The organism is Sphingopyxis sp. GW821-FHT12C06 (genome assembly GCF_058807415.1).
In genome coordinates, this window is the sequence record NZ_JBXAQR010000002.1 from 1 (window position 1) to 55858 (window position 55858).

At 62.9% G+C, this 55858-nt stretch carries 54 protein-coding genes, 1 other RNA gene and 1 pseudogene; 30 read left to right on the plus strand and 26 right to left on the minus strand.

Features of this window, described 5'->3' with window-relative positions:
* A pseudogene (locus AC1RRJ_RS05290) lies at positions 1 to 284 on the minus strand (hypothetical protein); the annotation flags it as partial.
* Between the two features lie 164 nt (positions 285 to 448).
* Between AC1RRJ_RS05290 and AC1RRJ_RS05295 the strand changes: the two are divergent.
* Both AC1RRJ_RS05295 and AC1RRJ_RS05300 read left to right on the plus strand, forming a co-directional pair.
* Positions 449 to 868 (plus strand): hypothetical protein, encoded by a 420-nt coding sequence (locus AC1RRJ_RS05295; protein WP_493120723.1) that lies wholly within the window; start codon positions 449 to 451, stop codon positions 866 to 868.
* Positions 869 to 995: 127 nt separating this feature from the next.
* Entirely contained in the window at positions 996 to 1292 is a 297-nt protein-coding gene (locus AC1RRJ_RS05300) for a hypothetical protein (RefSeq protein WP_493120724.1), read from the plus strand.
* A 109-nt stretch (positions 1293 to 1401) separates the two neighbouring features.
* On the opposite strand, the gene AC1RRJ_RS05305 is transcribed toward AC1RRJ_RS05300, so the two are convergent.
* The 4 genes from AC1RRJ_RS05305 to AC1RRJ_RS05320 form a co-directional block, all read right to left on the minus strand.
* Positions 1402 to 1869, minus strand: a complete 468-nt coding sequence (locus tag AC1RRJ_RS05305) for an SRPBCC family protein (RefSeq protein WP_493120725.1) — start codon at positions 1867 to 1869, stop codon at positions 1402 to 1404.
* A 333-nt stretch (positions 1870 to 2202) separates the two neighbouring features.
* On the minus strand, positions 2203 to 4839 hold the full coding sequence (locus tag AC1RRJ_RS05310) for a TonB-dependent receptor plug domain-containing protein (RefSeq protein WP_493120726.1): 2637 nt from the start codon (positions 4837 to 4839) through the stop codon (positions 2203 to 2205).
* Positions 4840 to 5638: 799 nt separating this feature from the next.
* Positions 5639 to 6646, minus strand: coding sequence for a FecR family protein (locus tag AC1RRJ_RS05315; RefSeq protein ID WP_493120727.1), 1008 nt, complete (start codon positions 6644 to 6646; stop codon positions 5639 to 5641).
* Entirely contained in the window at positions 6643 to 7155 is a 513-nt protein-coding gene (locus tag AC1RRJ_RS05320; protein ID WP_493120728.1) for an RNA polymerase sigma factor, read from the minus strand. The genes AC1RRJ_RS05315 and AC1RRJ_RS05320 overlap by 4 nt, the downstream gene beginning before the upstream one ends.
* Before the next feature lie 399 nt (positions 7156 to 7554).
* On the opposite strand from AC1RRJ_RS05320, the gene AC1RRJ_RS05325 reads away from it, so the two are divergent.
* The 6 genes from AC1RRJ_RS05325 (at position 7555) to AC1RRJ_RS05350 (ending at position 17638) form a co-directional block, all read left to right on the plus strand.
* The gene (locus AC1RRJ_RS05325; protein WP_493120729.1) at positions 7555 to 10836 is read left to right on the plus strand and encodes a TonB-dependent receptor; all 3282 of its coding nucleotides are present in this window, start codon (positions 7555 to 7557) and stop codon (positions 10834 to 10836) included.
* A 418-nt stretch (positions 10837 to 11254) separates the two neighbouring features.
* Positions 11255 to 11809, plus strand: coding sequence for a PraA/PraB family alkane oxidation protein activator (locus AC1RRJ_RS05330; protein WP_493120730.1), 555 nt, complete (start codon positions 11255 to 11257; stop codon positions 11807 to 11809).
* A 426-nt stretch (positions 11810 to 12235) separates the two neighbouring features.
* Entirely contained in the window at positions 12236 to 12832 is a 597-nt protein-coding gene (locus AC1RRJ_RS05335; protein ID WP_493121770.1) for a PraA/PraB family alkane oxidation protein activator, read from the plus strand.
* A 429-nt stretch (positions 12833 to 13261) separates the two neighbouring features.
* Positions 13262 to 13810 (plus strand): PraA/PraB family alkane oxidation protein activator, encoded by a 549-nt coding sequence (locus tag AC1RRJ_RS05340; protein ID WP_493120731.1) that lies wholly within the window; start codon positions 13262 to 13264, stop codon positions 13808 to 13810.
* A gap of 410 nt (positions 13811 to 14220) precedes the next feature.
* Positions 14221 to 14778 (plus strand): PraA/PraB family alkane oxidation protein activator, encoded by a 558-nt coding sequence (locus AC1RRJ_RS05345; RefSeq protein WP_493120732.1) that lies wholly within the window; start codon positions 14221 to 14223, stop codon positions 14776 to 14778.
* A gap of 325 nt (positions 14779 to 15103) precedes the next feature.
* Positions 15104 to 17638: a TonB-dependent receptor gene (locus tag AC1RRJ_RS05350; protein ID WP_493120733.1), complete on the plus strand. Its 2535-nt coding sequence runs from the start codon at positions 15104 to 15106 to the stop codon at positions 17636 to 17638.
* 129 nt (positions 17639 to 17767) lie between these two features.
* Here the strand turns inward: AC1RRJ_RS05350 and copD are convergent, their stop codons facing one another.
* Both copD and copC read right to left on the minus strand, forming a co-directional pair.
* Positions 17768 to 18697 carry a copper homeostasis membrane protein CopD gene (copD, locus tag AC1RRJ_RS05355; protein ID WP_493120734.1) on the minus strand — a complete coding sequence of 310 codons (930 nt, stop codon included), beginning with the start codon at positions 18695 to 18697 and terminating at the stop codon, positions 17768 to 17770.
* A 4-nt stretch (positions 18698 to 18701) separates the two neighbouring features.
* A complete protein-coding gene (copC, locus tag AC1RRJ_RS05360) occupies positions 18702 to 19085 on the minus strand; it encodes a copper homeostasis periplasmic binding protein CopC (RefSeq protein ID WP_493120735.1) in 384 nt (127 codons plus the stop codon).
* Positions 19086 to 19232: 147 nt separating this feature from the next.
* On the opposite strand from copC, the gene AC1RRJ_RS05365 reads away from it, so the two are divergent.
* From AC1RRJ_RS05365 to AC1RRJ_RS05390, 6 genes are all read left to right on the plus strand, one after another.
* On the plus strand, positions 19233 to 19478 hold the full coding sequence (locus AC1RRJ_RS05365; protein WP_493120736.1) for a hypothetical protein: 246 nt from the start codon (positions 19233 to 19235) through the stop codon (positions 19476 to 19478).
* Between the two features lie 2 nt (positions 19479 to 19480).
* On the plus strand, positions 19481 to 19918 hold the full coding sequence (locus tag AC1RRJ_RS05370; RefSeq protein WP_493120737.1) for a periplasmic heavy metal sensor: 438 nt from the start codon (positions 19481 to 19483) through the stop codon (positions 19916 to 19918).
* Positions 19915 to 20490 (plus strand): RNA polymerase sigma factor, encoded by a 576-nt coding sequence (locus tag AC1RRJ_RS05375; RefSeq protein WP_493120738.1) that lies wholly within the window; start codon positions 19915 to 19917, stop codon positions 20488 to 20490. The genes AC1RRJ_RS05370 and AC1RRJ_RS05375 overlap by 4 nt, the downstream gene beginning before the upstream one ends.
* A gap of 88 nt (positions 20491 to 20578) precedes the next feature.
* On the plus strand, positions 20579 to 22375 hold the full coding sequence (locus AC1RRJ_RS05380) for a copper resistance system multicopper oxidase (RefSeq protein WP_493120739.1): 1797 nt from the start codon (positions 20579 to 20581) through the stop codon (positions 22373 to 22375).
* Complete coding sequence (locus tag AC1RRJ_RS05385; RefSeq protein ID WP_493120740.1) at positions 22372 to 23520, plus strand: copper resistance protein B; 1149 nt, start codon at positions 22372 to 22374, stop codon at positions 23518 to 23520. Before AC1RRJ_RS05380 ends, AC1RRJ_RS05385 begins: the two co-directional genes overlap by 4 nt.
* On the plus strand, positions 23517 to 24023 hold the full coding sequence (locus AC1RRJ_RS05390; RefSeq protein ID WP_493120741.1) for a DUF411 domain-containing protein: 507 nt from the start codon (positions 23517 to 23519) through the stop codon (positions 24021 to 24023). Before AC1RRJ_RS05385 ends, AC1RRJ_RS05390 begins: the two co-directional genes overlap by 4 nt.
* On the opposite strand, the gene AC1RRJ_RS05395 is transcribed toward AC1RRJ_RS05390, so the two are convergent.
* The 5 genes from AC1RRJ_RS05395 to hutI are packed head-to-tail and all read right to left on the minus strand — an operon-like array spanning position 24020 to position 29792.
* Positions 24020 to 24580 carry a HutD/Ves family protein gene (locus tag AC1RRJ_RS05395; RefSeq protein WP_493120742.1) on the minus strand — a complete coding sequence of 187 codons (561 nt, stop codon included), beginning with the start codon at positions 24578 to 24580 and terminating at the stop codon, positions 24020 to 24022. The two genes, AC1RRJ_RS05390 and AC1RRJ_RS05395, sit on opposite strands and share 4 nt — an antisense overlap.
* The gene (gene hutU, locus AC1RRJ_RS05400) at positions 24577 to 26244 is read right to left on the minus strand and encodes a urocanate hydratase (RefSeq protein WP_493120743.1); all 1668 of its coding nucleotides are present in this window, start codon (positions 26242 to 26244) and stop codon (positions 24577 to 24579) included. The genes AC1RRJ_RS05395 and hutU overlap by 4 nt, the downstream gene beginning before the upstream one ends.
* 19 nt (positions 26245 to 26263) lie before the next feature.
* Positions 26264 to 27070, minus strand: a complete 807-nt coding sequence (hutG, locus tag AC1RRJ_RS05405; RefSeq protein ID WP_493120744.1) for an N-formylglutamate deformylase — start codon at positions 27068 to 27070, stop codon at positions 26264 to 26266.
* On the minus strand, positions 27067 to 28596 hold the full coding sequence (gene hutH / locus AC1RRJ_RS05410) for a histidine ammonia-lyase (protein WP_493120745.1): 1530 nt from the start codon (positions 28594 to 28596) through the stop codon (positions 27067 to 27069). The genes hutG and hutH overlap by 4 nt, the downstream gene beginning before the upstream one ends.
* The gene (gene hutI / locus AC1RRJ_RS05415; RefSeq protein WP_493121772.1) at positions 28593 to 29792 is read right to left on the minus strand and encodes an imidazolonepropionase; all 1200 of its coding nucleotides are present in this window, start codon (positions 29790 to 29792) and stop codon (positions 28593 to 28595) included. Before hutI ends, hutH begins: the two co-directional genes overlap by 4 nt.
* A gap of 90 nt (positions 29793 to 29882) precedes the next feature.
* Here hutI and AC1RRJ_RS05420 point away from each other — a divergent pair, with 90 nt between their 5' ends.
* From AC1RRJ_RS05420 to AC1RRJ_RS05440, 5 genes are all read left to right on the plus strand, one after another.
* Entirely contained in the window at positions 29883 to 31262 is a 1380-nt protein-coding gene (locus tag AC1RRJ_RS05420) for a formimidoylglutamate deiminase (protein WP_493120746.1), read from the plus strand.
* On the plus strand, positions 31259 to 31981 hold the full coding sequence (gene hutC / locus AC1RRJ_RS05425) for a histidine utilization transcriptional repressor HutC (RefSeq protein WP_493120747.1): 723 nt from the start codon (positions 31259 to 31261) through the stop codon (positions 31979 to 31981). The genes AC1RRJ_RS05420 and hutC (AC1RRJ_RS05425) overlap by 4 nt, the downstream gene beginning before the upstream one ends.
* 253 nt (positions 31982 to 32234) lie before the next feature.
* Positions 32235 to 34934, plus strand: coding sequence for a TonB-dependent receptor domain-containing protein (locus AC1RRJ_RS05430; RefSeq protein ID WP_493120748.1), 2700 nt, complete (start codon positions 32235 to 32237; stop codon positions 34932 to 34934).
* Positions 34935 to 34944: 10 nt separating this feature from the next.
* Positions 34945 to 35649 (plus strand): PepSY domain-containing protein, encoded by a 705-nt coding sequence (locus tag AC1RRJ_RS05435; RefSeq protein ID WP_493120749.1) that lies wholly within the window; start codon positions 34945 to 34947, stop codon positions 35647 to 35649.
* Positions 35646 to 36380: a PepSY domain-containing protein gene (locus tag AC1RRJ_RS05440; protein WP_493120750.1), complete on the plus strand. Its 735-nt coding sequence runs from the start codon at positions 35646 to 35648 to the stop codon at positions 36378 to 36380. Before AC1RRJ_RS05435 ends, AC1RRJ_RS05440 begins: the two co-directional genes overlap by 4 nt.
* A gap of 6 nt (positions 36381 to 36386) precedes the next feature.
* Here AC1RRJ_RS05440 and hutC (AC1RRJ_RS05445) read toward each other — a convergent pair whose 3' ends face one another.
* Positions 36387 to 37163: a histidine utilization transcriptional repressor HutC gene (gene hutC, locus AC1RRJ_RS05445; protein WP_493120751.1), complete on the minus strand. Its 777-nt coding sequence runs from the start codon at positions 37161 to 37163 to the stop codon at positions 36387 to 36389.
* Here hutC (AC1RRJ_RS05445) and AC1RRJ_RS05450 point away from each other — a divergent pair.
* On the plus strand, positions 37153 to 37356 hold the full coding sequence (locus tag AC1RRJ_RS05450; protein WP_493120752.1) for a hypothetical protein: 204 nt from the start codon (positions 37153 to 37155) through the stop codon (positions 37354 to 37356). The genes hutC (AC1RRJ_RS05445) and AC1RRJ_RS05450 overlap by 11 nt on opposite strands.
* A 193-nt stretch (positions 37357 to 37549) precedes the next feature.
* A complete protein-coding gene (locus AC1RRJ_RS05455) occupies positions 37550 to 38170 on the plus strand; it encodes a PilZ domain-containing protein (protein ID WP_493120753.1) in 621 nt (206 codons plus the stop codon).
* 3 nt (positions 38171 to 38173) lie between these two features.
* Here AC1RRJ_RS05455 and AC1RRJ_RS05460 read toward each other — a convergent pair whose 3' ends face one another.
* The 5 genes from AC1RRJ_RS05460 to AC1RRJ_RS05480 are packed head-to-tail and all read right to left on the minus strand — an operon-like array spanning position 38174 to position 43016.
* Positions 38174 to 38821, minus strand: a complete 648-nt coding sequence (locus AC1RRJ_RS05460) for an FABP family protein (protein WP_493120754.1) — start codon at positions 38819 to 38821, stop codon at positions 38174 to 38176.
* Positions 38822 to 38839: 18 nt separating this feature from the next.
* Positions 38840 to 39691 carry an N-carbamoylputrescine amidase gene (gene aguB, locus AC1RRJ_RS05465; protein ID WP_493120755.1) on the minus strand — a complete coding sequence of 284 codons (852 nt, stop codon included), beginning with the start codon at positions 39689 to 39691 and terminating at the stop codon, positions 38840 to 38842.
* A 7-nt stretch (positions 39692 to 39698) separates the two neighbouring features.
* A complete protein-coding gene (locus tag AC1RRJ_RS05470; RefSeq protein ID WP_493120756.1) occupies positions 39699 to 40682 on the minus strand; it encodes an agmatine deiminase family protein in 984 nt (327 codons plus the stop codon).
* A complete protein-coding gene (locus AC1RRJ_RS05475; RefSeq protein WP_493120757.1) occupies positions 40679 to 41329 on the minus strand; it encodes a hypothetical protein in 651 nt (216 codons plus the stop codon). The genes AC1RRJ_RS05470 and AC1RRJ_RS05475 overlap by 4 nt, the downstream gene beginning before the upstream one ends.
* 4 nt (positions 41330 to 41333) lie before the next feature.
* Entirely contained in the window at positions 41334 to 43016 is a 1683-nt protein-coding gene (locus AC1RRJ_RS05480) for a M28 family metallopeptidase (RefSeq protein ID WP_493120758.1), read from the minus strand.
* Positions 43017 to 43442: 426 nt separating this feature from the next.
* On the opposite strand from AC1RRJ_RS05480, the gene AC1RRJ_RS05485 reads away from it, so the two are divergent.
* Complete coding sequence (locus AC1RRJ_RS05485; RefSeq protein ID WP_493120759.1) at positions 43443 to 45182, plus strand: alpha/beta hydrolase family protein; 1740 nt, start codon at positions 43443 to 43445, stop codon at positions 45180 to 45182.
* 58 nt (positions 45183 to 45240) lie between these two features.
* On the opposite strand, the gene rpsD is transcribed toward AC1RRJ_RS05485, so the two are convergent.
* Positions 45241 to 45852: a 30S ribosomal protein S4 gene (gene rpsD / locus AC1RRJ_RS05490; protein WP_088470919.1), complete on the minus strand. Its 612-nt coding sequence runs from the start codon at positions 45850 to 45852 to the stop codon at positions 45241 to 45243.
* Positions 45853 to 46065: 213 nt separating this feature from the next.
* Between rpsD and AC1RRJ_RS05495 the strand changes: the two genes are divergently transcribed.
* Positions 46066 to 46377 (plus strand): chorismate mutase, encoded by a 312-nt coding sequence (locus tag AC1RRJ_RS05495; RefSeq protein ID WP_493120760.1) that lies wholly within the window; start codon positions 46066 to 46068, stop codon positions 46375 to 46377.
* Here the strand turns inward: AC1RRJ_RS05495 and AC1RRJ_RS05500 are convergent.
* Genes AC1RRJ_RS05500 through rpiB form a run of 5 tightly spaced genes read right to left on the minus strand, consistent with a single transcriptional unit; the run spans position 46374 to position 49563 of the window.
* The gene (locus tag AC1RRJ_RS05500; protein WP_493120761.1) at positions 46374 to 47117 is read right to left on the minus strand and encodes an RNA methyltransferase; all 744 of its coding nucleotides are present in this window, start codon (positions 47115 to 47117) and stop codon (positions 46374 to 46376) included. The genes AC1RRJ_RS05495 and AC1RRJ_RS05500 overlap by 4 nt on opposite strands.
* Positions 47114 to 47578, minus strand: coding sequence for a transcriptional regulator NrdR (nrdR, locus tag AC1RRJ_RS05505; RefSeq protein ID WP_493120762.1), 465 nt, complete (start codon positions 47576 to 47578; stop codon positions 47114 to 47116). Before nrdR ends, AC1RRJ_RS05500 begins: the two co-directional genes overlap by 4 nt.
* A 2-nt stretch (positions 47579 to 47580) precedes the next feature.
* A complete protein-coding gene (locus AC1RRJ_RS05510) occupies positions 47581 to 47799 on the minus strand; it encodes a hypothetical protein (RefSeq protein ID WP_493120763.1) in 219 nt (72 codons plus the stop codon).
* 7 nt (positions 47800 to 47806) lie between these two features.
* Complete coding sequence (gene glyA, locus AC1RRJ_RS05515; protein WP_088470913.1) at positions 47807 to 49114, minus strand: serine hydroxymethyltransferase; 1308 nt, start codon at positions 49112 to 49114, stop codon at positions 47807 to 47809.
* The gene (gene rpiB, locus AC1RRJ_RS05520) at positions 49111 to 49563 is read right to left on the minus strand and encodes a ribose 5-phosphate isomerase B (protein ID WP_493120764.1); all 453 of its coding nucleotides are present in this window, start codon (positions 49561 to 49563) and stop codon (positions 49111 to 49113) included. Before rpiB ends, glyA begins: the two co-directional genes overlap by 4 nt.
* Positions 49564 to 49712: 149 nt before the next feature.
* Between rpiB and AC1RRJ_RS05525 the strand changes: the two genes are divergently transcribed.
* Positions 49713 to 49877, plus strand: a complete 165-nt coding sequence (locus tag AC1RRJ_RS05525) for a hypothetical protein (RefSeq protein WP_493120765.1) — start codon at positions 49713 to 49715, stop codon at positions 49875 to 49877.
* A gap of 42 nt (positions 49878 to 49919) precedes the next feature.
* Here AC1RRJ_RS05525 and AC1RRJ_RS05530 read toward each other — a convergent pair whose 3' ends face one another.
* Complete coding sequence (locus tag AC1RRJ_RS05530) at positions 49920 to 50576, minus strand: alpha/beta hydrolase (protein ID WP_088470911.1); 657 nt, start codon at positions 50574 to 50576, stop codon at positions 49920 to 49922.
* Positions 50577 to 50715: 139 nt separating this feature from the next.
* On the opposite strand from AC1RRJ_RS05530, the gene AC1RRJ_RS05535 reads away from it, so the two are divergent.
* The 4 genes from AC1RRJ_RS05535 (at position 50716) to ffs (ending at position 53164) form a co-directional block, all read left to right on the plus strand.
* Entirely contained in the window at positions 50716 to 51801 is a 1086-nt protein-coding gene (locus AC1RRJ_RS05535) for a cysteine desulfurase family protein (RefSeq protein ID WP_493120766.1), read from the plus strand.
* Positions 51798 to 52136 carry a 2Fe-2S iron-sulfur cluster-binding protein gene (locus AC1RRJ_RS05540; RefSeq protein ID WP_493120767.1) on the plus strand — a complete coding sequence of 113 codons (339 nt, stop codon included), beginning with the start codon at positions 51798 to 51800 and terminating at the stop codon, positions 52134 to 52136. The genes AC1RRJ_RS05535 and AC1RRJ_RS05540 overlap by 4 nt, the downstream gene beginning before the upstream one ends.
* A complete protein-coding gene (gene bla, locus AC1RRJ_RS05545; RefSeq protein WP_493120768.1) occupies positions 52136 to 53023 on the plus strand; it encodes a class A beta-lactamase in 888 nt (295 codons plus the stop codon). Before AC1RRJ_RS05540 ends, bla begins: the two co-directional genes overlap by 1 nt.
* A gap of 43 nt (positions 53024 to 53066) precedes the next feature.
* An RNA gene (gene ffs / locus AC1RRJ_RS05550) (signal recognition particle sRNA small type) lies at positions 53067 to 53164 on the plus strand.
* Here the strand turns inward: ffs and AC1RRJ_RS05555 are convergent.
* Positions 53163 to 53612 (minus strand): hypothetical protein, encoded by a 450-nt coding sequence (locus tag AC1RRJ_RS05555; RefSeq protein WP_493120769.1) that lies wholly within the window; start codon positions 53610 to 53612, stop codon positions 53163 to 53165. The two genes, ffs and AC1RRJ_RS05555, sit on opposite strands and share 2 nt — an antisense overlap.
* Before the next feature lie 58 nt (positions 53613 to 53670).
* On the opposite strand from AC1RRJ_RS05555, the gene AC1RRJ_RS05560 reads away from it, so the two are divergent.
* Both AC1RRJ_RS05560 and AC1RRJ_RS05565 read left to right on the plus strand, forming a co-directional pair.
* The gene (locus AC1RRJ_RS05560) at positions 53671 to 55404 is read left to right on the plus strand and encodes a DNA polymerase III subunit gamma/tau (protein ID WP_493120770.1); all 1734 of its coding nucleotides are present in this window, start codon (positions 53671 to 53673) and stop codon (positions 55402 to 55404) included.
* A complete protein-coding gene (locus AC1RRJ_RS05565; protein ID WP_088470905.1) occupies positions 55401 to 55736 on the plus strand; it encodes a YbaB/EbfC family nucleoid-associated protein in 336 nt (111 codons plus the stop codon). Before AC1RRJ_RS05560 ends, AC1RRJ_RS05565 begins: the two co-directional genes overlap by 4 nt.
* Positions 55737 to 55858 lie beyond the last annotated feature (122 nt).

Below are 55858 nucleotides of genomic sequence, written 5' to 3' on the forward strand. Positions count from 1 at the left end.
TCGCTCGTCTCCTCGACGCCCCAGATCGCGCGGTCGAGCAATTCGTCGGCGAGCCGCTCGCGCGCGATCAGGATCGCTGCCGCCCAGCCGAGGCGGAAGGCGGCGCCCTCGGGGCGCTGTTTGAGCTGATAGGCGGCAGAGGGTGACATGCAGACCATTGCGCTGGCGATCTTCACCGAGCCGTTGATCGCGAGCTGGCCAAGGAATTCGCGCTGGAGCGCGGGCGTCCAGCGGTAGCTGCCGGGGGCGGGGATGTCGGTGGGATTGGGGGCGGTGCTTTCCATGGATTCGTCCTTTCGGTACGTCAAAACCGAATGAGTGAACCATATAGGTTATTTGTAGGAAAGCGGTTTTTGCCTTCTGCTCAACCTCGTTCGGCACGAACGGGAAGGGAAGCGTCTGGAAGCGACCAATTGCGGACATTGAACAACGCACCTAGGTTCCGACGATGCGCACGCGATATACATTGTTACGAGAGGCGGTTGCTAACTTGGCCGCGCCCGCCGACGCGCAAGTTGCTTATCTCGACTGCAGCTTCTCAAGCTTGACCGGCGGACAGAGCGCCGAGGCGTATGGCAACGATGAACTAGCGCTGGAGTTTGAAGACAGCTTCATCGCCGTCGGCCATATGCTCCACTACGGCGAGATTAAAACTTCTGAGATAGAGGCGCTCCAGTCTCTCGACGACATGCTCTCTCGATGGAGCGGGGAAAAGCATAGCGATTTTTGGGCGCGAACGGCTCTATTTGCAGACCCTCGATGGGAAGCGATCCGCTTACGGGCATCGGAGGTGCTCGCCCTCCTTCCAGACGAGGCGAGAGAAAGCGAATATACTCGCAATCTCGTCGGTGAACGGGGCGTCAGCTAACCACCCCAAAGCCGGCATTCGTTGCCGATCGGGGCGCAACGACCCGGAATCGACCATTGCCGGCCGATCAAAGCCGATAATTAATCCGCCAATTGCAGACGGCGACCATATATGAGAACCGACAGTCATGGCCGCACTCCATTCCATCTCCTTTGATCCCAGAAGTGGCAGGCCCATTCCTCCTATGTGGTGGAAAGTCGTTCCATTCTTCACGGCTTACGCATGGATAATGGCCGCCCTCATGGTTTTTCTCGTCGGTATAGCAATCCGCGATGGCCGGACGGATTGGACCGTTGGCGCTTCCGTCAGCGGGGTTGCGATACTGGTGTTTACCTATTGGCATCGAAACAGGGTTGCCCGAGCAAAACAGCAGTTTGCTAAGCTGGTTACGGATTACGAGAAAGCATTCGCCCAATCTGCGTGATGTCAGCTTATCCGGGATGGCCATCAAATAGCGGTCGCTCCGCTTCCCACCCCAAAGCGGACGTTAGCCGGATCGGAGGCTGCTTCTCTTGTGGCCGGAGATCGGCGGATCAGCGAATTCCTTCTTCGCAGAGTTTCACAAATCGGTCGGCTGCCTCGTTCCATCCCTGCTCAAATCCAAGGGCAAGGTTCTGTTGATAGGCGGCTTCAGAAAAGTGGCGGATCACAGCCTCGTGAGTAGAAAAGCCTTCGCCTGAACCTCCGACACTCCAGAATCCAACCATCGAAGGCGTTCCCGGACGGCCCGATTGGCGGAGAGCGTCGGTCATATAGAAGTACCATCCCGGACGTTTTTCAAGAATGACCCCTTCCTGCAAAGTGTCGGAGCCCTCCGCCTTTGCCTGAAAAACTCCATTCGCCCGCCAGTCAACGAGAATGTCAGAAACAGGGCGGGACGACGGATGCCACCACCACTCAGCGATACGCCCGGTTAGTACGCGATAGGCTACATGGCGCTTGAGAGGTATCCGCCTTTCGACACGCATCTCCCAGTGATTTTCTGCTGAAGCGCCGGCCATGTTCTCTCCATTTGCCAGCTCGGATCGCGCTAGAAGCAACGGCGATGGCAAGCCGATATCTGCACCAAAGTTTCTATTATGGTCTGCGGTGACCTTAGCGATGATATGTAAACGACTGCTTCCCACACCAGTTCAGATATTCGCTCTTCGTCATCCCGGACCTGATCCGGGATCTATCGCAGCCCGGAACCCCGGATCAGGTCCGGGATGACGAAGGTCGGGAAGCTGGGGCGACTTGCGCCCTGATGCCGCCTTTTGCCCTCGGGGTGCAGGCAAAAAAAGGGCGGCGGTATCGTGGATACCGCCGCCCCCGGGACTACCTGGATAAATGGCTTAGAAGTTCAGCTTCACGCCGCCCGAAACATAGCGCCCGATGACGTCATAGTTCGGGGCGATGAAGGGCGTGAGCGGCGGAGCGATGTCGAACAGATTGTTGACGTTGCCGAACAGGGTGAACTGGCCGGCCTTGAACTGCAGCCCAAGGTCGACATAGGTGCGGCTGCCGTTCCGGTTGTTCGCGGGCGGCTTTCCGACGGCTGGCGGCGTGGTGTAGAGGCCGCCATCGACGTAGCGAACGCGCACATTGGCACCGAAGTCGGCGTTGTCGAAGGCCACCGTCGCGCTGCCGCGCCATTTCGGGGTGGAGAAGGCGGTTTCGCCGCCAACGACACCCGCGACATCGACCCCATCGACTTCCAGCTGGAAGACGTGGTTGGCGAGTGCCCGGAAGGTCAGGTTTCCGTTGCCCAGCGCCGTCCGGTACGAGGCTTCGATGTCGAGGCCTTGCGTGTTGTAATTGGCGAGGTTCCGAACGGTGTTTTGAATCAGTTCGATTTCGCCGTTCGGCTTGCGGGTCACGATGCCGCCGCAGGTCGGGTCGGTCGGCGCCGCAGCGAAGCACCGGTTAAGCAAGGACTGCGCGGGCACCGTCGTGATGACATTGTCGATGTCGATATCGTAATAATCGACCGACAGGCGGAAACCCGGGATATAGTGCGGCGAATAGGATCCCCCGAGGGTCAGTGTGTGCGAGATTTCGGGGGTGAGGTTCTTGTTGCCGCCGGTATAGACCGTCACGCCAGCCTGCACTGCGCCGTTCTTGAAAGGATCCTGGACGGTGCCCTGGCCGACCGAGCGGCCGGTGAAATATTCGGCGATGCTGGGCGAGCGGATGTCGCGCGAATAGACGGCGCGCAGCAACAGGTCGTTGACGAGGCGCAAGGTGCCGCCGGTCTTCCACGACCAGATGCCGCCGCTGGTGCTATAGTCCGAATAGCGTGCTGCGCCGTTGACTTCGAGGCGTGCCACACCCTCGGCATCGAGCAGCGGCACGTTCACTTCGGCGAAGGCTTCCTTGACGTTGAAGCCGCCGTTGGTGCGCGACGAGTTGAGCGTGCCCAGCGCGTTCGCCAGCGACAGCGGGTCGACATAGTTGGTGACCTGTTCTTCCCAGCGGACGTCGGTGCCGACGGCGATGTCGACGGGACCGGCCCAGGTCTCGAAGGGCTGACCCGACAGGCTGGCGCCCGCCGTGTCGAGCTTGATCGTGGCGATCAGATGCGAGCCGCCAAAAGCCCATGCGGCGGCTTCGTTCGAGATCCTGCCATTGCCGAGCAGATTGATCGGTACGCAATTGGGATCGTTGTTGTCGGGGTTGGCGTCGGCATTGATGCGGCAGGTGGGCGTATTGCCAACCAGCACCGAATCGACGCCATTGGCGAAGTTCGCCTTGATCCGCTGGTTGTTGAGGCGCTGGTTGATCCGGACTTCGCCGTGATCATAATAGGCATTATATTTCCAGCCGTCACCGAAGGTGCCTTCGAGGCCGATCGCGCCCTCCAGATTGCGCCGGTTGAAGTTGAGCTTCATCATCTTGTCGGGGCCGACATCGTCGAGGAAGCGGCCAAGGCCGAACGGACCGGTGATGCCCGCCGCGGCGAGCTGGTTGCGGTTCGCCTGCGTCAGGAAGGCGTTGTCGGGCATGATCGCGACGGCGGCCGTTTCCGGGTAGAGGCCGTAATTCCCCGTCATGCGGTGAAAGCTGAATTGCGCCCAAACCTTAAGCGAATCGGTCACGTCGAAGCTGGCACGAGCGAAGCCGTTGATGCGCTCATAGGGCGAGCTCACCGCGGTATAATCGAAGGTGTTCTGGCCGCCGCCGCCGAGCGTCGTCAACCCTCTGGTGACGCTGCCCACCGGGAAGGGAACGATGTTTCCCTCGCCGTTGAAGACCAGGCCATAGGGGGCGAGGCTGCCGTTGAGGATCGATCCGCCATTATAGACTTGCGTCGAATTGGGGTCGTTGGCCAGAATCAGGCCGAGGGTCGGGTGATCAAACAGGCCCGCTTCGAGGTTGGGGCGGCCCTTGCGGCTGAGGATGCCCTGTTCGTTCATATAGTCGCCGGAAACCATGAAATGGCCGCGACCATCAGCGAAATCGGTGCCCCACGCGATATCGGCGCCATAGCGCGCGCCGTCGCCGCGCGACGAAACGCCGGTCTGCGCGCCCATGCGCCAGCCAGTGAAATCATCGTCGAGGATGATGTTGACGACGCCGGCAACGGCGCCCGAGCCCCACGCTGCCGATGCGCCGCCGGTCACGACGTCGATGCGCTTGACGAGGCCTTTCGGCACCGTGTTGAGATCCATGGAGCCCGAGAAACGGTGGCCGTTGAGCAAAGTGAGCGTGCGCACCGCGCCAAGCCCGCGCATGTCAGGGGTCGAAACGCCGCTGTTGGTGCCGGCGGCCGTCGTCGTCGGCGTCGATGTGGGACGGAACTGGGGGGTGTCGTTCAGGACCTGAGCGATGCTGGGACGGTTGCCCAGTGCGAGTTCGGCCTCGCCAATCACGGTTGTCGGGGTCGGTGCGTCGAAGCCCGTGCGCTGAATGCGCGAACCGGTCACGATGATTTCGTCGTTGGAAGTGGCCTCGGCGGCACTGTCGGTTGACTGTGCATATGCCGGGCTCATGCCGACCAACATGGAAAGTGCGGTGCCGGCGTACCAGCAGGATTGATTGATCCTCATAATTATCCCCTTTGCCAATAGGACGGCAAAATTCTGCTGCCCGATGCTCGCTTGTGTTCTTAGCCTCGAGGCCCGTTGCGCCCTCGCGTTTGCGAATTTCTATAAAGTCGGATTTTTTGGAAAAATCAACCCAGATTGCGACATATTTTTCAATTACAGAAAAATTTTGCATCCGCAGATGGGGCGGTTTGGCTCGATAATCCCTGAATCACGATGTTTCACCAAAATTCATGTTTCGGGAAATCCGGTTCGCCATGGATATCTTTCCCGATTTTCAACAGGTTTCAATTTTCGCTGCTGCTGCGCGTCGCTACGGGAGGTTCGCGTGCGAGCGGCGCGCCGGCTCACGACCGGTGCCGACATGGTCGAGATGTCTCCCGGGCGGCGAGCCTTTCGGATTTTGTGCATCGGGGTGTTTGCGGCCACCGCGGGGTGAGGCCTTGCGGCATCTATGGCCCGAGAGCGACTGGCAAGGGGGCTGGCAGGCGATCGTGGCGATCGTCTGCCTCGCGCGCTCCCGCAAGGTGCGGAGGGCAAGATGCTGCTCTGGAAGCCCGGACCGGGCGGTGACCCTGCTTTGCGCGTTACGGGCGACGATGGGCGGGATGTGTCGAAGCGGCGTCCGAAACGATCAGGATGCCAGCCTGTCCGCGGGCTTTCGCGTCCCGCCTAAGCTGGCATCGGAGGTCATTTTCAACCGGCTACGCAACCGGATCCGTCGTTGCGGGCAGGCTTGCGGACCCTATTCGTCGCCCACCAGCAAAATCTCGTCGCTTGTGGAAGTGGTGCGGTGCGCGATGCCCTGAAGCTCTATCGCTTTCACAAAGCCTTCGACATCGCCTGCTTCAAACACGCCGACGATCTGCCGGTCGGGGACCGCGCCGCCTTCGAAGACAAGTTTTCTGGTGGAATAGCGATTGACGTCCGCAACGGCCTTGGACAGCGGATCATGCATGAAAATCAGGCGTCCCTGGGTCCAGCTCGTTTCCTTGGTCACATCGACGCGCCGGAGCGTCCAGTCGAGATCCGATCCTACCACCAGCTGACGCCCCGGCACCAGGTCGGCGCCGCCGTCCGAACCCGCGTTCGCGCCTTCGACCCGGACCTTGCCCTCCGTCAGCGTCACGACCATGTTCCCGTGATCGAGGCTGACCTCGAATGCGGTGCCGATCGCGCGCACTTTCTTGCCGTCGGCATAGACGACGAACGGACGGTTCGGGTTATGCGCGACGCGGAAAAAGGCGCGCCCCTGGATCAGGTCGAGCCGCCGTTCGGTCGCGCTGTTGCGGAGACGCAATTCGGTTTCGGCATCGAGCGTCACCACCGACCCGTCGGGCAGCGTGATACGGGTGCGCTGACCGGTCCCGGTCCGGAAGGCCTGTTGCTGGGTGTCCGCGGCATGATGGCCGGGCCGGAGGTCGAGGTAGGGAAGGGCGGTCCAGCCGAGCCCGACCACAAGCAGAAGCGATGCGGCGATGGACAAACCGCGCCGGTATCGCGTGAAGATGCCCGATTTCGCCATGCCCTGTTCCTGCATGACGAGCAGCCTCGGGTCGCCCGCGACGGCGCGGCTGAGGTTCCATGCCCGGTCGACCAGCCGATAAGCGTGGCGATGATCATCGGACAGGTCGATCCAGGCGCGAAAGTCATCTTCGTCGTCGAGAGTCATGTCGCCCGACAGCCGAAGATTCAGCCAGTGCGCCGCCTGGGTACGGACTGCGGCCGACCGCATTTCCGGATCGCCGGTCATGCGTCGGCCTCCATCGCCTGGGCGATGTTCAGCAAGGCGCGCTGCATCAGTTCCTTCACAGAATCCTTGGTAATTCCCATATGTTGCGCGATTGCCTGATAAGTTAAATGTTCAAAACGGTGGAGCTGGAACGCTTCGCGCGCTCGGGGAGGGAGGTTCAATATGGCGTCGAGGACGCGCATATATTCCTGTCGCCCGATGACAATGCGTTCGGGGGAAATCGGGTCGGCCAGCTCGTAATGGTCCAGCCATTCACCCGCGACCAGCGTGGGCCGTACCGCCTGTTTGCGATACTGGCTGATCAGCACATTGCGCGCCGTCGCGAACAAATAGCCTTCGATATTCTCGATCGGCGCCCCCAGTTGCGCCGCCTGCAGCCGCACGAACACATCCTGCACCAGATCTTCGACATCGGCCTCCGCTACCCGGCGCCGAAAGAAGCTGCGCAGCCCCGGACCATAGGCCGACATCCATGCCGACAGGTCGCGGTCCGGTTGGGCTGCCGTCATGAACAAGCGGCGCCCGGCAGAGGCGGAGGCCGTCCGTTTTTCAAAAAGCCCAACGTCATTTCCCCACCATGATTCAAGTCCGCGACAGTTCGCACGCCGTTCGTGCCCGAAAGGGTAGACGCACGGCGGACGAAACAGGGGGGAGTCTTTTTCGGCGATGTTATCGTTTATTGCATTTATGACCATCGTCCAGCGAACATGTCCATATCGGACAGAATGTTTATGATCGACATCCCCCCTGTTTCTGAAACCTTGCGTCAATGTTTCTGACGTCAATCGATTGGTGTCAATAAACGGGGAATAACCCCGGTACAGGGACTTGGGAGGGTAAGCATGCGTCTGCGTTCACGCGGTTTGAATCATTTTTTCTTGAGCAGTGTTGCGATTGGTTGTCTGGCTTTGACGGGCGGTGGGGCGCTCGCGCGCGAGACGTCAACAAATTACCGGATTCCGGCCCAGCCGCTGGCAAAGGCGCTGCGCGACTTCGGAATGCAGAGCGGCATGACGATCATGGCCGACGGGGCGGTGGTCACAGGCAAGCGGACGAGCGGCTATAGCAAGCGCGCCGACCCGGAAACCGCGCTGCGCACGCTGCTCGAGGGAACGGGGCTCAGCTTCCGCCGCGAAGGCAGTATTTTCGTGGTCACGCCGTCGGGAAAGGCCGCGCCGGCGCCCGGCCCGTCGCCGACCAGCGCCGCCGACATTCCGAATGATTCTGAAATCGTTGTGACCGCGCAAAAGAAGGAAGAGAAGATCGGCGACGTGCCGATCGCAATGACGGCGCTGTCGTCCGCCGCGCTCGACGACCGCAAGATCGAAGGCGGCGCCGAACTGCTGCGCGCGGTTCCGAACATGAACTTCTCCAAGGGCAATTTCAGCACGTACAACATCGCGATCCGCGGGATCGGGACGAAGGCGGTATCCGCCTCGACCGACCCTGCGGTGGCGGTGAGCTTCAACAACACGCCGCTGATCCGCAACCGCCTGTTCGAATCCGAATTTTTCGACGTGCAGCGGGTCGAGGTGCTGCGCGGGCCGCAGGGAACGCTTTACGGACGGAACGCCACGGGCGGTGTGGTGAATATCATTCCCGCGCTTCCCGGCCCCGATTTCGGTCTCGATGCAAAGGTCGAGGTTGGAAACCATGACACGATGCGCGCGTCGGGCATGATCAACGTGCCGCTGACCGACACGCTGGCGGTCCGCGTCGCGGGTGCGCTCACCAGCCGCGACGGCTTTGATTACAACAGCTTTACCGAGCGCCGCATCAACGGCCGCGACCTATGGTCGACCCGCGCGTCGATCCAGTGGGAGCCGAGCGACCGGTTCAAGGTCAATGCGATCTGGCAGCATTTCGAGGAAGACGACGATCGTTCGCGCACCGGCAAGCAATTGTGCGCGCGCGATCCGGGGCCGACAACGGTCGGCGGAATCCGGGTGCCCGACGGGACGCGCACCGAGGCATTCGGCAACAAGGAATATGATCTGCGCGGGCGGCTGAGCCAGGGATGTCTGCCCGTCTCGCTCTATGACGAGCGCTCCTATGGTGCGCCCAACGCCAGCGGCTATGCCCCGATCGTCGCGGGCTCGACCGAATATGTCTATATGGGATATACGCCGAGCGGCGCCCGTTCGATCGTCTCGGGTCTGAAGCCCGGCGACCCCTATGCGGGCGTCGTGCAGTCGCGCAACCTGCGCGAGGTCGCAACGAGTATCGATCCGACCTTCCGCGCGAAAAATGACGTTTTTCAGTTCAATCTGGATTTTGATGTGAGCGACGGGCTGAAACTGGTGTCGCAGACTGCCTATTCACGCGACCGATATTATTCGACGCAGGATTATAACCGCTATGTCTCGGCGCCGGTATTTACCGATACCTTGGGTTTGGTGGATCGTCGCCGCAATGCCTTGCCGATCGATCAGTCGCACGCCGCGCCGGGCGGTATATTCTGCGACCACCAGCTCGGCTGTTCAGACCGGATGCTGGCGATGGATCTGAGCCGGTCGCGCAACCGGCAATGGTCGCAGGAATTTCGCCTGCAATCGTCTTTCGACGGGCCGTTCAATTTCAATCTCGGCGTCAATTATCTGAACTTCAAATCGCAGGACGATTATTTCGTTTTCAACAACCTCTATACGTTCATCGCCTATAACCGGAACAACCGGCTGGATGACGGAGCTCCCGGCAGCCTCTTTCGCTATCGCGATTGCCCGCCCGACGTGACTGGCCGCGACTGTGTCTATGTCGATCCCAATCCGATCTCTTCGCTCGATGAGCAGGGGCATAATTATTTCCGCAGCCGCAATGATGTGCGGACGAAATCCTGGGCGATCTTCGGCGAAACCTATTGGAATGTCACCGATGCGGTGAAAGTCACCGCCGGGTTGCGATTCACCCGCGACGACAAGCGCGCGATCCTTTATCCCAGCCAGCTCCTGCTCGGTGGCGGTGGTACCGGCGCCAGCGGCGGCAGCTTCAGTGGCGGATACAAGGCGAACGACCCGCTGAACCAGCGCTGGTCGAAGCCGACCGGGCGATTGGTTATCGACTGGAAACCCGATCTGGCATTTACCGACGACACGTTGATCTATGCTTCGGCCTCGCATGGCTACAAGGGCGGCGGCGCCAATCCGGCGCGTCCTGGCATCAACCGCGAAAACGTCCAGTTTTCGGATATTTCGCCGACCTTCAAACCCGAATATGTCAATGCGTTCGAAATCGGGACCAAGAACAGCTTCGATGGCGGGCGGCTGACGCTCAATGCCACTGGCTTTTATTATGATTATAAGGGGTATCAGGTCTCGCAGATCGTTGACCGCATAGCGCTGAACGAGAATTTCGACGCAACCAGTTGGGGGCTCGAGCTTGAGGCGGCATGGCGCCCGTCGCGGGCGTTTCGCGTCGACGCCAATTTTGGCTATCTGCAGACGAGGATCAAGAAGGGCGCGCAGTCGATCGACGTGATGAACCGCACTCAGGGCAATAGCGACTGGGTATTGCTTCGTCCCTTCCTTCAGGTGCCCTCGAACTGCATTGCGCCGCGCGCCTATGTAGAACGGGTATTGCAAGATCCAAATGGCACCCAGCAAATTGGCAGTGCGCTCTACGCATTGTGCGGCCAGTCCAAAGAGTTCGGGAATTTTGACCCAACCACCCCGCTTGGTGCCATTGCACGACTCTATGGCATCTCTTATGATCCGTTTGCGCCCTATGACCCCGCCAAGGTCGGCGCGATCGTTCCCTTCGATCCGGCGAATCCCAATGCCTGGCGGAGCCAGGTCAGCGGCGCTCCCAATGGTGGGCGCGGTTTCTTTGCTGATCTCGGGGGCAATGAACTGCCCAATTCACCGCGGTTCACCGCCAATATCGGCGGGCAATATACTTTTTTCTTCGGTGATTGGGACCTGACCTTTCGCGGCGATTATTACCGCCAGTCGAAAAGCTATGCCCGCGTTTACAACACCAGCTATGACCGGCTGAAGGCGTGGGACAATGTCAATCTGGCGGTGACGCTGGCGCGGCCCGATTCCGACCTGAGCTTCCAGCTTTATGTCAAAAATCTGTTCGACGACGCACCGATCACCGATTTCTTCACCAACAGCGATGATTCGCTGCTCAGCACCAATGTCTTCACGCTCGATCCGCGGATTATCGGGTTCAGCGCGACGAAGCGGTTCTGATGGCTGCGCGCGCGCATCGCTGCGCCATCGATCGCGCCCGCACTTGCGGAAAGCCGCGATGATCGATTTGGGTGTCCAATTCCTGCTTTCGCCATGCTGGTCAAAACCCAGCATGGCGATTGTCGGAAAATAGCAGGGGAGGTTCAGTTAGAGGAAATAAAACAAATATGATAAATCGCATTGATATAGTAATAATTTCTAGAAAATTAGAGATTTTGAACAAAATAGTTATTAGAAAATTGCGGTTTTCAAGAGTTTTTGAAAATCAACCAATTTGTATTAATAATATTCGATATGGATATATGTAACACTCGAATCGGATAGTAATAACTATTGACAATTATTGTGGATATGGCACTGTATTTGTGTATCAAATTATTGATACATATCGAGTCGAAACAATAATTGGAGAGTTGATATGAAGAATATTGCTGCTCTTTGCGCGACAGTGCTTGCGCTCGCCAGTCCCGGCCTCGCTCAGGCGGACACCTTCGGCCCCAACAATGGAACTTACACGTTCTCGGGTCCGGTCACTGTGCAGAAGAATTTGAGTCCCGCGACATCCTGCAACCTGTCGCTCGGCATCGTCGTTACGGGCGTCGGCACTCCCGGCAATGCTGCCAATGTGACTGCGGCGCCCGTCTTGACTGGCGGCGCGATATGCACGGCGCTCACCTTCTCGAACCTGTCTTACTCGGTGGATGCGGTTGACACGGACGGCCTCGGCAACCCGCCGGAAGAATTGTGGATCTCGACTGTGCGTGTGAATATCCCGCCATTGGGCGGCAATCCCGCCGATGCTTGCCAGGGCACGATGAAGGTCTATTGGCTTCCGGGTTCGCCGCCGCAGATTGAATTTGATACCCCCAAGTCGGACATTCCGGGTGTTTCGGGCCCGCCCCCCTGCAAGATCATTGGAACCCTTACCCAAACTTCGGGGCCGTCTGGCGCCGATCTGGTCATCACGCTCTAATCTTCCTCCCGGAACCGCCATTCGACCCGGGTGGCGGTTCACGACTTGGCGGGCGTATGGTTCGCTGTGCGCCCGCTTTATTTTTTCGGACAGCTGTGAAGCAGTGAGTCCTCATGTGCGGCGGCATGCCTGTTGGATTTGCAGCTGCCGCTGGCGGTCTGCATGGGGGTGATCCTCATGTCTTCGGCGCATTGCAACCTTCAGTGGGTAATATGTTGCTGAATACCGGTGTGGCGAAGCCCTTTAGGTTAGGGAGTTCGCAGCTTATCTGGTCCTAAATATAAATATTATCAATTCCATTGTGGGTATTTGTAGTCGTCACAATGGACAATAGTCATATCTCTTATTTATTGCTTATTTGATAGTATCGTTGTGCATCGGAATTTCTGGTGCAGGAGTTATTTGTCAATATTATGGAGAGTTGATATGAGAAAGATTGTTTCCTTTTGTGCGACAGCGCTTGCGCTCGCGAGTCCGGGCCTGGTTCAGGCGGCGGATACGTTTGGCCCCAATAACGGGACCTATGTGTTCCGGGGCCCGGTCACTGTGCAGAAGAATCTGAGTCCAGCGACTTCATGCACCCTCGAGGTCAGTGTCGTCGTGACGGGCGTCGGCACCCCGGGCAATGCCGCCAATGTGACCGCTGCGCCCGTTTTGTCTGGCGGACCCATATGTTCGGTGATCACCTTCTCGAACTTGTCCTACACCGTGGATGCGCGTGGGGCGGGCGGCAGCGCAGGCACTCCCGGCAGCCCGGCGGAAGAACTGTGGATATCGACCCCGCGTGTGAATATCCCGCCGCTGTTGCTGGGACTCATCCCCGCCGACGCTTGCGAGGGCGTGCTCAGGACCTATTGGATTGGCAATGGTCCGCCGACGCCCCGGGAAATCGAATTTGATTCGCCCTTTTCGGACATTCCCGACGCCAACCCCGACAACCCCGGGGCGACGGAAAACCCTTGCAAGATTATTGGAACCCTTATCCAAGTTTCGGGTCCGGCAAATCTTGACATCACGACCTGACCTTCCTCGCGGAGCCGCCATTCGATCCGGATGGCGGTTCCCGATCTGGCGGGCGCACGGTTCGCTGTGCGCCCGCTTCATTCTTTTGGTGCGGGCACCGCGACGCGCTGGCCCCTTTAATGCGGCGGCATGTCTGTTGGATTTCGCCGCTACCGCTGGCGGTCTGCATGGGGTGATCGCCATGCCTTCGGCGCAATGAATCCTCAGCGCGCAATATGTTGCTGAATATCGATGTACGCAGCCGTTGAGATGGGAACGTTCTTAGCCTATCCGGGCCTCAAGGGAAAAGTAATGCAAATTACTTTCGGGCGTTTTTGATTTTCATATAGAGAAATATTATTATATATTATTTTCTAATATAATAAATTCATCTATTATTTACATTGACGATGAGAGAGATTTATTTACGAAATATCAGGGAGGGTTGATATGAAGAATATTGTTTCTCTTTGTGCGGCGATTCTTGCACTCACCAGTCCGGGCCTCGCTCAGGCGGCGGACCAGTTTGGCCCCGCTAACGGAACCTACACATTCTCGGGACCGGTCACGGTACAGAAGGATGGGCTCCCCGTGGCATGCAACTTGATGTTCAGCATCGATGTGACGGGCGTCGGGACTCCCGGCAATGCCGCCAATGTGAACGCTGCGCCCGTTTTGTCTGGCGGCCCCGCCTGCGCAGCGATTACTTTTGCGAACCTGAGCTACTCCGTGGATGCTGTTGGCGCGGGTGGCCCTGGCAGCGCGGCGGACGAGCTGTGGTTCTCGACGGTGCATGTGGATATGCCGGGCGCCCGCGCCTGCCGGGGCGTGCTCCAGGTCTATTGGAACGGCAATGGCCCTCCCAATCCGCGGGAAATTGAATTTGATACTCCCAAGTCGGACATTCCAGGTTTTGGGAGCTTGACCCCCTGCAAGATTGTTGGAACCCTTACCCAGATTTCAGGGCCGTCGGGTGCAAATCTCGACATCACGATCTGACCTTCCTCGCGGAACCGTTGTTCGATCCGGATGGCGGTTCCCGATCCGGCGGGCGCAGGGGGTCGCCGTGCGCCCGTTTCATTCTCAAATCGGGGCGATCGGTAGAGGCGAGGGAGGGTGGATTTCGCCGCTACCGCCAACGGCCTGTGTGCAGTCGATCCCAGTGCCTTCGACGCATTGCAATTCTCGGCGCGTAACATTTTGCTGAACATCGGTGTGACCCGGCCCTTGGGAGCGTTTTTAGCTTCTCCGGCCCTCAGGCGAAAAAGTAATAGTATATCTACTACAGGAATTTCGTTTTTTGGAAAACTCAACAGCTGCATATCCTGTTTGTCGTGTATGTGACAGGGAAATTTATTATAGAAATTTATGATGTGGCGATTATTTGAAAAATATTGTGGAGATTTGATATGAAGAATATTGTTTCTCTTTGCACGGCGGTGCTTGCACTCGCCAGTCCGGGCCTGGCTCAGGCGGCGGACCAGTTTGGCCCGGCTGACGGAACCTACACATTCTCGGGGCCGGTCACGGTACAGAAGAATTTGCTCCCCCCGATCCCATGCAACTTGTCGCTCAGCATCGATGTGACGGGCGCCGGTACTCTCGCCAATGTGACCGCCGGGCCCGTCTTGACTGGGGGACCCGTCTGCGCGGCACTCACTTTTTCGAACCTGGGCTACTCTGTGGATGCTGTTGGCGCGGGTGGCCCTGGCAGTGCGGCGGATGAGCTGTGGTTCTCGACGGTACAACTGAATATTCCCCGGCTGGGCGGCAATCCCCCCGACGCCTGTCTCGGCGTGCTCAAGGCCTATTGGCTTGGTAATGGCCCGCCCCCGCCGCGGAAAATCGAATTTGTTTCGCCCTTTTCGGACATTCCAGGTTTTATTACCCCGCCTCCCTGCAAGATTGTTGGAACCCTTACCCAGATTTCAGGGCCGTTGGGTGCAAACCTCGACATCACGATCTGACCTTCGTCGCGGAACCGCCATCCCATCCGGATGGCGGTTTTCCTGATCTGGAGGGCGTATGGATCACCGTGCGCCTGCTTCATTCTCGAATTGCGGCCATCGATGGAGTCGAGGGAAGGCGGATTGCGCGACGGGCAAAGCAGCCTGCAGATCGGCAGCCCTGATTTTTCCATTTGAATTGAACGTTAGATAGCAATAGCTATCAAACAGGATTTGGGTGGGCCGTTTCGGGATCTGGTCAATTTTGCTTGCGCCGCGCCGATCGAAATCCGGACGGGGTCGCTTTTCGGGGGTGCGGACAACTGCAAAACAACGGCTCCCTCTGATGAAACTGGCCCGCCTCGCCATATTGTCTTCGGTCGCGCTTCCCGCGGGGTTCTGCCCGGTTGCGGCCGTTGCTGCGGATGAAGCGCAAGCTAGCGCAGCGGTGCTTCCACAACAGGCAACTCCGGCCGGCGATCCGTCGCCCGATGCTGAAATTGTTGTCACCGCCGGTCGTCGGGGCGAAGCCAAGGTGGCGGCGGAAACCGAGTTCAGCGAAGAGGAAATCGCCAGCCACGGCTCCGACAGTATCCAGGAATTGCTGAACCGGCTGGCTCCCCTCATCAACGCGGGCGGAGATGCACCGGTCATCCTGATCAACGGCAAGCCGGTGGGATTCGACCGCTCGATCCTTTCCTATCCTACCGAGGCGTTGGAGCGGCTGGCGGTGCTGAAGCCGGAGGCGGCGACGCTCTATGGCGAAAACGCGGGCAAGCGCGTCGTAAACCTCGTGCTCAAAAAGAATTTTTCGATGCTGAATGTCGATGCGGGCGCAAATTTTGCGACCGCCGGCGGCCAGTATGGCGGCAATTTGTCGGCGGGACGCACCGCGATCAGCGGGGATACGCGCTGGAACGCGCAGGCACGCATCGGTCGTGACACCGCGCTTCGCAAGGATGCGCGAAACATTCCCGAACCAGCCGGGCGCTTTGACAGTATCGGCTTTATCTCGGCTATAGGCGGAGGGGAAATCGACCCGGCATTGAGTGGGGCCGCCGGGAAGCTGGTGACAGTTGCGGCAATACCGGCGGGCGCGATGTCCGGTAGTCCGGCGCTGGCGGATTTCGCCGCAACCGCGGGCGAGCTCCATGGGGTCGATCCCCATGCTTATGAGACATTTCAGTCGTCCAGACGCAACATGTCGCTAAACATTGGTGTAACGCGGCCCTTGGGGACATTTTCGGCTTCGCTGAATCTCAACGCGAGCCAGAATAGTGGTGCGGGGTTACGGGGCCTGCCTATGGCATCGGTCGTCATCCCGGCGGGGAGCTTTTGGTCGCCCTTTGCCGGTGATGTCATGCTGACCCGCCCTTTCGCGGGCAAACGGCCGCTACGCACCGAAAATGATTCCGGAACATTTGGCGGATCATTGTCCTTGAACGGCACGATCGGCACCTGGCAGACTAGCTTCGGCGTCAATTATTCGCGAAACCGGGGCAGTAATCTGCTTGAAATCGGCATCGATGTCGATCGCGTCCAGCAAATGATCAATAGCGGCGACCCGGCCTTCAACCCCTATGACATTTGGGACGACAGCCTGTTGCGGGCCAGCCGGAGCCGCAATAGCAGCGAAAGCCTGAGTGGCCGGGTGCAGGTTCAGAAGAACATAGTGGACCTGCCGGCCGGGCCGATCAGTTCGAGTTTCTCGATCAATGCGAGCCGCAATCGCAGCGAAAGCCGGCGGAGCGACAATCGTGGTGGCCCGGCTGAGGTGAGCAAGTCGAGCCAGGGACAAATCAACGGGCAATTATCGCTCAGCATACCGATATCGCGCAAAGGAGATCTCGCGATTGGGCCTTTGGGGGATCTTTCCGTCGATCTGTCGATGAGCGCACAGACGGTACCGAAGAGCCCGTTGCAAAAACTGTTCAACAGCGGCGTGAACTGGTCGCCCCTCTCGATGGTGCAGTTTCGGGCATCGCTTGACTATTCCGAAATCTCGCCCTCGTTCGAACTGCTCAATGGTCCGACTGTCACGACGGTAAACCGGGTTTTCGATTATGCGCGGGGAGAAGTCGCCGAGCCTGTCTGGCTTACCGGAGGAAATCCCGCTCTGGGGCGAGGCAGCCAGCAGGGGATGTCGTTCGACGCGACGGTACGGCCGTTCGATAATCAGGTGTTGTCGCTCAACATCGGCTATCGGCAAACGGTTTCAAAAGGCGTCGTATCGTCTCTCCCCGAGTTGACGCCCGTTATTGAGGCGGCTTTTCCCGAAAGGGTGACGCGCGACGCCGAGGGGCGCTTGGTCGCGGTCGATGCCCGCCCGATCAACCTTGCACGTGATACCGACACGGGCCTGAGTTCCGGCATTGCGTTCCGGTTTCCGGACGGGGCGGGCGGAGGCAAGGCGGCGTCCGGAAACCCGCTGCAATTCTCGGTTTCGCTCAATCACAGCATGCGGTTGAAAAGCGAATTGCAGACCCGCGCCGGGGTTCCTGTCATCGACCGGCTGATCGACAGCGGCCAGTCCCGTCACACGCTTGCGATGCAGATCACCGTCGGAAAGCGGGGTATCGGTACCAGTTTGAATGGAAGCTGGAGCAGCCCGTCCAGCGTGTCCAACGCCGATCGGACCTTCCGTTTCAAGCCGCCGATGCTTTTCAATGCCTCGATGTTTTTTGAGCCCGAGCGTATATTCGGTCAGGCCAAAAAGGGCGCGCTGATCAGCGATCTCAAATTTTCGTTCGACGTCCAGAATCTCTTCAACGGCTATCGGCGGGTTACGCTGGACGACGGCAGCGTTCCGGCGGGCTACAGCCGCGACGAGATCGATCCACTTGGTCGCGTCGTGCGGATGACGGTGCGCAAACGATTTTAGGTTGGCGCCCGGAAGCGATAGCTGGCGCCGATCACCATGCCCGACAGGCTGGCGTCGAACAGGAATCGTCGCGCCCGCGATAGTCGACCGCAAGGTGACGATAGCCGAGGCCAAGGCGCCAATGGTCGCTCATCCGATAGGCGCAGGGAAGGGTTCGAGCATCCCGAACCAGGCGACCAGCGCGAGGACCGCGGCGCCGGCGGCGGCCTCGATCAACAGGCTTCGGCGTATCGCGCGAACCGCTTGATCGGGGGCGGATATCGCAAGCGCGTGTTTCAGCGCGGGGGTAAGGCGCCAGCGATTGGCGGCGGCAAGTGCCAGCATCAGCCCGAACAGCGCGAGCTTCACGAGCAGAAGCTGGCCATAGGGCGCCGCGAGCGACGCTCCGGCATTTTGGGCGCCGACAATGATCTGGCCGTTGATGAGGCCCGTCGCGGCAATGATGAGGACGCAGATTGTTCCGACCCGTGAGAACTGGTCGAGGCTTCGTGCCGCAAGGTCCAGGCGCGCGGGCGTTGCGCGCGCGAGCAAGATCAAAAAGGCGGCAATGGCGCCGAGCCATACTGCCGCGGCGATCATGTGGAGGGCGTCGCTGGTGCGATGGATCGTGCCGGTCATGCCCTCGCTGGCCCCGGCGTGGCCCGACCAGGCGAGGCTTGTCAGCGCGACCGTTCCGGCTGCAGCGATCAAGCCTGCCGCCACCAGCGGACGTTTCGCGGCGAAGAGGGCGGCGGCGAACGCCAGCAGCAGCGCCGACGTTCGCCAGAGCCATGCTTTGCCGACTTCGCTGCCAAGGGCGAGTTCCCGGAGCATCCGGTGATCAACGGTCCCGAGATCGACGCCGTACATGTTGGCGGTGAGGACCGTCATGCCCGCAGTCGAGATCAGCAATCCAAGCGCGCAAAGCCACCGCTCCGCCCGCCAGAAACCCGCGGTCACCTCGGCCGAGCGCCGTTCGTCGGCTGTCGGTGCGTAGAGAAGGAAGCCCGCCAACCCCGCGACGAGCATCAGGTCGGCGAAAAGCGCGAACCTGATACCGGCGAGGAGGAGGTCGGGCATCGTCTTACTTCACGGTGAAGCTGAACTCGCTTCCCATGCGGTGCGTGTCGGCGCCGGCGGCCGACCATTTGACCTTGTAGGTGCCCGGAACGAGCGCGCGTTTGAGTAGCAGCGTCATCGACTTGCCGTCTTTCCCCATCTGTGCCGTCGCCGGCATTTTCATCGGGGCATGGTTGGCCATGCCGGGCATGCCGGTCATCACCAGTTCGGCCTTGACCGTCGAGGCGACCAGTTTCTCGTTGAAGGTCAGTTTGACCGAGGTCACTTTCGACACGGTCGCATTTGCGGTGGGGCTCGACGCGACGAGCTTCGCATGCGCGTGCGCCGCGGTCGGCATCAGCAGCAAGGCGAAAGCAGCCGCAGCAGAGGGGAGAAAAGACTTGAACATAATATCTCCAAATATTTGTCTGTCCTGCTAATACGCATATTGTTCCTGCCGCCCTCATTTTTCATTCTTTGAGGGGGGCGGCGTGCGGGTGCGTATGAGCATATGAAGAAATTGCGGGAAAGCCGGATGGACGAACAGCTTCAAATCTTGAAAGCGGTAGACCTGCCCGACGGGCTGGAGGCGCTGGACGAGCGGATTTTGCACGCGCTGGCAGGCCGCCAGCGTGAGGCGTTCGCGACGCGGCGGCTGATGGCGCTTGCGGCCTTTGTCTCGCTCGGCGGCGGAATTGTTGCTGGAAGCGCGGTATCGGCGCCCGCTGTCGCTGCGAGCCCGATCTCTCCCTTGGGTCCGGTGAACGCGCTGGCGCCGTCGACCTTGCTGGATACGCACTGACGATGCCGTCGCGCCGTTTGTTGCTCGTCGGCCTCGTTGCATTTGTTGCTGCGCTGGCCGGCGTTTTCGTTGGCCGGCAGGTTTTCGACGCGCCCCGGGCGAGCGAAACCGAACTGCACGCGCTGCTTCACAGCCAGCTGGAGCTGACGGCCGATCAGCACACGAAGATCGAGCAAATCGAAACCCGGTTCGCCGTGCGGCGCAAGGCGCGCGAGCAGGAGATGCGCGCCGCCAATGTCCGGCTTGCGCAGGCGATCGAGGCCGAGCATGGCTATGGCCCGCAGGTTACCGAAGCGATCGATCACACGCATGAGGTGATGGGGACGCTGCAGAAGGAAACGCTGGAGCATTTGTTTGCGATGCGCGGGATTCTCAATCCCGAACAGGCGGAGATGTTCGACAAAAGCGTGGTCAAGGCGCTGACCGCCGATGCGCGGTGACCCCCAATCTATCGCAGTGTAGCGACCGCGAACTGGCGGCGCTGGCGAAAGCCGGCCGGCAGGATGCGTACCGGGAATTTCTGGCGCGCTACAAGGCACCGACCTTTCGGCTGATCTATCGCAATATCGGCGATACCGACGAGGCGATGGATTTGACGCAGGAAGCGTTCGTCGCGGGCTTTGCCGCGCTCGGCCGCTATGACGCCGACCGTCCGTTTCGGGTCTGGATCGCCCGCATCGCGCTCAACAAGTGCCGCGACTGGGCGCGCCGCCGCAAAGTGCGCTCCTTTTTCTCGCGCGCGCTGCCGCTCGAAAGCGCGCATGATGTGGCAAGCGATGTTCCTGCGCCCGACGCCGAGGTTGCCGGCCGCGCCGAAATGGCGCGGGTCCATGCGGCGATGGCCAAGCTGCCGGCCAAGCTGCGCGAAGTGCTGGTGCTGCGCGGGCTGGAGGAGCTCAGCCAGGTCGAGGCTGCGGACCTGTTGCAGGTGAGCGAAAAGACGATCGAGACACGGCTCTATCGCGCGCGCGGGCGGCTCAAGGCGTTACTTTCCGACGACACCCCGGACTAGCCGCTACGGCGGATTTTGCCCTCAGGGTGAGGGGCGCTCCGGTCGGCCGCGTATGGCAATAGGAACAAGAAGGAACAGTAGAACCAATATGCGTATGAACAGGCGTCATTTTGTCGGTGGAGCTTTGGGTGGAGGGACCGTGGCCGGACTGGCCGCATGGTTCCCGGCGTGGGCACAGCCCGTCTCGCCGGGGATCGTCGCGCCGCTTCCGGTGGTTTCGGGCAATGACATCACCCTGCGCATCGCGCGCCAGACGATGCGCGTCGACGGCAAGGTCAGCCGTGCGATCGGCATCAACGGCACCGTCCCGGCCCCGCTCGTTCGCCTGAAGGAAGGGCAGACGGCAAAGCTCACCGTCGTCAACGACCTCGACGAGGACAGCTCGATCCACTGGCATGGCCTGATCCTGCCGTTTCAGATGGATGGTGTTCCGGGCGTCAGTTTTCCCGGCATCAAACCACGATCGACCTTCGTCTATGAATTTCCGGTCGTCCAGTCGGGCACCTATTGGTATCACAGCCATTCGGGACTTCAGGAACAGATCGGCCATTATGGCCCGATCGTCATCGACCCTGCGGGCGCCGATCCCGTCGCGCACGACCGCGAGCATGTCATCGTGCTGTCGGACCACAGCCGGATCTCGCCCGAGGAAATTTTCCGCAAGCTGAAGGTCAATCCCGGCCATTTCAACATGCAGCGCCAGACGCTCGGCGGGTTGCTCGCGGGCAAGGACCAGCCGCTCAAGGATCGCGTCGAATGGGGCGCGATGCGGATGGACCCGACCGACGTCGCCGATGTCAACGGATCGACCTATACTTTCCTCGTCAACGGCTATGGCCCGCGCGACAATTGGACCGCGCTGTTCACCCCGGGCGAGCGCGTCCGGCTGCGCATCATCAACGCGTCGGCGATGTCGATCTTCAATGTCCGTATTCCCGGGCTGCGGCTGACCGTGGTGCAGTCCGACGGCTTGAACGTCGTGCCGGTCGAAATCGACGAGTTCCAGATCGGCGTTGCCGAAACCTATGACGTCATCGTCACCCCGACCGACGACCGCGCTTACACCTTTGTTGCCGAGGTCAACGACCGCTCGGGCATGGCGCGCGCGACACTGGCGCCACGCGCCGGGATGGCGGCCGAGGTTCCGGCGCTGCGCAAGCGGCCGCTCGCGACGATGACCGACATGGGCATGGGCGCGATGGCTGGCGGCGCCGCGGGCGATGCCGCCTGCGCCCCCGAACATGCCGCGATGGGGCATTGCACTCCCGCTGCCGCTGCGGGCGATCATGCCGCGGCGGGGCATGGAGCGGCTGCTGGCGGCGCGATGAGCCACAGCATGCGCGACTTCAGCGTCGCGCCGCAGGTCAAGCGCGATCCCAGCGTCCAGTCGATTTCGCCGATGCCGATCGACCGGATGGGCGAGCCGGGGCAGGGGCTGGAGGATGTCGGGCACAAGGTGCTGACCTATCACGACCTCAAGTCGCTCGATCGCAACCCCGATGTCCGCGCGCCCGAGCGCTCGCTCGACATCCATCTGACCGGCAATATGGAACGTTTCATGTGGTCGTTCGACGGCGTGAAAATGTCCGATCATCACGAGCCGATCCCGTTCCTCGAGGGCGAGCGGGTGCGGGTCAATCTGATCAATGATTCGATGATGGTCCACCCCATCCACCTGCACGGCCATTTCTTTGAACTGGTGACGGGCAAGGGCGACCATTCGCCGCGCAAGCACACGGTGATCGTCCAGCCGGGCGGCATCGCGACCTTTGACTTCACCGCCGACGCGCTCGGCGACTGGGCGTTCCACTGCCATCTTCTCTATCATATGCACGCGGGGATGATGCGCGTTGTCAGCGTCCGTCCGCGCGGAGACGCCGCATGAGCCGCGCGTGGACCCTGCTCGCCGGCCTGTCGGCGATCGCTTTCGCAGCTCCCGCCGCCGCGCAGTCGGCGCATGACGGCCATGCGCCCGCGAAGCCCGTCGCCGATCCCGATTGCCCGCCCGAGCATGCCGCGATGGGGCATTGCACCCCCAAGACGGCTAGCGCCGGTACAGCGCATCCCGGGCCCCAGGCGGCTCCGACCGACGGCGATAGCGGCTGCACCCCCGAACATGCGGCGATGGGGCATTGCACGCTCAACGACGATGCTGCGCCCGCAGCGCATGGCGAGCCTGCACCCGCGCCGGTCGCAAGCGATCCCGACTGCGCGCCCGAGCACGCCGCCATGGGGCATTGTACCCCCAAGGCAGCGGCTCCGGCGCCCGGCGCGGTTGGCACCGATCTGCCTGCGGGCGATGCGCCCGCACCGGCACCGCCGGGCGACTGGTACGCCGATCGCATCTATCCCAAGGCCGAAATGGATCATGCGCGCCACGCGATGATGGTCGAAAGCGGCGGCCTGTTGGTCGGCTACACCAGCTTCGACCTCGAATATCAGTCGCGCAAGGGGCATGACGGTTACAGCTGGAATGGCGAGGTCTGGTACGGCGGGGACATCAACCGGCTGACGATCAAGAGCGAGGGCGAGGGCGCCTTTGGCGAAGGGCTGGAGGGCACCGAAACGCAATTGCTCTACAGCCGCGCGATCGGTCCCTATTTCAACGCGCAGGCCGGTGTTCGCCAGGACTTTGGCCCCGGCGCCGACCGCACCTATGCGACGATCGGTTTCGAAGGGCTGGCACCCTATTGGTTCGAGGTCGAGGGTGCCTTGTTCCTGTCGGACAAGGGCGACCTGCTTGGTCGGTTCGAGGCCGAATATGACCAGCGCATCACCCAGAAATGGGTGCTGCAGCCCGCGGCCGAAGTGAATTTCGCGCTGCAGGATGTTCCCGAAAGCGCGATCGGATCGGGCGTGTCGGATGTCGCGCTCGGGCTGCGTCTGCGGTACGAGATCGTCAAGGAATTCGCGCCCTATATTGGCGTCGAATGGAGCCGCAAGCTCGGCGATACCGCGCGCTTTGCCCGGGCTGCAGGCGAAAAGGTTGAAAGCACAAGTCTGGTGATCGGCGTCAGGACCTGGTTTTGACGGCCGCGCGATATAGCCGGCGCAGCCTGCTCGGCCTGATCGCCGCGGCGGGCGGGGTTGCGCTGGCGGGTTGCAACTCCGCGCCCGCGGCGCCGGCTGCCGGCAAGGCGGCGGACGCGCTGCCCGCGGCGAAAAAGATGCTCGTTTATCGCGATCCCGAATGCGGTTGCTGCACCGCGTGGGCCGAGATCGCGCAAAAGGCCGGCTATGAGGTGACGGTCGAAAGCCGTCCCGACATGCCCGCGATCAAGGTCCGCCATGGCGTGCCCGCCGAACTGGCGTCGTGCCACACCGTGATCGTCGCGGGCTATGTGATCGAGGGGCATGTGCCGATCCGGCATATCGACAAGCTGCTGCGCGACAAGCCGCGCGATATCGTCGGGCTCGCCGTTCCCGGCATGCCGCGCGGGTCGCCGGGGATGGAAATGCCCGATGGCAGCGTTGATGCGTTCGACGTGATGGCGTTTGATGCCACGGGGGCGGCAGTCGTTTATACGGCTTAGGCGCCGATGGATATTTCGGCGACGATGACGGGGTGATCGAACGCGAGTCCGGTCACCTCTTTCGTCGTGAGCAGCAGGGCATCTTCGGCGGCCAGATCGATCGACTGGCCGTTCAGCCTGATCGTTGTGACTGTTTCCGCCAGCAAGAATAGCTGATCGGCGTCGCTCGGTCGCACGGCCGCCCAGCGCTCAAGTATGATGCGTGCCTCTCCGCGCCGCGCCATCAGGTTGAGGACGGTGCATGCGCCGCCGCAGGGGCTGGCGGAAACCGCTTCCTCGCCTGCGAAAGCCTGCGCGGGGTCGCCCGCTTCGAGAGCGCGTTCGTCGTCCCCGATTGCGAGCATAAGCTTGCCGTCCAGCAGCATCAGCGCGCGATCGACGCCGGGCCACGGCGAAAAGGGGCCGGCGGCGGCGATCGTCGCGATGCTGGCGCGCCACAGGAAATTCTCGTCGCCCGCGCCTTCGGGGGACAGGGCGACGTCATGTGTGACGCCGCCGCCGTTCCGCCATGCGCGGGCGATGCGCTCGTTCGCCGGCAGGTGCCGGACGATATTCACCCCGTTATGCCGGGGAGGTCGAGGCCTTTCTCGCGCGCGCAATCGAGCGCGATATCATAGCCCGCGTCGGCGTGGCGCATCACCCCGGTTGCGGGGTCGTTCCACAACACGCGTTCGAGCCGCGCCGCCGCTTCGGGGGTGCCGTCGGCGACGATCACCATGCCGCTATGCTGCGAGAAGCCCATGCCGACGCCGCCGCCGTGGTGGAGCGACACCCAGGTCGCGCCGCTGGCGGTGTTGAGGAGGGCGTTGAGCAGCGGCCAGTCCGAAACTGCATCGCTGCCGTCGCGCATCGCCTCGGTCTCGCGGTTCGGCGAAGCGACCGAGCCTGAATCGAGATGATCGCGGCCGATCACGACCGGGGCCTTGAGCTCGCCGTTCGCGACCATCTCGTTGAAGGCGAGGCCAAGCCGGTGGCGATCGCCGAGCCCGACCCAGCAGATACGCGCAGGCAGCCCCTGAAACTGGATTTTCTCGCGCGCCATGTCGAGCCAGCGGTGGAGATGTTCGTTGTCGGGGAGCAGTTCCTTCACCTTGGCGTCGGTCTTGTAGATATCCTCGGGATCGCCCGACAGCGCGGCCCAGCGGAACGGACCGACGCCGCGGCAGAACAGCGGGCGGATATAGGCGGGGACGAAGCCGGGGAAGTCGAAGGCATTTTCGACGCCCTCATCCTTCGCGACCTGACGGATATTATTGCCATAGTCGGTGGTCGGAACCCCGGCGGCCTGGAAGTCGAGCATCGCGCGGACGTGGACGGCCATCGATGCCTTGGCGGCTTTGGCGACCGCGGCGGGATCGCTTTCGCGCTTGTCGATCCATTCGGCGACGGTCCAGCCTGCCGGCAGATAGCCGTTCACCGGGTCATGCGCGCTCGTCTGGTCGGTGAGCAGGTCGGGGCGGATGCCGCGGCGGTAGAGTTCGGGCAGGATTTCGGCGGCGTTGCCGAGCAGACCGACCGAAATCGGCTTTTTGTCGGCGCAGCTCTTTTCGATGAGTGCCATCGCTTCCTCGATCGTCGAGGCGGCGGCGTCGAGATAGCCGGTGCGCAGGCGCATTTCGATGCGGCTCGGCTGACACTCGATCGCGAGGCACGACGCGCCCGCCATCACCGCCGCGAGCGGCTGCGCGCCGCCCATGCCGCCGAGACCGGCGGTGAGCAGCCATTTGCCGGCAAGGCTGCCGCCATGATGCTGGCGGCCCATCTCGACGAAGGTTTCGTAGGTGCCCTGAACGATGCCCTGCGTACCGATATAGATCCACGATCCGGCGGTCATCTGGCCGTACATGGCGAGGCCGCGCTTATCGAGTTCGTTAAAATGGTCCCAATTCGCCCAGTGCGGGACGAGGTTGGAGTTGGCGATCAGCACGCGCGGGGCATTCTCGTGGGTGCGGAACACGCCGACGGGCTTGCCCGACTGGACGAGCAGCGTCTCGTCGCCTTCGAGCCGCCGCAGCGTGTCGACGATCTTGTCATAGCTTTCCCAGTCGCGCGCGGCGCGGCCGATGCCGCCATAGACGACCAGTTCCTCGGGGCGTTCGGCGACGTCGGGGTGGAGGTTGTTCATCAGCATCCGCAGCGGGGCTTCGGTCAGCCAGCTTTTGGCCGACAGTTCGGTTCCGGTAGCGGCCTTGATGATGCGGCTGTTGTCGAGGCGGGTCATGTTGGTCCTTCCTGGTGGATCAGGCGGCGGCAAAGGCGAGGCACGCCTGCAGCACGTCTTTCAGAATCGGGGTCAGATTGTTGGCGCGCGCCGGAGCGAGCAGCGCGGGCCAGTTGGTTTCGTTCACGTCGGCGGGCTCATCGAGATAGCCGCGCATCGCGAGTTCCATCTGGATCGCGTGGATGCCATTCTCCGGGCGGCCGTAATGGCGCGTGGTCCAGCCGCCCTTGAAACGACCGTCGAGAACATGGCTGTTCCCGCTGGCCGCGCAGATGGCTTCGATCGCCGATGCCAGCGCCGGATCGCAGGTCTGCCCGCCATTGGTCCCGATATTGAACTGTGGCAGTTCGCCGTCGAACAGGCGCGGGACATGGCTGCGGATCGAATGCGCGTCATAGACGACGACGCGCGGGTGGATCGACCGCAGCCGCGCGATCTCGGCTTCGAGCGCGGCATGATAGGGGGTGAACCACAGCGACCGGCGCCGCGCGATCTCGCCCTCGTCGGGACCGGCGTCGCGATAGAGCGGTTCGCCGTCGAAGGTCGTCGTCGGGCAAAGCTCGGTCGTCGCCTGTCCGGGGTAGAGCGAAGCCCCCGACGGGTCGCGGTTGACGTCGATCACGCTGCGCGAAATATCGGTGCGGACCGTCGTCGCGCCAAGCCCGGCCGCGAAACCATAAAGCCGGTCGACCCACCAGTCGGCGTCGCGGCGCGCGATCCATTCGCAGCGGAACGCGTCGCCGGTGTCGGCAAGGTCGGTCCCCGTGTGCGGGAACGCCACCACCAGCGGCGCTTCGCCGCGCTTTATGTCGAGCCAGCCGGTCATGCGACGCCGGGGAGCAGGTCGCCTGCCGTCGCCGCCAGCGCACCCGACCGGACGAGCGCGTTCGCTGCCTCGATATCGGGGTGGAAATGCCGGTCGTCGGCGAGCGTCGGGACGGCGTCGCGGAGCAGGCGATGCGCGCGTTCGAGCGTCGGGCTCGATTGCAGCGGCGCGTGGAAATCGACACCCTGCGCCGCGGCGAGCCACTCGATCGCGATCACGGCGAGGGCGTTGGCTGCCATGGCGTGCAGACGGCGTGCGCCGTGTGCCGCCATAGACACATGATCCTCTTGGTTCGCCGAGGTCGGGATTGAATCGACGCTCGCCGGATAGGCGCACTGCTTGTTCTCGCTGACCAGCGCGGCGGCGGTGACCTGCGGGATCATGAAGCCCGAATTGAGCCCGGGCTTGGGCGTCAGGAAAGCGGGCAGGCCCGACAGCGCGGGGTCGACGAGCATCGCGATGCGGCGTTCGGAAATCGACCCGATCTCGCAGATCGCGAGCGCGATCATGTCGGCGGCGAAAGCGACGGGCTCGGCGTGGAAATTGCCGCCCGACAGCGCTTCGTCGGTGTCGGGGAAGATCAGCGGGTTGTCCGAAACGCAATTCGCTTCGATCTCCAGCGTCGTTGCGGCCTGGCGCAGCACGTCGAGCGCGGCGCCCATCACCTGCGGCTGGCAGCGCAGGCAATAAGGATCCTGCACGCGGGTGTCGTTTTCAAGGTGGCTCGCACGGATCGGCGACCCTTCCATCATCGAACGCAGCGCGCCGGCGACCTCGATCTGGCCGCGATGGCGGCGCAGCGTATGGATGCGCGGATCGAAGGGCGTGTCGGAACCCTTGGCTGCCTCGGTCGACAGCGCGCCGGTGACGAGCGCCGACTGGAACAGCAGTTCGGCTTCGAAGAGCCCGGCAAGCGCGTTGGCGGTCGAAAACTGGGTTCCGTTGAGCAGCGCGAGGCCTTCCTTCGCCGCCAGTTCGATCGGAACGAGGCCAGCGCGCGCGAGCGCATCGGCGGCGGGCAGGCGTTCATCGCCGACGAAAATCTCGCCCATGCCGATCATCGTCACCGCCATGTGCGACAGCGGGGCGAGGTCGCCGCTGGCGCCGACCGAACCCTGTGCCGGGATCACCGGGGTCAGGCCGTGGACGAGCATCGCTTCGAGCAGCGCGACGGTTTCGGGGCGGACGCCCGAGGCGCCCTGCGCGAGGCTGGCGAGCTTCAGCGCCATCATCAGGCGGATGACCGGCACCGGCGACGGATCGCCAATTCCAGCCGCATGGCTGAGTACGATATTGCGCTGGAGTGTCGCGAGGTCGGCGTCGTCGATGCGGACGCTGGCGAGCTTTCCGAAACCGGTGTTGATGCCATAGACCGGCTCGCCGCGCGCGAGGATGCGGCCGACCGCAGCGGCGCTTTCGGCGATACGCGGCGCCGATGCCGGATCAAGCCGGGGGATCGCACCGCGATAGATGGCGCGCCAGTCGGCAAGCGATGCGGTGCCGGGGGTAAGCATGATATCGGTCATCGACCACTCCAGATACGGGCATGGAGCGGGTTAAACCCCATGCGATAGACAAGTTCGGCGGGACGTTCGATGTCCCAGATGGCGAGGTCGCAGCGCTTGCCGGACTCGAGCGTTCCGACGCGATCGGACAGGCCGAGCGCCCGCGCAGCGTTGCGGGTAACCCCGGCGAGGCATTCGGCGACGGTCAGGTGGAACAGCGTTGCCCCCATGTTCATCGCGAGCAGCAGCGAGGTGAGCGGCGAAGTCCCGGGGTTGCAGTCGGTCGCGATCGCGATCGGCACGCCGGCAAGGCGGAGTGCGTCGATCGGCGGCAAATGCGTCTCGCGCATGAAATAATAGGCGCCGGGGAGCAAAGTCGCGACGGTACCCGACGCGGCCATCGCGGCGATCCCGGCGTTGTCGAGATATTCGAGATGATCGGCCGACAGCGCGCCATGACGCGCCGCGAGTGCCGCGCCATGCTGGTTCGAAAGCTGTTCGGCGTGGAGCTTGACCGGCAGGTTCGCGCGCTTCGCCGCCTCGAAGACGCGTTCGGTCTGCGCGGGCGTGAAGCCGATACCCTCGCAAAAGGCATCGACCGCATCGGCGAGGCCGAGGCGTGCGACTTCGGGCAACATGTCGCCCGCCAACATCGCGATATAGGCGTCGGCGTCGCCGGCATATTCGGGCGGCAGCGCGTGGGCGCCGAGGAAGGTGGTGGCGATCCGGACCGACCGTTCGGTCCCGAGACGCCGCGCGGCGCGCAGCATCCGGATTTCGCTGGCCGTGTCGAGGCCATAGCCCGACTTGACCTCGACCGTCGTGACACCCTCGGCAATTAGCGCGTCGAGGCGGGGCAGGGCGGTCGCGACCAGTTGGTCTTCGCTGGCCTCGCGCGTCGCGCGCATCGTTGAGACGATGCCGCCGCCAGCGCGGGAAATCTCTTCATAGGAGGCGCCGTCGAGACGCATTTCAAACTCGCGCGCGCGGTCGCCGGCGTGGATCAGGTGGGTGTGGCAATCGATCAGCCCGGGGGTGATCCAGCGTCCGTCGCAGGCGATGGTTTCGGCGGCGTCGAACGCGGGGGCATCGGTGGCAGGGCCAGCATAGAGGATGATGCCGTCAGCCGCAGCCACCAGCCCATCTTCGACCACGCCGAGGTCGTTCCCGACCATCGTGGCGAGCCTTGCATCTTTCCACAGCGTGTCGCAGCGCATGCCCATCGACCCTCATCATTTTGCGATGACCAAAGATTGCACCAATCGCCCATTAATGTATAGACATAATTTCAGATCGGGAGGAAATTTATGGCATCGGCGCAGAAAACGGGCGATCGGAACCTCTTCTTCGACCGGCTTTTGCTGAGCGACGGATGGGCGCGAAATGTCCGGCTGACGATATCTTCGGGCGTGATCGCTGCTATCGAAGCCGACAGGGCGGCGCAGTCCGGCGACGATCGGCACGGCTGCGGTCTCCCCGGCATGCCCAACCTCCACAGCCACGCCTTCCAGCGCGGCATGGCGGGCCTCGCCGAACGACGCGGGCCGTCGGGCGACAGTTTCTGGACCTGGCGCGAGGTCATGTACCGTTTCCTCGACCGCATGACCCCCGACGATGTGCGCGCGATCGCATCGCTCGCCTATCTCGAGATGCTGGAGGGCGGCTTCACCCGCGTCGGCGAGTTTCACTATCTGCACCATGATCGCGGCGGGCAGGCTTATGCCGACCCCGCCGAAATGAGCCGCGCGATCGTCGATGCGGCCGCCGCGAGCGGCATCGGTCTGACGCTGTTGCCCGTCCTCTATTCCTATGCGGGGTTCGGTGCGCAGCCGCCGCAGCCCGCACAAATGCGTTTCATCATGGATATCGAGCGCTATGCGCGGCTGATCAATGCCGCCGGCGCGGCGAGCCGGGACTTGCCCGACGCCGTCGTCGGGATCGCGCCGCACAGCCTGCGCGCCGTATCGCCCGGACAGCTGGACGCGCTCGCGGGCATCGGCGCGGGACGCCCGGTCCATATCCATATCGCCGAGCAGGTGAAGGAGGTCGACGATTGCGTCGCGTGGAGCGGACAGCGCCCGATCGAATGGCTGCTGAATCATGCTGCGATCGATGATCGCTGGTGCATGGTCCATGCGACGCATATGACGCCTGCGGAAACGGCGGCGCTGGCCCGGACGGGCGCGGTCGCCGGGCTTTGCCCGATTACCGAGGCCAATCTGGGTGACGGGCTGTTTCCCGCCGAGGCCTTTCTGGCGGCGGGCGGGCGTTATGGCGTGGGGAGTGATTCGAACGTGCTGATCGATGCGAGCGAAGAGCTTCGCCTCCTCGAATATGGCCAGCGGCTGCTGCACAGGGGGCGCAATATGCTCGCGGGCGGCGAGGGGCGTTCGACGGGCGCCGATATTTATGCTGCATCGGTCGATGGCGGCGCGGCGGCACTCGGTGTGCGGGGCGGTCTCGCGGTCGGTGCTGCGGCCGATATCGTCAGCCTCGACCTTGGGCATCCGTCGCTGGCCGGAAAGCGGGACGAGGAACTGCTCGATGCCTATATCTTCGCGGCGGGGCGCAGCGCGATCGACGGCGTCTGGCGGCGCGGCGAGCGGGTGGTGAGCCAGGGGCGGCACAAGGATCGCGCGGCGATTGTTCAGCGCTATGTCGCGACGCTCGAGAGGCTGACCGCGTGAAGCAACCGCTCCACGAACGCATCCGATCCGATTTCGAGGCGCGCATCCTGTCGGGCGAACTCATTCCCGGCGCGCGCCTGCCGACCGAGCTCGAACTGATGCGCTACTATGATTGCGCGCGGATGACGGTGAGCAAGGCGCTGTCGGCGCTTGTCGCGGCCGGGCTGATCGATCGCCGCAAGCGTGCCGGAACTTTTGTTGCGCGCCCGCGCGTCCATTCGATGGTGCTCGACATCCCCGATCTGGAGCAGGAGGTGCTGCAGCGCGGGCAGCGGTACCGCTTTGAACTGTTCAATCGCGAGGTGCGGACGCCCGATCCCGCGCATCCCGAGGAAGCCGCGCTGGCCGGGGAGGGCGAACTGATTTTGCTGGAGGGCGTGCATTTCGCCGACGATGTGCCGCTCGCCGCCGAAGCGCGACTGATCAGCCTGTCCGCCGTGCCCGACATTGCGGCCTCGGCATTTCAGGGCGCATCGCCGGGGGCATGGCTGCTCAAGCATGTGCCCTGGACCGAAGCGGAAACGCGAATCGCGGCGGTTGAGGCGGACCGCAATGTGGCGGCACGGCTCCATTTGGCGGTTGGCTCGGCGTGCCTGTTCGTCGAGCGACGGACCTGGCGTGGCGATGAGGGGATTACGCTCGTGCGTCAGCACTTCGTCGGATCGGCCTATGATCTGATCGCGCGTTTCGGTTCGGCCCGGAGGCCGTCCGAAGCCTGAGGCCTTTGGCCTTTCACAAGAAAATTGCCGGTGCCTTGGACTGGCCGCAATGCGGCGCCATTCGGCGCGCCCGATGCTGAATAAAAAAATCGTCGAGAGGTGAGGGGTGTTCCCTGATGCTGCGTATTCTAATTGCCAGTTATGTTCCCCGGAAATCGCATTAAGATACTGAAATTCAACAGATTTTTCTGTTGACCTGTATATACATTTGATGCTTTCTGGGGACAACAACGCAACCAACAGGGGGTTTCGCATGAGAATCAGAACATCTTTGCTTGCAGGGGTCGCGGCGATCGCCAGCATCTCCACGCCTGCCGCCGCGCAAACGGACGCGGCGCCGCAGTCCGCCGAGGGGGCTAGCCCCGCGAGCGAGATCGTGGTCACCGGATCGCGCATCCGTCGTCAGGACCTCGCGGGCGTCGGCCCGGCAACGGTCGTCTCGGCCGAGCAGATCGAGAACACCGGCCTCGTCAATATCGAACAGGTTCTCCAGCGCCTTCCCGCCAATGCCGGCTTCGCGGGCAACCAGAGCTCGGCCTATTGGACCAACAACGGCTATGGCACCGCGCAGGTCAATCTTCGCGGCCTCGGTATCAAGCGCACACTCGTGCTGCTCAACAACCGCCGCCTTGTCGCTGGCGGTACCGGCGCCAACTCGTCGCCCGATCTCAACATGATCCCCGTCGTCGCGCTCGCGCGCACCGACGTCCTCAAGGACGGCGCCTCGGCGATCTATGGCGCCGATGCGATGGCGGGCGTCGTCAACCTCGTCACCCGCAACGACTATGAAGGTCTGGGCGTCAGCGCACGCTATGGCGTCACCGAACGCGGCGACGGCGGCGACTTCACCGCCGACCTGATCTGGGGCGCGCGCGGCGATCGCGGCGGCATCATGGTGGCGGCGACCTATCAGAAAACCGATGCGGTCAACATGGCGAGCCGTGCGCCTTGTTCGCTGGCAGAAGTGACGCCGGGTTCGCTGTCGTGCACCAACAGCACCTCGACGATCGGTGGCCGCGCCGTGCTGCCCAATGGCCAGCAGATCAACTTCAACCAGACGCCCGGCGGCAATGGTGATTTCTTCGAGCCGTACAACGGCGCGAAACACAATAACAACGTTCAGCGCTATCTGAACGCGGTTAGCCCGATCCAGCGCATCAGCACCGCGGTGTTCGGCGATTACCAGATCACCGACGGCGTCCAGGTTTTCGGCGAGTTCCTCTACACCCACCGCAAGAGCGACCAGCTCGCGACCCCGGGTACGCTGCGCAATATTTCGATTGCGTCGACCAACCCGACCAACCCGACGGGGGAAAATCTGTTGCTCGTGCGCCGGATGCTCGTCGAGGGCGGGCCGCGCGAATTCTTCCAGAAGACCGAAACCTGGCAGGGTACGGCCGGTTTGCGCGGCAAGTTGGCCAATGACTGGGCGTGGGAAGTCGCGGGTGCGTTCGGCCGCAACACCGCGGTCGACGGTTCGACCAATGTTGCCAATCTCGGCAACGTCGCCAACACGCTCGATCGCACCAAGTGCAGCGTGACGGCGGGCGCGGCAATTCCCTGCGCCGATTATCTCGGTGCGGGCGATGTCACCCCGGCGGTGCTCGACTATATTAACTTCACCTCGCGCGATCATGGCGGCAACGAACTGGCGACCGTCACGGCCGACCTGACGGGCAGCCTGTTCACCCTCCCCGCGGGGCCGGTCTCCTTCGCGACGGGCGTGGTCTATCGCAAGGAAAAGGGCTGGCGCGACCCCGATCCGCTGACGGTGCTGGGCCTCGCCAACACCAACCAGCAGGATCCGATTTCAGGTTCGACCACCGCCAAGGAAGCCTATCTCGAGCTTTCGGTTCCCGTGCTCGCCGACACGCCTTTCTTCAAGGCGCTGACGATCGACGGCGCGGTGCGCTTTTCGGACTATGATCTGTTCGGCAGCGACTGGAACTACAAGATCGGCGTCGACTGGCGGATCAACGAAGACATCCGTCTGCGCGGCACCTATGGTACCGGCTTCCGCATCCCCAACGTGCCCGAATTGTACGGCGGCGTGTCGGAAGGCAATCTGACGACCACCGATCCGTGCAGCCGTTACTCGCAGAGCGGAAACGCGACGCTGATCGCGAACTGCCAGGCATCGGGTGTGCCCGCCAACTATGTCCAGCTGGGCAATACGATCCTGACCACGGTGGGCGGCAACGAAAATCTGAAGCCCGAAAGCTCGACGACGTGGACAGTCGGCGCGGTCGTTCAGCCGAAGGGCCTCGTACCGGGTCTGTCGCTGACGGCTGACTGGTTCAACATCGACATCAAGGACGCGATCCGCGCGATCCCGGGTTCGACCAAGCTTGCGGTTTGCTATGCCAGCCCGAAGCTGGCGCATCCCTTCTGCGATGATTTCACGCGCAGCACGCTGACGGGTGAGGTCAATTATCTTTCCGCCCAGCCGATCAATACCGGCCGCGAAAAGATGAGCGGGCTGGACCTTGGTCTCGTCTATAACCGGATGGTCGGTGACGTTTCGCTTTCGTTCGACGCCAATGTCACCTGGCTCAACGACTACACCATCTATCCGTTCGTCGGCGGTGCTCCGATCGTGTTCGACGGCCATATCGGCGGCGGCAACGGCGGTTATCCGAAATGGCGCGGCTATGGTGTGCTGACGGCCGAAAAGGACGGGATCAGCGCGACCTGGTCGACCCAGTGGGTCGGCAAGGCGACCGACTTCAACGCGGCGCCCAAGGATATCGGCTATCGTGCGCCGAATGTCTTCTACCACAATATCCAGCTCGCCTTCGAAGTGAACGAGAAGACGCGCTTCCAGCTTGGGGTGGACAATCTGTTCGATCGCAAGGCTCCCTATATCAAGAGCTTTACCGATGCGAATACCGACACGATGACCTATGACCTGCTCGGCCGGCGTGTCTACGCCGGTTTCCGGACCGCTTTCTAAGGCCCCGAGCATGACGATCCGCTGGCCACTGGTCATCCGCCGAACCCATAAGTGGCTGGCATTGCTGGTCGGCGTCCAGGTTCTACTCTGGACGCTGACCGGGCTCTACATGGTGACGGTCCATATCGACACCATTCATGGTGATCATCTGGTGCGCAGCCCGGTGGTCAAGCCTTTCGATCTCGCCGGGCTGGCGTCACCGTCACAGATTGTGGCGGCCGCCCCCGGCGCGTCGGAAGTCCGCTTGCAGCGCCATTTCGACAAGCCGGTCTGGCGCGCCGAAACCCCCGATGGCCCGCGTCTGTTCGACGCGGCGTCGGGGCAGATGCTGGCCGATCCGACCGAGGCGCAGATCCGTGCGCTGGCGCAGCGCATCTATACCGGCGACGGCAAGATCGTGTCGGTGCAGTTGCTCACGACCGCGCCGCAGGAAATGCAGTCGCGCAAACCGCCGTTCTGGCAGGTCGAGTTTGAAGGCTGGAACCGCCCGACGCTTTATCTGTCGCCCAAGACCGGCGAGCTCATCTCGCGCCGTCACGCGCTGTGGCGCGCCTTCGACATCGCGTGGATGCTCCACATCATGGATTATCAAGAGCGCACCGACGTCAACAATCCGCTGGTCCGGGTCGCGACCTGGAGCGCTTTCGCCATGGCGATCAGCGGGGCATGGCTGCTGATCTGGTCGTTCAAGCGCCGAAAGAAGAAAAAGGCATGAAGAAGATCCGCCTGACGCCGCTGTTCTTCCGGCGTATCCATAAATGGGTCGGCCTGATCCTCGGCCTTCAGTTCGTCCTCTGGGCGCTCAGCGGCTCGGTGATGGCGCTGCTCGACAAGGACAAGGTCGGCGGCCACGGCCATGATATGGGTCATTCGCATCCCTTGCCCGAGGGCGCCTATTTCGACGTCGCTGCGCTGTCGAAGGGCGATGCGGTGCTGGGGGTCGTGCTGCGCGATCTCGGCGCACGGCCGGTCTATGAAGTGCGGACCGAAAAGGGTGTCCGGCTGGTCGACGCGACCGACGGCGCGCCGATCGCGGTCGACGAAGGACTCGCCCGCGAGGTCGCATCGATGATGAACGAGGCGCCGATCCTGCAGGCCAGCCTGCTCCCCAAATCGACCCTCGAAACGCGCGATCATGAAGGCCGGATGTGGCGGGTCGACTTCTCGGATGCCGAGAATAGCAGCGCCTATGTTTCGGCCGACACTGCGCGTTTCCTGGTGATGCGCGGCGACACGTGGCGGACGTGGGACTTCTTCTGGATGCTCCACAATATGGACTATGTGGAGCGGAAGAGCTTCAACCATCCGCTGATCATCTTCGTCGCCTTTGGCACGCTGTGGCTGTCGGGGACGGGCTTCTATCTGTTGTTCAAAAGCTTCACCCGCGCCGATTTCCGCTGGCTGCGCCGGCGGAAAAAGCCGGTGGTCCGGACGCTGGCGAACTGACCCTCGTCAGTCGTCGATCGAGAAGGCGGCCGACAATTCGAACCTGGAGCCGGGGTGCGTCAGCCAGGCGTGCGACACCAGTCGCCCGCGGCTCCAGGTTCGCCGCGTCATCCGCAGCACAGGCTCGCCACCCGACAGGCCCAGCAGGCTGTGCGTACGCTCGTCGGGCATCATGGCGCTGACCCGGTGCTCGACGCGTTCGAGCGGCGCGGTACGGCTCAGATATTCGTTCGGGGTCATCTGCGTGAAATCGCGCGTGCCATATTCGGGCGCGACCGAGGCGAGGACGAAGCGTTCCTCGAGCTGGATCGGAAACTCGGCCTCGTGATGGACGATCACCGAATGGAATAATTTCGTCCCGGCCACCACTTCGAGCAGCGGCGCGGTTTCGGCATTCGCGCGAATTTCCTGATTCAGCACGACGCGGGCGCGATATTCATGACCGCGTTCGCGGACTTCTTCGGCAATGTTGCGGATCTCGATCATCTGACCGATCGGTCTCGGTTCGGCGATGAACGACCCGCTTCCCGCGCGGCGGACGAGGACGCCGGCGGCCTGAAGCTCGCGCAGCGCGCGGTTGGCGGTCATTCGCGATACGTCGAACTGCTTCACCAGCTCGGATTCGGACGGGACGCGGTCGCCCGGTTTGAGATGGCCGTCGCGGACGGCGTCGCATATGCTCTGCTTGATTGCCGCGTAGCGCGGGGGCGACGAGTCCGGGGTCGACCCGGCCGTGTTCGATGATTCTGCCCCTTTTGCAGGCGCGCGCGAAATGGAATTCATCACCCGTCTATACAGGTGGGGATGGTTACATTCCAATGGCGTCTGTGAAAAAACCGATGCCGGGCTGGCGCGCGCCGTGGGGGCCGTCGGGCGCACGGATGCCGATGCATCGCCGCGATCCATCCCGGTGGAAATTTACTCGTTTTCCGCGCTTAATGCCGCCGTCCGGGAGCCGTTAAATTGTGCGAAATGAGAAATTTATTCATCGGGACAGGCGAGGAAAACCGATGGTCGAGCCAGATATTGAACTTTTATTATCTTTATATGCCTGACCTGTTGTTAAATTGATGAAATTTGTGTATTTTCATGTAATTATATGCCAACGCTCGTGTGTCCTGATGGCAGTGTCGGCTCGTCGGAGCGCTGTTTGGAATGAGGAGGATTGAATGAACAATCCACGCCTGTCGGGCGCGGCGGGAGAGCAGGCAGCCGGCGACGAGAGCGATCGTCGTGGCGCCGATCGATACCGCACCGTGTGGCGCATCGCAAAGGTCAAGCGCGACGGCGATTTTGGCCTGTGGCGGGTTCGCAATATCTCCGATCGCGGCATGATGCTTGCGGCCGATGTGCCGATCGCTGTCGGTGAGCGGCTGGAAGTCGCGCTTTCCGATACGGTGGTGATTTGCGGGCGGGTTGTTTGGTCCGAAGAGGGGCGGTGCGGCGTCGCGTTCGACGAGGAAGTCGATGTCGCGGGCGTGTTGAAGCAATTGGCAGCCGAGCAACGTGCGGGCGACTATCGCCAGCCGCGCCTGCCGGTGCGAACCCAGGCGCAGGCGGTGACCGACGAAGGGGCGAGCCAGATCGAACTGGTCGACCTGTCGCAAAATGGCGCGGGTTTCGTTCATGACGGACATTGGGAAGTCGGCAAGGAGTTCGAACTGGTGCTGGCCGGCAACATCAGGCGCAAGGCGATCGTCCGCTGGGCGCGCGGCGGGCGCGGCGGGCTGTGGCTGACCCAGCCGCTCGAGCGCAGCGACCTCGAAAGCATCAGCCGCTTTCAGAGCTGACGCCTATGCGGCGCTGCGGACGATCTTCGCCCAGGGGTTGAGGTCGGGCTCGGCGATCTTCACCAGCGTGTTGCGGTCGCGGTGCAGGAAGGGCTCGGCCTGGCCTTTGACCAGCAGCATGATGTCAGAGACATAGCTCCACGAGCCATCGTCGTGAAAACTGACGTCGAGCTGGTAGCTGTCCGTACGAAAGGCCTGTTCGAGGAAGGTCGTCGAACAAATTCCATATTCGGTCTGCCCGCGTTCGGCCTTCACCACCAGCGTTCTGTCGTCGGGCTTCGCATGTCCCGCTGCGATTGCGATCTGTCCGCGCGGGATTGCGACGGTCTGGAGGATCAGCCCTGTTGCGCGTTCATAGAGCCAGTAACCGACCTGATCGTGGAAGGTGATATCCTCTTCGGGCGTGTTGATATGGACATGGTAGCGCAGGCCATAGAAAAGCTGCGGGCCGTTCGCCTGCGGGTCGATCGGCTGCATCTCGATCCGCTCGATATATTCGCGGGTTTCAGGGCCGTCGGCCTTCGGGTTGATATCGACCCCGCGCTTTCCTTCCCAGATACCGGCGAGGCGGCGTAGCGGGCCAAGATTCGCGAGCGTCTCGGGATCTACATCCTCGGGCTCGGTGAAAATATCGTCGGGTAGTTCCATCATCTTGCCCCCTTGGCCGCGTCAGATATCTTCGGCCAGTCGCCCGTAGAGCTGCGGCCGCCGGTCGCGGAAGAAGCCCATGCCCGCACGATGTTTCGCCGCGCGGGCGAGGTCGATCGTTTCGACCAGCACGCCGGTCTCGCTGGCGCCAAATTCCTGCGTCAAATCGCCCCATTCGTCGCTGATGAAGCTGTGGCCATAGAAGTTGGCGTCGTTTTCGGTCCCGATCCGGTTCGCGGCGATCACCGGCATGCAGTTCGACACGGCGTGGCCCTGCATCGCGCGGCGCCACATGCGGCTGGTATCGAGGTCGGCGTCATAGGGTTCGGAGCCGATCGCGGTCGGATAGAAGAGCAGTTCGGCGCCCATCAATGCCATCGCGCGCGCGCATTCGGGGTACCATTGGTCCCAGCACACCCCGACGCCGATGCGCGCGCCGAAGACGTCCCAGACCTTGAAGCCGGTGTTGCCGGGGCGGAAATAATATTTCTCTTCATAGCCCGGACCGTCGGGAATGTGGCTCTTGCGATAGGTCCCCATGATTGCCCCATCGGGGCCGATCATCGCGAGCGTATTATAATAATGATGCCCGTCCTTCTCGAAGAAGCTCGTCGGGATCGCGACCTTCAGCTTCGCCGCGAGGGCCTGCATGGCCACGACGCTCGGATGCTCGGCGGTGGGCCGGGCGCTGGCGAACAGCGCCTCCTCCTCGACCTGACAGAAATAGGGGCCCTCGAAGAGCTCGGGGGGCAGGATGACCTGCGCGCCTTTCGCGGCCGCTTCTTCGACGAGCGCCGTCACGGCGTCGATATTCGGCTGGACGGGGCCGGGCAGAGGAAGCTGCAAGGCGGCGACGTTGAGGGTGCGGGTCATGGTGGTGCTATGCCGGAAGCTGCTGGCTCGAGCAATGGAAGCTGCCGCCGCCGACGAGGATGCCACGCGCAGGCACGCCGACGGCGCGGCGGTCGGGGAAGAGTGCGGCGAGGGCGTCGACGGCCGCCGCGTCGTTCGCGACGCCATAGGTCGGGACGACCACGACGCTGTTGCCGATGTAGAAGTTCATATAGCTCGCCGCCGCCAACTCGCGGTCGATCTCGAAGCGGCCGGGCGAGGGGAGGTCGACAATCTCGATCCCGCCGAACGCGGTCGTCCGCGCGCGGGCATCGGCGTAAATCGCGGCATTGGGGTCATCATCGCCCGCCGCGACCGGGATCGCCAGCCGGCCTTCGCCGACGAAGCGCGCCAGATTGTCAACATGGCCGTCGGTATGGTCACCGATCAGCCCCTTGCCGAGCCACAGCAGCCGCTCGATGCCGAGCGACTGGTGGAGCCGCACCGCGATATCTTCGCGGGTCAGCGTAGGGTTGCGGTTGATGTTGAGCAGGCATTCCTCGGTGGTCACACAGAGTCCGCTGCCGTCGACGTCGATCCCGCCGCCTTCGAGCACCCAATATTGATCGTCGACCGGAAGGCCGCTGCTGGCGGCGAGCGCTGCGCCGACTTCCTGGTCGCCCGGCATGACGAACTTCTCGCCCCACCAGTTGAATTCGAAATTGCGCGCACGCCGCGCCGCGCCGGTGCCGGCGATGATCGGCCCGGTGTCGCGCAGCCAGATGTCGCCGAGCGGCTGGACCAGGATGCGGACACCCGGATCGACGAGCTTCGCGGCGATGTCCGCTTGCGCATCGTCGTTGACGACCAGTCGCACCTCTTCGCCGCGTCCGCCGTCATGGACGGCGTTGGCAAAGGCCGCGACATCGACCCGCGCGGCGTCGATCGCGCCCGCCCATTCTTCCGCCATGTGGGGAAAACCAATCCAGACGGCGTCGTGCGGGGCCCATTCGGCGGGCATTTTCAGTGTCATGTGGCAGTCTCGGACAGGGTAGGCCGGACGAACGCCGCGCTCAGCACGGCGATCGAGAAGGTCATGGTGAAGAGGAAGAGCGCGAGCAGCGGGATAAGGAACAGTCCGCCTTCGAACAATCCCCAACCTTCGACGATCGCGCAATCGTCGATGGCGTGCTGAAAAGGAAGGCCGGTCACCAGCACCGCGACCGCAAAGGGCGCGGCGAGGATCGTGCGGTTGCTCCAATGCACCAGGCGCCCGGCCGGATAGCCGAGCAGGCGCGAGGGGAGGGCAGAGATGGCCAACAGCCCCCAGCCGATCCACGCCCAAGGCAACTGCGGAAGCGTGCTCGGCTCGTACATCTTCCCGTCGCTGCACGTCGCGTTAGTCCCCAGTCCTCCGAGCCAGATAGCCGCGAACATGATCGCAGCGAGGACGAAGGCTGCGCTCCATTGCCGCCAGCCGAGGCGCGGCTGCTCGCGGAGCAGGTAGCGTGTCAGCAGCACGACGAAGAGACCGTGCGCGGGCAGCACCAGAGCGACCAGCAGGATAGGCGCGAGAAAGGAGAATGCCACGAGCAGCGCTGTACTCGCGATGGCAAGCCCGAGGCCGGGCAGGATCGCGTTCGCCGTCAGTCGGACGAGACGCGACCCTTGGCCCTCCATCTGCTTATTTCCCGGCGCGCGACTTGTCGCGGGCGGCGCGGAATTCATCGCCCTTGACCCAGTTCGGCCATGCATCGGTCATCGCCAGCATCCGTCCCGCCGCATAGTAAAGCCGCAGGTCGGCGATCATGCCGTCCCAGTTGGTGATCGCGTCATATTCGTCGCCCGGCGCATGATAGCGGTTCTTTTCATAATCTTCCGCCGCCTTTTTGCCGGCCTCGATGCCGCCGTTGATCAGGTCGTCGCCGCTGCCGAAGTTGAACATCGGGACGCCCAGCTTGGCAAAGCTGAAATGGTCGGAGCGGTAATAGAAGCCCTTTTCGGGGGTGGGCTCGTCCTTGATCACCCGCTTTTCCATCTGGGCGAGCTTGGCGACATAGGCGTCGAGTTCGGATTTGCCGCGACCGACGACGACAATGTCCTTCGACGGGCCGATTGCGTTGAGCGCGTCCATATTCACGCCGCCGACGGTCTGCGCGAGCGGGAAGACCGGGTTTTCGGCATAATATTTCGAACCGAGCAGGCCGGACTCTTCGGCTGTGACCGCGAGGAAAACGACGCTGCGATCAGGCGCACCAGCCTTTTTATAAGCCTCTGCCATCGTCACAAGCCCGGCGACGCCGCTCGCATTGTCGACCGCGCCGTTGCAGATATCGTCGCCAGCGACCGGCGTGCAGCGGCCGAGGTGATCCCAATGGCCGGTGTAGAGAACATATTCGTCGGGACGCTTTGTGCCCGGCAGGATACCGATGACGTTGCGCGACATCTTCTTGCTGATCTGGTTGTCGAAACCGAAGTTCGCTTTCACGCCGGTGAGCGCGACGGGCTTGAAGCCCTTTTTCTTCGCGGCTTCGCGCAGCTTGTCGAAATCCTGTCCGGCGCTTGCGAACAATTCCTTCGCCTTGGGAAGCTGGATCCAGCCATTGGCGAGGGTCTGGTCGGCGCCGCCATTCTTGCTTTCGGCCAGATATTGCGTGCCGGTGTTGCTCGATTCGACGACGTTCCAGCCATAGGCGGCGGGTTCGGTGTCGTGGACGATCAACACTGCGGCCGCGCCCTGACGCGCGGCTTCTTCATATTTATACGACCAGCGACCGTAATAGGTCATCGCGCGACCGTTGAATTCGCCCTGGGTTTCCTTGGTCTGCCAGTCGGGATCATTGACGAGGACGACGACGGTCTTTCCCTTGACGTCGAGCCCGGCATAATCGTTCCAGCCCTTTTCGGGCGCGTTGATGCCATAGCCGACAAAGACGACGTCGCTGTCCTTGACCTCGGTTTTGGGCTGCACACGATAGCTGAAGGCGACATAGTCCTTCGCATATTGCGCGGTGACCGGGGTCTTGCCGCCGGTGAAGCTCAGCGGCGTCGCATTTTTTGCGGTGATCTCGACCAGCGGCACATCCTGCGTCCAGCTGCCATTGTTGCCGGGCTTCAACCCTGCGGCCTCATATTGCTTGATGATATAGGCGACGGTTTTTTCTTCGCCCGCAGTGCCGGGTGCGCGGCCTTCAAAGGCGTCGGAGGACAATTCCTTCGTCACCGCCTGCAAGGTCGCGAGCGACAGGTCGGGAAGGGCAACGTCGGGGATCGCGGCGGCTGCGGTTTTCGAGGCATCGCCGCTGCCGTTGCAGGCGGCGAGGGACAGAAGCGCGGCGAGCGCCAGCGGGGTGGACAAGCGGGACATGGGCAATCCTTGCTGATTTCGGAATGGCCGCGTTGTGCCAGCAGCGCGCGGCAGATGCAAGGAAGGTGGTGCGCAGCCGTCCCGGCGCAGGAGGAACACTATTCGCGACCGACTGATCAAAATTACTTGAAAAATGGACAGTTATAGTGATTTTGCAATTGGGGAATTCAGAGGAGGGCTTGCGTGGTTTTTCGTGCAACATTGTCGGCATCATTGTCTGTTTTGGCATTGGCACTGCTTGGTTCGAGCGGCGCGAGCGCTCAGCCAGTGGCGGATAATGCCGCCCGATTTGGCGCCCTTGAATCGATTCAGGATGTCAGCCTGTCGCCGGACGGCAATAGTCTGGCGTTCATCCAGCATGGCGCCGGCCGAACGCGCCGCCTGTATGTCGTTGACACGGCCGAGGGGGCCAAGCCGCGCCAGATAATGACAAGCGATGGAGGCGAGGGCGGGAATCTCAGTTGGTGCGGCTGGGTGACCAACGCGCGGCTCGCCTGCCAAATCTTTGTTCGTGACGATGTCGCCGGCGATATTCTGGCGGCAACGAGCATCATCGCGCTCGATGCTACGGGCGGTAATGTGCGTATGCTCAGCAACCGCCGCAGTCCGAACTCGCTCTATGCTGATTTTCGCGGCGGCAGTGTCATCGACTGGTCGTCGACCGACAATGGCTCGCTACTCATGTCGCGCAGCTATGTTCCCGAAGGCGATGTGCGCACGCGCATCGTCCGCAATGCCGCCGGGCTCGGGGTTGATCGCGTCGATTCGGTCACCGGGGCGGGGCGCCGTGTTGAAGGGGCTAATCCCGATGCCATCTATTATCTGTCCGACGGCAACGGCAATGTGCGCATCATGGCAACGCAGGGCTATTTGACCACCACCGGGCAGTTCGAACCGACGGTCCGCTTTTTCTTTCGGCCCAAGGACGGCGGAGCATGGAAGCCGCTGGCGCAAAATGATGTCGTCACCGACAGCGGCTTCCGGCCGAATGCCGTCGATGCCGCCACCGATCGCGTTTACGGCTTTCAGAAAATAGGCGGGCGCATGGCGGTCGTCGCGATGGCGCTCGACGGCACGGGCGCAACCAGCACCATCTATGCGCATCCCGAGGTGGATGTCGATGACATCATGCGCGTTGGCCGCAACGGCCGGATCGTGGGTGTCTCCTATGCGACGGATCAGCGCGAGGTGGTGATGACCGATGTTGGCATTGCCAAGATGACGGGCGCATTGTCCAAAGCGCTGGGGGGCAAGCAGGTCGTGATCATGGACGCCTCGGCCGATGAAAGCCGCTATCTGGTTCGCGCCGAATCCGACACCGATCCCGGGGCCTATTATCTGTTCAGCCCGAAGGCGAAGGAACTGCGCCCGCTGCTGGTGTCGCGCGAGCCGCTGTTGAATGTGACATTGTCGTCTGTAAAGGCGATCACTTATCCCGCGGCCGACGGCACAATGATCCCGGGCTATCTGACGCTGCCGCCGGGGCGGAACGACGCGCGTGGGCTGCCCGCGATCGTCATGCCGCATGGCGGACCTTCGGCGCGCGATGAATGGGGCTTTGACTGGCTCGCGCAATATTTTGCACAATCGGGCTATGCCGTTCTTCAGCCCAATTATCGCGGATCATCGGGCTATGGCGACGCCTGGTACAAGAATAATGGCTTCCAGTCGTGGAAAACGGCACTGGGCGATGTCACCGACGGCGGGCGGTGGCTGCTGTCTTCGCAGGGTGCTGACGCGAAAAAACTATCGATCGTTGGCTGGTCCTATGGCGGTTACGCGGCGCTGCAGTCCGGCGTCGTGGCACCCGATCTCTTCCAGGCGATTGTCGCCATCGCCCCCGTGAGCGACCTTGCGCAGCTGAAAGTTGAAGAATCGAAATTTGGCCGCGGCACGATAAATGACAGGTTTATCGGAAGCGGGCCGCATATCCGCGAAGGCTCGCCTGCTCAAAATGCCGAGGCCATCAAGGCGCCGGTCCTGATGTTCCATGGCAGCTTCGACCAGAATGTCGATATCGCCCAGGCGCGGACGATGCGCCGCGCGCTGGAAGGCAAAGGCAAGCGCGTCGAACTGGTCGAATATCCCGAACTCGCGCACAGCCTCGAAACCAGCGAGGCGCGCACCGACATGTTGCGCCGGATTTCGGCGTTCCTGCCGCGCTAAACGAAAAGGGGCGGCCCGTTGCCGGACCGCCCCTTTTGTTGTTCGGTATCGAACCGGATCAGCGCGAATAGAATTCGACGACCAGGTTCGGTTCCATCTTCACCGGATAGGGAACTTCGTCGAGCGTCGGGACGCGGACGTAGGTTGCCTTGGTGCCGTCGATGGCAAGATATTCGGGCAGATCGCGCTCGGGCAGGCTCTGGGCTTCGGCGACCAGCGCCATTTCCTGTGCCTTCTTGCCGAGGGTGATTTCGTCACCCGGCTTCACGAGACGGCTGGCGATGTTGCACTTCACGCCGTTCACATAGACGTGACCGTGGCTGACGAGCTGACGCGCCGAGAAGATCGTCGGGGTGAACTTCGAGCGATAGACGACCGCGTCGAGGCGGCGTTCGAGCAGGCCGATCAGGTTCTGGCCGGTATCGCCCTTCATGCGCGACGCTTCGAAATAGTTCTTCTTGAACTGCTTTTCGGTGATGTCGCCGTAGTAGCCCTTCAGCTTCTGCTTCGCGCGCAGCTGGATGCCGAAATCCGACACCTTGCTCTTGCGGCGCTGACCGTGCTGGCCGGGGCCATATTCGCGACGGTTGACGGGGCTCTTCGGGCGACCCCAGATGTTTTCACCCATCCGGCGGTCGAGTTTATACTTGGCGCTATGGCGCTTCGACATATGTCGTCTCCAACTTGCTGTGTGCCGAAGGATTTCGGCGGTTCCCGGGTCGCACCACATGGCTGAAAGCCATGCGCGACCGCCGCTTCACCGGGGTGCGGGGTCCATTGCGAAGGCGCGCGGTTAGACGGCGAGGGGATGAAAGTCAAGCGCCGGGCCCCCAATCGGGCGTCTGCCTCGACAGCAGCGAAAAAGCCGCTAAAGGCAGCGCGCATGACGACCGCCAAATCACCTGAAGAATGCCAGACGATGACCGAAGTTCGCGCCGGGGTCGACGAGACCGACCGCGCGCTGGTCGCGCTGCTCGTCCGCCGCTTTGGCTATATGGATGCCGCGGCGCGCATCAAGCCCGACCGGGCAGCGGTCCGCGACGAGGCGCGCAAGGCGCAGGTGATCGACAATGTCGCGCGCGAAGCCGAAGCCGCTGGGCTCGATCCCGACCGGTTGCGTGCGGTGTGGGACGTGCTGGTCGAACAGTCGATCGCGCACGAACTCGATCGCTGGGACAATACGCGCGTCAGCTAGGCGCGGTCCCTGCGTTTCCGTCCGAGCATCGTCACGATGCCGTGCATCATCCGGACATCATTGTGCGACCAGCCGGTCTTGGTGAGTGTTGTGCGCAAGGTGCGCAGCGTCGACGCGCGGCGGTCGGCCGGAAAAAAATAGCCGGCTTCGTCGAGGTCGCGGACGAAATGCCCGATCAGCTCTTCCATTTCCTCATGCGGTGCGGGCGGTGCGAGCGGCACGTCGGGCGGGCTCGCCAGCGACTGGCCCTTCGACCATTCATAGGCGAGCAGGATCACGGCCTGTGCGAGGTTCAATGACCCGAATTCGGGATTGATCGGCACCGTGATGATATTGTGCGCGACCGCGACATCGTCGGTTTCGAGCCCCGATCGTTCGGGGCCGAAGATATAGGCGGATCGGCCCGCCGAGCCATGAACCGCCTTTGCTGCGGCCTCGGGGGTCAATACCGGCTTGCTGACCCCGCGTTTGCGAACGGTGGTCGCATAGATATGGGTGCAATCGGTGACGGCGTCGGCGAGACTGTCGAAAACCTGCGCATTGGCCAGCACGATATCGGCGCCCGACGCCGCCGGGCCCGCATCGGGGTTCGGCCAGCCGTCACGCGGCGCGACGAGGCGCAGCTCGGTCAGCCCGAAATTGAGCATCGCGCGCGCCGCCTTGCCGATATTCTCGCCAAGCTGCGGACGGACGAGGACGATGACGGGATGGGGTGCGGTGTCGGTCAAATCTCTGGTCAATTCTTGTGCGCGGCTTCGGTTACACTCGACGCGAATTCCTCGAAGTCCCTGGCCTCGGTGAATTCGCGGTAGACGCTGGCGAAGCGGATATAGGCGACGCTGTCGAAGCCCTTCAGCGCTTCCATCACCATCCCGCCGATCTGCTCCGCCTTTACCTCGCTCTCGCCCGAGGTTTCGAGCTGGCGCTGAATGCCCGACACCAGCCGTTCGATGCGCGCGCCGTCGATCGGCCGCTTGCGGCAGGCGATCTGGACGCTGCGCATCAGTTTTTCACGGTCGAAAGGTTCGCGGCGGCCGTCGGCCTTCGACACCCCGACCTCGCGCAACTGGATGCGCTCGAAAGTGGTGAAGCGTGCGCCGCAATCCTCGCACTGCCGCCGCCGGCGAATGGCTGCGCCATCCTCGGTCGGACGGCTGTCCTTCACCTGACTGTCTTCATGGCCGCAAAAGGGGCAGCGCATCGTTAGCGCTTGATCCGCACGAGAAGCGCGATGATGGCCCCGGCGAACAGGCCGAAAGGCCAGCTGACGGCGTCGAGCATCAGCCCGATCGCCGCCCCGACCCCGCCACCGATCAGCACCGGGCGCGTCGAGGGATGGTTCATCCCCTGCTTGCCCATCGCCTTGACCTCTTCGATCGCCAGTTCGACCAGCGTCGGTTCCTCGGGGTTGGGCCGGGCCATGGCGCTATCAGCCTTGATAGATGGGGAAGCGTTCGCACAGCGCGCGGACGCGGCCACGAACATTGGCTTCGACATCGGCGTCGCCATGCTCACCCTTGTCGCGCAGCGCTTCGAGCACGTCGGCGACCATGTCCCCGATTTCCTCGAATTCGGCGATGCCGAAACCGCGCGTCGTCCCGGCGGGCGATCCGACGCGGATGCCGCTGGTCTTGATCGGCGGCAGCGGATCGAAGGGGATGCCGTTCTTGTTGCAGGTGATCGCCGAACGCTCGAGCGCCTCGTCGGCGTCGCGGCCGGTGACACCGAGCGGGCGAAGGTCGACCAGCGCGAGGTGGGTGTCGGTGCCGCCCGCGACGATGTCGGCGCCGCGTGCCTTCAGCCGGCCCGCCAGCGCTTGGGCGTTGGCGACGGTGGCCTTGGCATAATCCTTGAATTCGGGGCGCAGCGCTTCGCCGAATGCGACCGCCTTGGCGGCGATGACGTGCATCAGCGGGCCGCCCTGAAGTCCGGGGAAGACTGCCGAATTGATACGCTTGGCGATCGCTTCGTCATTGGTCAGGATCATGCCGCCGCGCGGGCCGCGCAGCGTCTTGTGCGTCGTTGTGGTGACGACATGGGCATGTTCCATCGGCGATGCGTGAACGCCGCCGGCGACGAGGCCAGCGAAATGCGCCATATCGACCATGAAAAGCGCGCCGACATCATCGGCGATCGCACGGAAGCGCGCGAAATCGAGCGTGCGCGGATAGGCCGAGCCGCCCGCGATGATCAGCGCAGGGCGATGTTCCTTGGCCAGCGCTTCGACCTGATCGAAGTCGACGAGATGATCGTCGGGGCGCACGCCATATTGCACCGCGTTGAACCATTTGCCCGACATGGCGGGGGCTGCGCCATGGGTCAGGTGGCCGCCGGCGTCGAGGCTCATCCCGAGGATCGTCGCGCCTGGCTTGGTCAGCGCGAGCATGACAGCGCCGTTGGCCTGTGCGCCCGAGTGCGGCTGGACGTTGGCATAGCCGCAGTCGAAGAGCTGCTTCGCGCGGTCGATCGCGAGGGTTTCGACCTCGTCCGACGGAGCGCAGCCCTGATAATAGCGACGGCCCGGATAGCCTTCGGCATATTTGTTGGTGAAGACCGAACCCTGCGCTTCGAGCACGGCTTTCGAGACGATGTTTTCGCTGGCGATCAGTTCGATCTGGTGGCGCTCGCGCTCCAGCTCATGCTTCATCGCTGCCGCGACCGCGGGATCGACCTTGTCGACGCCGTCGGTGAAATAGCCAGCCGATTTGATAGGCTTGTTGAGTGTATCTGTGGTCATCGGCTGATCTCCAGTTGGGGAGGGTTGGAAAGCTTGTCGACGCGGCGCGCGTGGCGGTCGCCGGCGAAGTCGGTGTCGAGGAAGGCGGTGAGGCAGGCCTTGGCCATGTCGATGCCGGTCAGGCGGGCGCCCATCGCGATGACGTTCGCGTCATTATGTTCGCGGGCGAGCTTCGCCGACAGCGGTTCGCCAACAAGTGCGCAGCGCGCCGCAGGGTTGCGGTTGACCGAGATCGAAATGCCGATCCCCGATCCGCAGAGCGCAACACCGCGTTCGGCACTGCCATCGGCAATCGCGGCGGCGAGACGGTAGCCAAAGTCGGGATAATCGACGCTGTCGGGGCCGTTGGTGCCAAGGTCGGCAACCTCGTGGCCGGCGTCGCGCAGCCAGTCGGCGAGCGCGTCCTTCAGCTCATAAGCGGCGTGGTCGGAGGCTATGGCGATGCGCATGGTGCGGCTCCCGCTGGGGTCAAGGGAATCGATGAGCGCCCTTTAGGCGAAGCGTCCCCGCTTGGCCATAAGCTGCGGGGCCTTTTTGACCGTATTTTGTCACAAAGTCGGTTTGACCCACCCCGCGCGCCGCCTTAGAGCGCGTGGTTATGGGTGACCTTTTGCTTTCATTGGTGATGCTGGCCGGGCTGGCGCTGTTCGCGGGCGCCGTCATGGTGTTTCGCCACGGCGACCGCCGCCGCGCGATCCTGATGATCATCGCGGCGCTCGTGATGTTCGCCAATGTTGCGATCTGGATTATGCCGACGACATAGAAAATATCCTCCCCATGGCCGGGCCACAGGGAGGATCATTTGTCAGCGGATCGGCGAATCCGGTGCGAGCCGCATATCCAGATAATTATCGAGCGACTTCATCAGTTGCGGCAACTCATGCTCGAAGAAATGGTTCGCGCGCGGGATTTCGTCGTGATGGATCGTGATGCCCTTTTGGGTGCGCAGCTTGTCGACCAGCTTCTGCACCGCGCTCGGCGGGACGATTTCGTCCTGCGCGCCCGCGACGATGATGCCCGACGAGGGGCAGGGAGCCAGAAAGCTGAAGTCATACATGTTCGCCGGCGGTGCAACCGACAGGAAGCCGCGAATTTCGGGGCGGCGCATCAAAAGCTGCATACCGATCCATGCGCCAAAGCTGAAGCCAGCAATCCACGTCGTCTGCGCTTCGGGATGGATCGACTGGACCCAGTCGAGCGCCGACGCCGCATCGCTCAGCTCGCCAATGCCGTTGTCGAACGTGCCCTGGCTGCGGCCGACGCCGCGAAAGTTGAAGCGCAGCACGGCAAATCCGCGCGCGACGAAGCTTTTGTACATCGCCTGCGTGATGCGGTCGTTCATCGTGCCGCCGCCCTGCGGATGCGGATGAAGAATCATCGCGAGCGGCGCACGCGGGCGCGGCGGCGGCGAGAAGCGGCCTTCGAGGCGGCCTTCGGGGCCGGTGAAAATGACGTCGGGCATGGAAGCACCTCTTGTTTTTTGGCTGACCGCCGAATCGCCGGGCTTGGCAGGGTGGCGGAGCGAAGGCGCGGCCTATATAGAAATTGCGTAGCAAGTTGCAACTTTTGCGAATCGCTCGCAATAAGGACATTCTCTCCCCATGATTTACCTCGACTACCAAGCCACCACGCCGCTCGCTCCCGAGGCGCGTGAGGCGATGCTGCGCTGGATGGATGGTGAGGGCGACAGTTTCGCCAACCCGTCGAGCACCCACAAGGCCGGGCGCGCTGCGGCGGCGGCGGTCGAAGTGGCGCGCGATCAGGTCGCAGCGCTGTTGCCCAAGGGCGGGCGGGTCTATTTCACTTCAGGGGCGACCGAGGCGCTCAACTGGGCGCTGCTGCGTGGCGCCGAGGCGATGCCGGGCGGCGTCGCGGGGCTCAGCATCGAACATGCCGCGTCGCTCCAGTGCCTCGAAAAGCTGAATGCGAACATCCTGCCGGTCGACGGCAAGGGATTGGCGCTGGCGCCCCGCGAAGCGCTGATCCCCGAGAATGGTATCGTCGCGGTGATGCTGGTCAACAATGAGGTCGGAACGATTCAACCCGTCGCCGATTTCGCTGCCGCCGCGCATGCAAAGAACAGCCTGCTGCTGTGCGACGCGGTGCAGGGCTATGGCCGTGTGGCGATCCCCGGCAGCGCCGATCTGATTGCGGTCTCGGCACACAAGATTCATGGACCCAAGGGCATTGGCGCCTTGTGGGTGAAGGATGGCGTCGACCTGCCGCCTTTCATGCTTGGCGGTGCGCAGGAACAGGGGATGCGGTCGGGCACCGTGTCGCCCGCGCTCTGCGCCGGCTTCGGCGCCGCGGCGGCGCTGGCGGCCGAGCGGTTCGACAAGGACGCCGAACATGTCGAGCGGCTGTGGTCGCTCGCTTTGGATATGCTCCCCGAATGGACACTCAACGGCGCTGCGGGGCCGCGTTATCGCGGCAATCTCAACGTCCGGCGCGAGGGCGTGAACGGGCTGCGCCTGATGTCCGATGCGCGCAATGTCGCCTTCTCGCTCGGCAGCGCGTGCGGCAGCGGGTCGGGCAAGGTCAGTCATGTGCTGCGCGCGATGGGCGTCAGCGAAAGCGACGCGCGCGCCTCGATCCGTCTCGGCTGGGGGCGCTACACAACGGAGGCCGCGTTGCGCGACGGTCTGAACGCGATCAAACAGGCCGCGCAACTGCAGGGAGTCAATTGATGCGCGTCACCTTCATCCACGCCGATGGCAAGGGCCGCACCGAAGTCGATGCCGAGCCGGGGTCGATCCTGCTCGACGTCGCGCAGGCGCATCTGATGCCGCTGGAGGGGACGTGCGAGGGACAGATGGCCTGCTCGACCTGCCATGTCATCGTCGCAAAAGAGGATTTCGACCGTCTGCCGCCCGCAAGCGAGATGGAAGAGGATATGCTCGACCTCGCCGCCGGGGTGCGGCGCACGAGCCGGCTGTCGTGCCAGATATTGCTGACCGCGGCACTGGGCGAGTTGACCGTGCATATCCCTGGCGAAAGCCGCAACATGCAGGGGCCGCGCTAATGAACAAGATGTTCGCCGTCGTTGCGTTGTTGGCTACTTCGGCCTGCGCGGCATTGCCCGATACCGGTCAGCGCGAGACGACGGGCGATAGCGTGATCCTTTTCAAGCAGGTTGCGGAGATAGAGAAGCGCAGCGGCGGCCGGCTGGGCGTTGCGGTGACCGATGCCGGGGGAGACCTCCTCTTCGGCCACCGCGCCGACGATCGTTTCGCCATGTGCTCGACCTTCAAGCTGCTGCTTGCCGGGCAGGTGCTCGAACGCGCCGCCGATGGCGTCTCGCTGCGGACCCCGTTGGCCTTCACCCGCGCCGATCTGATTGCCCATTCGCCGGGGACCGAAAAGCTGCTCGGCGCCGATGACAAGGGCGAGCAACGGCTGGGCGCTGCCGCGCGCGATGCCGTCGTGCTCAGCGACAATGCCGCGGCAAACCTGATTCTGGCACAAATGGGCGGCCCGGCGGTCTTCACCGCGGCGCTCCGCCGCGCGGGCGACAATGTGACGCGGCTCGACCGGATCGAACCCGAACTCAACGAAAATGCGCCCGGCGATCCGCGCGACACAACCAGTCCGGCGGCGATGGCTAAAAGCGCCGCCGCCTATGTGTATGGTGACCGGTTGACGGCTGATTACCGCCAGCAGCTTCGCGGCTGGCTGATCGAGAGCGAAACGGGTCTCGCGCGTCTTCGCGGCGGGTTGCCCGTGGGGTGGCGGGCCGGCGACAAGACCGGAACGTGCGGCACCGCCTATAATGATGTCGCCTTCGTCGAGGAGCCCGGCGGCGCCAGATATATGATTGCCGTCTATCTCGACCGGCCGGCGGTCAAGGGCGACGCCGCCAATGCGGCGATCGCCGATGTCGCGCGCGCGGTGGCCAGGGATTTGCCCTGACCGCACCGCGCTTGCATTTCGCCTCGACCCCCGCCATATGCGCCGCGGGAGTCGGGCGGACGCAGTCTTCGCCAACCCGGTCAGGTCCGGAAGGAAGCAGCCGCAACGAATTCGCTGCGGGTCGTTCCGGCTCCCACCCTCACCATATGTCGCTATTGCGGCCCTGTTTGCGGTCGCGCTTATATGCGGGGCGCAGGCGGCCGATCGCGCGCAGTTGCCGATGAAGGAGCCGCGTCGCGAATTTGCTGAGCTCAAAGGCCGCATCGTCATAGCCCAGGCGCGCTGCGCGGCGCAGCCAGCGACGATAGCCCTGAAGGTCGCTGCACGCGAAGCGGTCCATCGCCATATGCTGGGCCGCCAATGCGCTGCCGTTGCGCCATGCTTTGCGGTACCAATAGGCCGCAAAGGCGGGATGTGTGCAGGGGCCCTTCTTCTTCACGAAATGGCACGCCAGCAAGACTTGCCCGTTGCTGTAATTTCGGATCGCGAGGGCGTGGAACACCGGACGGCAAAAGCCGTTGGCAAGGCCCTCCAATATATGGATTGCACGGCCATAAATGCCGTCGAGTTTTTCCTGATCGCGAAACATTGCGGCGGGATGCATCTTGCTTTCGACAAAGGCAAGTCGACCCCCTAAGACGGGGCCCATGAGCGATTCCGCCGACGACGAACCCACGATGCCGGGAATGGACCTGCCCGAGGCCGCGCCGCAGCCGCCCGCCGGTCCATACCGTGTCCTTGCCCGCAAATATCGCCCGCAAACCTTTGCCGAACTGATCGGTCAGGATGCGATGGTGCGCACGCTCGGCAACGCGATCGCGCGCGACCGGCTGGCGCATGCGTTCCTGATGACCGGGGTGCGCGGGGTCGGCAAGACGTCGACCGCGCGCCTGATCGCGAAGGCGCTGAATTGCATCGGACCAGACGGGCAGGGCGGGCCGACGATCGACCCGTGCGGCGTCTGCGAACCGTGCCGCGCGATCACCGAAGGCCGCCATATCGACGTGATCGAGATGGACGCCGCGTCGAACACCGGCGTCGACGATGTGCGCGAGATTATCGAGGCGGTGCGCTATGCCGCCGTTTCGGCGCGCTACAAGATCTACATCATCGACGAAGTGCACATGTTGTCGCGTAACGCCTTCAATGCGCTTCTGAAAACGCTCGAAGAGCCGCCGCCGCACGTCAAATTCCTGTTCGCGACGACCGAAGTCAACAAGGTGCCGGTGACGGTGCTGTCGCGCTGCCAGCGCTTCGACCTTCGCCGCATCACCCCCGACATGCTGTTCGCGCATTTCAGCGCGATCCTGCAAAAGGAAGGCGTCGAGGCTGAGGCACCCGCGATCTGGCTGATCGCCAACGCCGCCGAAGGATCGGTTCGCGACGGCCTGTCGATTCTCGACCAGGCGATCGCGCACGCCGACCTCGACGGCGGCGGCAAAGTCAGCGCCGATCAGGTGCGCGCGATGCTCGGCCTGTCGGATCGCTCGGCGATCGCGCAGCTGATGGCGACGATATTGGAAGGCGATGCAGGCGCCGCGATCGACCTCGCCCGCGCGCAATATGCGCTGGGGATCGAGCCCGTCGCGATGGTGCGCGGGCTGATGGACCTGACCCATGCGGTGACGCTCGCCAAAGTGTCGCGCCACGACGATCCCGCGCTGGCCGAGGTCGACCGCGAGCGCATCGGCGATTGGGCGAAAAAGCTGGGCTTTGCACCGCTCAATCGCCTTTGGCAGCTGTTGCTCAAGGGGCATGACGAGGTGCTTCGCGCGAACAACCCGCTCGAGCATCTGGAAATGCTGTTGCTCCGCATCATCTATGCCGCGTCGATGCCCGACCCTGGCGAACTGGCGAAACTGCTCCAGTCGGGCGGGGTGCCGATGGCGATGGCGGCGATGCCCGCGCCAACGGGCGGGCAGGGCGAGCCTGTCGCGGCCATTACCGCCGCGCCGCCGACCGTAGAGGCCGAAGCGCCCGCGGCGGCCAGCGTCGAGCCACCTGCCTCGGCGCTCACCGTCGCACAAATCCATCAGCTTCTCGAAAGCACGGGAAATCATCGACTTGCGGTCGATGTCTACGATCATATGCGAATCATCGAACTTGCGCCGGGCAGTCTGGTCTTCGCACCGGTGCCCGCGCTCGACGGAAGCTTTGCCCGCGATCTTGGCGATGCACTGCTCACCGCAACCGGCAGTCGCTGGCACGTCCGTGCGGGCGAAGGCAAGGCGCGCCCGAGTCTGAAGGACGTTCAGGACGCCAAGGGCGCGGACAATGACCAGCGCATCCGCGAATTGCCCGTCGTAAAGGCCGCTTTGGCCGCTTTTCCTGACGCAACCCTTGTCGAGGGCGACGACACGCGGCATAGGTCCAACCCATGAAATCGATCGAAGACATGATGAAGGCGGCGCAGGAAGCCGCCGCCACCGTTCAGGCCCAGATGCAGGAGGCCCAGGCGAAGCTCGACAGCATCGAGGTCGAAGGCGTTTCGGGCGGCGGCCTGGTGCGGATTCGCGCCAGCGCCAAAGGGCGGATCAAGGCGATTGCCATCGATGACAGCCTGATGGTCCCTGCGGACAAGCAGATGCTCGAAGACCTGCTCGCCGCCGCGTTCAACGATGCGCGCGAGAAGGCTGACCAGGTCAGCAACGAAGAAATGGGCAAGATGACCAGCGGCCTGCCGCTGCCTCCGGGCTTTAAATTGCCCTTTTGATGGGGTCCGTGACCGCCGCCATTCAGCATTGCGACATTGAATGCGCGGCAGGTTACGCCATATTAGACAAGATGACCCTATAAGAAGGGCGGCGCGTCCGGTGCGGACGCCTGCCCAGGAGC

Coding starts and splice junctions, on each gene's coding strand:
- copD (WP_493120734.1), bottom strand. CDS start 18,697: ATGCCCGACCTCCTCCTCGCCGGTATCAGGTTCGCGCTTTTCGCCGAC.
- AC1RRJ_RS05565 (WP_088470905.1), top strand. CDS start 55,401: ATGAAATCGATCGAAGACATGATGAAGGCGGCGCAGGAAGCCGCCGCC.
- AC1RRJ_RS05345 (WP_493120732.1), top strand. CDS start 14,221: ATGAAGAATATTGTTTCTCTTTGCACGGCGGTGCTTGCACTCGCCAGT.
- AC1RRJ_RS05440 (WP_493120750.1), top strand. CDS start 35,646: ATGAAGAAGATCCGCCTGACGCCGCTGTTCTTCCGGCGTATCCATAAA.
- AC1RRJ_RS05470 (WP_493120756.1), bottom strand. CDS start 40,682: ATGACACTGAAAATGCCCGCCGAATGGGCCCCGCACGACGCCGTCTGG.
- AC1RRJ_RS05475 (WP_493120757.1), bottom strand. CDS start 41,329: ATGGAGGGCCAAGGGTCGCGTCTCGTCCGACTGACGGCGAACGCGATC.
- AC1RRJ_RS05480 (WP_493120758.1), bottom strand. CDS start 43,016: ATGTCCCGCTTGTCCACCCCGCTGGCGCTCGCCGCGCTTCTGTCCCTC.
- AC1RRJ_RS05295 (WP_493120723.1), top strand. CDS start 449: ATGCGCACGCGATATACATTGTTACGAGAGGCGGTTGCTAACTTGGCC.
- AC1RRJ_RS05435 (WP_493120749.1), top strand. CDS start 34,945: ATGACGATCCGCTGGCCACTGGTCATCCGCCGAACCCATAAGTGGCTG.
- AC1RRJ_RS05495 (WP_493120760.1), top strand. CDS start 46,066: ATGACGACCGCCAAATCACCTGAAGAATGCCAGACGATGACCGAAGTT.
- AC1RRJ_RS05430 (WP_493120748.1), top strand. CDS start 32,235: ATGAGAATCAGAACATCTTTGCTTGCAGGGGTCGCGGCGATCGCCAGC.
- AC1RRJ_RS05530 (WP_088470911.1), bottom strand. CDS start 50,576: ATGCCCGACGTCATTTTCACCGGCCCCGAAGGCCGCCTCGAAGGCCGC.
- AC1RRJ_RS05300 (WP_493120724.1), top strand. CDS start 996: ATGGCCGCACTCCATTCCATCTCCTTTGATCCCAGAAGTGGCAGGCCC.
- AC1RRJ_RS05455 (WP_493120753.1), top strand. CDS start 37,550: ATGAACAATCCACGCCTGTCGGGCGCGGCGGGAGAGCAGGCAGCCGGC.
- AC1RRJ_RS05525 (WP_493120765.1), top strand. CDS start 49,713: ATGGGTGACCTTTTGCTTTCATTGGTGATGCTGGCCGGGCTGGCGCTG.
- hutI (WP_493121772.1), bottom strand. CDS start 29,792: ATGCGCTGCGACACGCTGTGGAAAGATGCAAGGCTCGCCACGATGGTC.
- AC1RRJ_RS05420 (WP_493120746.1), top strand. CDS start 29,883: ATGGCATCGGCGCAGAAAACGGGCGATCGGAACCTCTTCTTCGACCGG.
- AC1RRJ_RS05315 (WP_493120727.1), bottom strand. CDS start 6,646: ATGACCGGCGATCCGGAAATGCGGTCGGCCGCAGTCCGTACCCAGGCG.
- glyA (WP_088470913.1), bottom strand. CDS start 49,114: ATGACCACAGATACACTCAACAAGCCTATCAAATCGGCTGGCTATTTC.
- AC1RRJ_RS05560 (WP_493120770.1), top strand. CDS start 53,671: ATGAGCGATTCCGCCGACGACGAACCCACGATGCCGGGAATGGACCTG.
- AC1RRJ_RS05510 (WP_493120763.1), bottom strand. CDS start 47,799: ATGGCCCGGCCCAACCCCGAGGAACCGACGCTGGTCGAACTGGCGATC.
- AC1RRJ_RS05535 (WP_493120766.1), top strand. CDS start 50,716: ATGATTTACCTCGACTACCAAGCCACCACGCCGCTCGCTCCCGAGGCG.
- AC1RRJ_RS05485 (WP_493120759.1), top strand. CDS start 43,443: ATGACAAGCGATGGAGGCGAGGGCGGGAATCTCAGTTGGTGCGGCTGG.
- rpsD (WP_088470919.1), bottom strand. CDS start 45,852: ATGTCGAAGCGCCATAGCGCCAAGTATAAACTCGACCGCCGGATGGGT.
- AC1RRJ_RS05305 (WP_493120725.1), bottom strand. CDS start 1,869: ATGGCCGGCGCTTCAGCAGAAAATCACTGGGAGATGCGTGTCGAAAGG.
- AC1RRJ_RS05380 (WP_493120739.1), top strand. CDS start 20,579: ATGCGTATGAACAGGCGTCATTTTGTCGGTGGAGCTTTGGGTGGAGGG.
- AC1RRJ_RS05320 (WP_493120728.1), bottom strand. CDS start 7,155: ATGACGGCAGCCCAACCGGACCGCGACCTGTCGGCATGGATGTCGGCC.
- nrdR (WP_493120762.1), bottom strand. CDS start 47,578: ATGCGCTGCCCCTTTTGCGGCCATGAAGACAGTCAGGTGAAGGACAGC.
- AC1RRJ_RS05310 (WP_493120726.1), bottom strand. CDS start 4,839: ATGAGCCCGGCATATGCACAGTCAACCGACAGTGCCGCCGAGGCCACT.
- hutG (WP_493120744.1), bottom strand. CDS start 27,070: ATGACCGGCTGGCTCGACATAAAGCGCGGCGAAGCGCCGCTGGTGGTG.
- AC1RRJ_RS05350 (WP_493120733.1), top strand. CDS start 15,104: ATGAAACTGGCCCGCCTCGCCATATTGTCTTCGGTCGCGCTTCCCGCG.
- AC1RRJ_RS05370 (WP_493120737.1), top strand. CDS start 19,481: ATGCCGTCGCGCCGTTTGTTGCTCGTCGGCCTCGTTGCATTTGTTGCT.
- AC1RRJ_RS05330 (WP_493120730.1), top strand. CDS start 11,255: ATGAAGAATATTGCTGCTCTTTGCGCGACAGTGCTTGCGCTCGCCAGT.
- copC (WP_493120735.1), bottom strand. CDS start 19,085: ATGTTCAAGTCTTTTCTCCCCTCTGCTGCGGCTGCTTTCGCCTTGCTG.
- hutC (WP_493120751.1), bottom strand. CDS start 37,163: ATGAATTCCATTTCGCGCGCGCCTGCAAAAGGGGCAGAATCATCGAAC.
- AC1RRJ_RS05340 (WP_493120731.1), top strand. CDS start 13,262: ATGAAGAATATTGTTTCTCTTTGTGCGGCGATTCTTGCACTCACCAGT.
- hutU (WP_493120743.1), bottom strand. CDS start 26,244: ATGACCCGCCTCGACAACAGCCGCATCATCAAGGCCGCTACCGGAACC.
- aguB (WP_493120755.1), bottom strand. CDS start 39,691: ATGACCCGCACCCTCAACGTCGCCGCCTTGCAGCTTCCTCTGCCCGGC.
- rpiB (WP_493120764.1), bottom strand. CDS start 49,563: ATGCGCATCGCCATAGCCTCCGACCACGCCGCTTATGAGCTGAAGGAC.
- AC1RRJ_RS05460 (WP_493120754.1), bottom strand. CDS start 38,821: ATGATGGAACTACCCGACGATATTTTCACCGAGCCCGAGGATGTAGAT.
- AC1RRJ_RS05385 (WP_493120740.1), top strand. CDS start 22,372: ATGAGCCGCGCGTGGACCCTGCTCGCCGGCCTGTCGGCGATCGCTTTC.
- hutH (WP_493120745.1), bottom strand. CDS start 28,596: ATGACCGATATCATGCTTACCCCCGGCACCGCATCGCTTGCCGACTGG.
- bla (WP_493120768.1), top strand. CDS start 52,136: ATGAACAAGATGTTCGCCGTCGTTGCGTTGTTGGCTACTTCGGCCTGC.
- AC1RRJ_RS05450 (WP_493120752.1), top strand. CDS start 37,153: ATGGAATTCATCACCCGTCTATACAGGTGGGGATGGTTACATTCCAAT.
- AC1RRJ_RS05555 (WP_493120769.1), bottom strand. CDS start 53,612: ATGTTTCGCGATCAGGAAAAACTCGACGGCATTTATGGCCGTGCAATC.
- AC1RRJ_RS05335 (WP_493121770.1), top strand. CDS start 12,236: ATGAGAAAGATTGTTTCCTTTTGTGCGACAGCGCTTGCGCTCGCGAGT.